Origin of the sequence: Aquimarina celericrescens (assembly GCF_042682765.1) — a bacterium.
Classification (GTDB): domain Bacteria; phylum Bacteroidota; class Bacteroidia; order Flavobacteriales; family Flavobacteriaceae; genus Aquimarina; species Aquimarina celericrescens.
This window is the reverse complement of record NZ_JBHUHY010000030.1, coordinates 1-44,027: the sequence shown is the minus strand read 5'-3', so window position 1 is coordinate 44,027 and position 44,027 is coordinate 1. Positions and strand designations below refer to the sequence as shown.

36 protein-coding genes, 1 tRNA gene and 1 pseudogene are annotated in these 44,027 nt (G+C 34.4%); 13 read left to right on the top strand and 25 right to left on the bottom strand.

Annotated elements, in window-relative coordinates; translation table 11 throughout:
• Window positions 1-69: 69 nt before the first annotated feature.
• Together ACFSJT_RS18310 and ACFSJT_RS18305 are read left to right on the top strand one after the other, a co-directional pair.
• Window positions 70-532, top strand: a pseudogene (locus tag ACFSJT_RS18310) (ExbD/TolR family protein).
• A 143-nt stretch (window positions 533-675) separates the two neighbouring features.
• Window positions 676-1,380: a porin family protein gene (locus ACFSJT_RS18305; protein ID WP_378321786.1), complete on the top strand. Its 705-nt coding sequence runs from the start codon at window positions 676-678 to the stop codon at window positions 1,378-1,380.
• Here the strand turns inward: ACFSJT_RS18305 and ACFSJT_RS18300 are convergent.
• The 6 genes from ACFSJT_RS18300 to ACFSJT_RS18275 all read right to left on the bottom strand — a co-directional run bounded on the left by ACFSJT_RS18300 (window position 1,375) and on the right by ACFSJT_RS18275 (window position 6,902).
• Window positions 1,375-1,980, bottom strand: coding sequence for a hypothetical protein (locus ACFSJT_RS18300; protein ID WP_378321785.1), 606 nt, complete (start codon window positions 1,978-1,980; stop codon window positions 1,375-1,377). The two genes, ACFSJT_RS18305 and ACFSJT_RS18300, sit on opposite strands and share 6 nt — an antisense overlap.
• Entirely contained in the window at window positions 1,980-3,440 is a 1,461-nt protein-coding gene (gene rpoN / locus ACFSJT_RS18295) for an RNA polymerase factor sigma-54 (RefSeq protein ID WP_378321784.1), read from the bottom strand. The genes ACFSJT_RS18300 and rpoN overlap by 1 nt, the downstream gene beginning before the upstream one ends.
• Window positions 3,441-3,915: 475 nt before the next feature.
• Window positions 3,916-4,554 carry a response regulator gene (locus ACFSJT_RS18290; RefSeq protein WP_378321783.1) on the bottom strand — a complete coding sequence of 213 codons (639 nt, stop codon included), beginning with the start codon at window positions 4,552-4,554 and terminating at the stop codon, window positions 3,916-3,918.
• 180 nt (window positions 4,555-4,734) lie between these two features.
• Complete coding sequence (locus tag ACFSJT_RS18285; protein WP_378321782.1) at window positions 4,735-5,418, bottom strand: sensor histidine kinase; 684 nt, start codon at window positions 5,416-5,418, stop codon at window positions 4,735-4,737.
• A gap of 83 nt (window positions 5,419-5,501) precedes the next feature.
• Window positions 5,502-5,996: a hypothetical protein gene (locus tag ACFSJT_RS18280; RefSeq protein ID WP_378321781.1), complete on the bottom strand. Its 495-nt coding sequence runs from the start codon at window positions 5,994-5,996 to the stop codon at window positions 5,502-5,504.
• A gap of 183 nt (window positions 5,997-6,179) precedes the next feature.
• The gene (locus ACFSJT_RS18275; RefSeq protein ID WP_378321780.1) at window positions 6,180-6,902 is read right to left on the bottom strand and encodes a hypothetical protein; all 723 of its coding nucleotides are present in this window, start codon (window positions 6,900-6,902) and stop codon (window positions 6,180-6,182) included.
• A 642-nt stretch (window positions 6,903-7,544) separates the two neighbouring features.
• Between ACFSJT_RS18275 and ACFSJT_RS18270 the strand changes: the two genes are divergently transcribed.
• Window positions 7,545-8,357 (top strand): hypothetical protein, encoded by an 813-nt coding sequence (locus ACFSJT_RS18270; protein ID WP_378321779.1) that lies wholly within the window; start codon window positions 7,545-7,547, stop codon window positions 8,355-8,357.
• 61 nt (window positions 8,358-8,418) lie between these two features.
• Here ACFSJT_RS18270 and ACFSJT_RS18265 read toward each other — a convergent pair whose 3' ends face one another.
• The 5 genes from ACFSJT_RS18265 to ACFSJT_RS18245 all read right to left on the bottom strand — a co-directional run bounded on the left by ACFSJT_RS18265 (window position 8,419) and on the right by ACFSJT_RS18245 (window position 10,832).
• Window positions 8,419-8,898, bottom strand: a complete 480-nt coding sequence (locus tag ACFSJT_RS18265; RefSeq protein WP_378321778.1) for a GNAT family N-acetyltransferase — start codon at window positions 8,896-8,898, stop codon at window positions 8,419-8,421.
• Window positions 8,895-9,425 (bottom strand): GNAT family N-acetyltransferase, encoded by a 531-nt coding sequence (locus ACFSJT_RS18260; RefSeq protein WP_378321777.1) that lies wholly within the window; start codon window positions 9,423-9,425, stop codon window positions 8,895-8,897. Before ACFSJT_RS18260 ends, ACFSJT_RS18265 begins: the two co-directional genes overlap by 4 nt.
• On the bottom strand, window positions 9,418-9,906 hold the full coding sequence (locus ACFSJT_RS18255; protein WP_378321776.1) for a MarR family winged helix-turn-helix transcriptional regulator: 489 nt from the start codon (window positions 9,904-9,906) through the stop codon (window positions 9,418-9,420). Before ACFSJT_RS18255 ends, ACFSJT_RS18260 begins: the two co-directional genes overlap by 8 nt.
• Before the next feature lie 118 nt (window positions 9,907-10,024).
• Window positions 10,025-10,288, bottom strand: coding sequence for a hypothetical protein (locus ACFSJT_RS18250; protein ID WP_378321775.1), 264 nt, complete (start codon window positions 10,286-10,288; stop codon window positions 10,025-10,027).
• A 148-nt stretch (window positions 10,289-10,436) separates the two neighbouring features.
• Window positions 10,437-10,832 (bottom strand): YbjN domain-containing protein, encoded by a 396-nt coding sequence (locus tag ACFSJT_RS18245; protein WP_378321774.1) that lies wholly within the window; start codon window positions 10,830-10,832, stop codon window positions 10,437-10,439.
• A 325-nt stretch (window positions 10,833-11,157) separates the two neighbouring features.
• Here ACFSJT_RS18245 and ACFSJT_RS18240 point away from each other — a divergent pair, with 325 nt between their 5' ends.
• The 4 genes from ACFSJT_RS18240 to ACFSJT_RS18225 all read left to right on the top strand — a co-directional run bounded on the left by ACFSJT_RS18240 (window position 11,158) and on the right by ACFSJT_RS18225 (window position 15,924).
• Window positions 11,158-11,916, top strand: a complete 759-nt coding sequence (locus ACFSJT_RS18240) for a helix-turn-helix domain-containing protein (RefSeq protein ID WP_378321773.1) — start codon at window positions 11,158-11,160, stop codon at window positions 11,914-11,916.
• Window positions 11,917-12,445: 529 nt separating this feature from the next.
• The gene (gene katG / locus ACFSJT_RS18235; protein WP_378321772.1) at window positions 12,446-14,698 is read left to right on the top strand and encodes a catalase/peroxidase HPI; all 2,253 of its coding nucleotides are present in this window, start codon (window positions 12,446-12,448) and stop codon (window positions 14,696-14,698) included.
• A gap of 180 nt (window positions 14,699-14,878) precedes the next feature.
• Window positions 14,879-15,343, top strand: coding sequence for an ankyrin repeat domain-containing protein (locus tag ACFSJT_RS18230; protein WP_378321771.1), 465 nt, complete (start codon window positions 14,879-14,881; stop codon window positions 15,341-15,343).
• Window positions 15,343-15,924, top strand: coding sequence for a hypothetical protein (locus ACFSJT_RS18225; protein ID WP_378321770.1), 582 nt, complete (start codon window positions 15,343-15,345; stop codon window positions 15,922-15,924). The genes ACFSJT_RS18230 and ACFSJT_RS18225 overlap by 1 nt, the downstream gene beginning before the upstream one ends.
• A 14-nt stretch (window positions 15,925-15,938) precedes the next feature.
• Here ACFSJT_RS18225 and asnS read toward each other — a convergent pair whose 3' ends face one another.
• The 9 genes from asnS to rplM all read right to left on the bottom strand — a co-directional run bounded on the left by asnS (window position 15,939) and on the right by rplM (window position 27,525).
• Window positions 15,939-17,381, bottom strand: a complete 1,443-nt coding sequence (asnS, locus tag ACFSJT_RS18220) for an asparagine--tRNA ligase (protein ID WP_378321769.1) — start codon at window positions 17,379-17,381, stop codon at window positions 15,939-15,941.
• Window positions 17,382-17,977: 596 nt separating this feature from the next.
• Window positions 17,978-20,377, bottom strand: a complete 2,400-nt coding sequence (locus ACFSJT_RS18215) for an efflux RND transporter permease subunit (RefSeq protein ID WP_378321768.1) — start codon at window positions 20,375-20,377, stop codon at window positions 17,978-17,980.
• Between the two features lie 86 nt (window positions 20,378-20,463).
• Entirely contained in the window at window positions 20,464-22,905 is a 2,442-nt protein-coding gene (locus ACFSJT_RS18210) for a DUF5686 and carboxypeptidase-like regulatory domain-containing protein (protein WP_378321767.1), read from the bottom strand.
• A gap of 89 nt (window positions 22,906-22,994) precedes the next feature.
• Complete coding sequence (frr, locus tag ACFSJT_RS18205; RefSeq protein ID WP_378321766.1) at window positions 22,995-23,558, bottom strand: ribosome recycling factor; 564 nt, start codon at window positions 23,556-23,558, stop codon at window positions 22,995-22,997.
• A 70-nt stretch (window positions 23,559-23,628) separates the two neighbouring features.
• Window positions 23,629-24,336, bottom strand: a complete 708-nt coding sequence (pyrH, locus tag ACFSJT_RS18200; protein ID WP_378321765.1) for a UMP kinase — start codon at window positions 24,334-24,336, stop codon at window positions 23,629-23,631.
• A gap of 428 nt (window positions 24,337-24,764) precedes the next feature.
• Complete coding sequence (tsf, locus tag ACFSJT_RS18195) at window positions 24,765-25,586, bottom strand: translation elongation factor Ts (RefSeq protein ID WP_378321764.1); 822 nt, start codon at window positions 25,584-25,586, stop codon at window positions 24,765-24,767.
• A gap of 132 nt (window positions 25,587-25,718) precedes the next feature.
• Window positions 25,719-26,555, bottom strand: a complete 837-nt coding sequence (rpsB, locus tag ACFSJT_RS18190; protein ID WP_378321763.1) for a 30S ribosomal protein S2 — start codon at window positions 26,553-26,555, stop codon at window positions 25,719-25,721.
• Between the two features lie 128 nt (window positions 26,556-26,683).
• A complete protein-coding gene (gene rpsI, locus ACFSJT_RS18185; RefSeq protein WP_378321762.1) occupies window positions 26,684-27,070 on the bottom strand; it encodes a 30S ribosomal protein S9 in 387 nt (128 codons plus the stop codon).
• Complete coding sequence (rplM, locus tag ACFSJT_RS18180; RefSeq protein ID WP_378321761.1) at window positions 27,070-27,525, bottom strand: 50S ribosomal protein L13; 456 nt, start codon at window positions 27,523-27,525, stop codon at window positions 27,070-27,072. The genes rpsI and rplM overlap by 1 nt, the downstream gene beginning before the upstream one ends.
• A gap of 279 nt (window positions 27,526-27,804) precedes the next feature.
• On the opposite strand from rplM, the gene ACFSJT_RS18175 reads away from it, so the two are divergent.
• Both ACFSJT_RS18175 and ACFSJT_RS18170 read left to right on the top strand, forming a co-directional pair.
• Entirely contained in the window at window positions 27,805-30,507 is a 2,703-nt protein-coding gene (locus tag ACFSJT_RS18175) for a DUF5916 domain-containing protein (RefSeq protein WP_378321760.1), read from the top strand.
• Between the two features lie 69 nt (window positions 30,508-30,576).
• On the top strand, window positions 30,577-31,773 hold the full coding sequence (locus ACFSJT_RS18170) for a serine hydrolase domain-containing protein (RefSeq protein ID WP_378321759.1): 1,197 nt from the start codon (window positions 30,577-30,579) through the stop codon (window positions 31,771-31,773).
• A gap of 46 nt (window positions 31,774-31,819) precedes the next feature.
• On the opposite strand, the gene ACFSJT_RS18165 is transcribed toward ACFSJT_RS18170, so the two are convergent.
• Together ACFSJT_RS18165 and ACFSJT_RS18160 are read right to left on the bottom strand one after the other, a co-directional pair.
• Window positions 31,820-32,527, bottom strand: a complete 708-nt coding sequence (locus ACFSJT_RS18165) for a LytR/AlgR family response regulator transcription factor (RefSeq protein ID WP_378321758.1) — start codon at window positions 32,525-32,527, stop codon at window positions 31,820-31,822.
• Window positions 32,524-33,534 carry a sensor histidine kinase gene (locus ACFSJT_RS18160; protein WP_378321757.1) on the bottom strand — a complete coding sequence of 337 codons (1,011 nt, stop codon included), beginning with the start codon at window positions 33,532-33,534 and terminating at the stop codon, window positions 32,524-32,526. Before ACFSJT_RS18160 ends, ACFSJT_RS18165 begins: the two co-directional genes overlap by 4 nt.
• A 209-nt stretch (window positions 33,535-33,743) precedes the next feature.
• Between ACFSJT_RS18160 and ACFSJT_RS18155 the strand changes: the two genes are divergently transcribed.
• Window positions 33,744-34,601, top strand: coding sequence for a DUF5694 domain-containing protein (locus ACFSJT_RS18155; RefSeq protein ID WP_378321756.1), 858 nt, complete (start codon window positions 33,744-33,746; stop codon window positions 34,599-34,601).
• A gap of 7 nt (window positions 34,602-34,608) precedes the next feature.
• On the opposite strand, the gene polA is transcribed toward ACFSJT_RS18155, so the two are convergent.
• A complete protein-coding gene (gene polA, locus ACFSJT_RS18150) occupies window positions 34,609-37,434 on the bottom strand; it encodes a DNA polymerase I (protein WP_378321787.1) in 2,826 nt (941 codons plus the stop codon).
• Between the two features lie 397 nt (window positions 37,435-37,831).
• On the opposite strand from polA, the gene ACFSJT_RS18145 reads away from it, so the two are divergent.
• Together ACFSJT_RS18145 and ACFSJT_RS18140 are read left to right on the top strand one after the other, a co-directional pair.
• Window positions 37,832-39,070 (top strand): metallophosphoesterase, encoded by a 1,239-nt coding sequence (locus tag ACFSJT_RS18145; RefSeq protein ID WP_378321755.1) that lies wholly within the window; start codon window positions 37,832-37,834, stop codon window positions 39,068-39,070.
• Between the two features lie 80 nt (window positions 39,071-39,150).
• Entirely contained in the window at window positions 39,151-39,447 is a 297-nt protein-coding gene (locus tag ACFSJT_RS18140) for a thioredoxin family protein (protein WP_378321754.1), read from the top strand.
• Here ACFSJT_RS18140 and ACFSJT_RS18135 read toward each other — a convergent pair.
• Window positions 39,444-40,097 (bottom strand): polysaccharide deacetylase family protein, encoded by a 654-nt coding sequence (locus ACFSJT_RS18135; RefSeq protein ID WP_378321753.1) that lies wholly within the window; start codon window positions 40,095-40,097, stop codon window positions 39,444-39,446. The two genes, ACFSJT_RS18140 and ACFSJT_RS18135, sit on opposite strands and share 4 nt — an antisense overlap.
• 39 nt (window positions 40,098-40,136) lie before the next feature.
• Window positions 40,137-43,454 carry a glycosyltransferase family 117 protein gene (locus tag ACFSJT_RS18130; protein ID WP_378321752.1) on the bottom strand — a complete coding sequence of 1,106 codons (3,318 nt, stop codon included), beginning with the start codon at window positions 43,452-43,454 and terminating at the stop codon, window positions 40,137-40,139.
• A 209-nt stretch (window positions 43,455-43,663) separates the two neighbouring features.
• Here ACFSJT_RS18130 and ACFSJT_RS18125 point away from each other — a divergent pair.
• Window positions 43,664-43,736: transfer RNA gene (locus tag ACFSJT_RS18125), tRNA-Gln, on the top strand.
• Window positions 43,737-44,027: the final 291 nt, after the last annotated feature.

Genomic DNA, 44,027 nt, shown 5'->3' with positions numbered 1-44,027 from the left:
GTTTTTGTTTCCTGAGAAACTTTCTGAGGCTGAACCAAGAAAATAGTAGTAACGTAAAACAAAATTTTTATGTCTAAGTTTAAAAAGAAAAAAAGCGGCGAATTATCAGCTATTTCTACAGCTTCGTTACCAGATGTTGTATTTATGTTACTTTTCTTTTTCATGGTTGCAACGGTAATGCGTTAAAATACTTTTATGATCGAAAATAAATTGCCGTATGCGAATTAGGTAGAGCAATTGGATAATAAGAGTTTAATTATGAATATTGATGTTGGTAAACCTAGTTCAAGACCTATGGCTATGGGTTCAAAAGCGAGAATCCAGCTTAATATATAAATTTACCGAAATAAATGAAACAAAAGCTTTTGTTTAGGCCGAAAGAACTTCTAAAAGAGAAGAGTTACGTTCATTGTCAATTGCTTCTTTAAGAGTGGATAAAGATACTAATATGGGATTGGTTGGTGATACCAAAAAAAGAATTAGGAGCGAGGTTGCGTTTAAAATTAATTACACTACAAAGAACAGCATCTGATTACTTTCAACCCTAAGATATAGAGAGTATATTGCAGAGATTAAATAAAAGACCTGTTTTCGAACAGTTTTTTTGTTATCATTCTTTTGTTTTTATTGAGTTTACATAGTTTTTAAAGAAATAGATTTATTTTAGTACCCTATATGAAAAAGTTATTATTCATTTTCTGTTGTAGTTGGGGGTCTATTTCTCTAGGACAAGATACTGGACTAGAGCCTGATCAAAACAAAGTTATAGATTCGCTTTATCGAGAAGATCAATTTTATGTAGGGATAACATATAATTTGCTTTTTAATCGACCAGCGAATATAAACCAATCAGGTTTTTCTGTAGGAGTCCATATGGGATTTACAAGGGATATGCCGATCAACAAGAGGCGAAATGTTGCCTTTGGTCTAGGTCTTGGGTATTCTGTTAATGTATATAATCAAAACCTTTTTATAGGAGAAGAAGAGGGTACAGAACAGAGTGTATTTATCAATTTGGATGGTGAGGATTTTGACAGGAATCAATTTACTACACATCTGATAGAAGCTCCGTTAGAGTTTAGATGGCGTACTTCTGTTCCTGAGACTCACAAGTTCTATAGAATCTACACGGGTTTCAGAGTAGGTTATTTATATCATTTCAGTTCTAATTTTAAACAATCAGATCTTCAAATAAGGCAAACAAAAGTAAATGAATTAAATCGGTGGCGATTTGGTGCTACATTTACCTTTGGATGGAACACTTTTAATTTCCATTTTTATTACAGCTTAAATTCTTTGTTTGATGATAATGCAGAGATAGATGGAAATACAATAGGGTTAAACCCTGCCAAAGTTGGACTAATTTTTTATATCCTATAACCAAAAATTAACCAGGGTTAATTGAGGGATGACACCAATCAAAAAACCCAATATAAGTTCAAGGTTGCTATGAGCTTTACAATGCAAACGAGAAGTAGCTACTAAACCATTCGCAATCATCAGTGTAGTAATAAGTAATATTAGGTTCATTCCGAAATGTATACTTAGTGCAATGGTGAACATAGTTACACCACTAATTCCTATCATGTGCAGACTTGCTTTAATATTAAACAGGATCATAAAAATGGAGCTTAGCATAGAGAACAAAATTCCTAAAAAGAAAAAATATAACTCTGGGTAGTGGTATACGTCTATAATCATTTTTATAACGACTATCAACAAAATAGATTGCAGTAATAAAGGGATTTTACGTTGTTTTACATTTTCCAGATCGATAGATGTAATGGTACCCATATTCCTAAGAAAGAAAAACAGTATGATAGGGATAAAAATAGTTAATATGGTCAGGCCTACCATTTTTGCTTTTATAATATCTTCCGGAATAAATCTAGGTGCAGCAGCAAAATATATAATTGCTCCAAGTACAGGCATTAAAAGCGGATGAAAAATGTAAGAAATGCTTTTCAGAAAAAAGTTCATCAAATTTTTTTTCGTAACCTTGCTACAGGAATTTCTAATTGTTCCCTGTATTTGGCTACAGTTCTTCTAGCGATCGGGTACCCTTTTTCCTTAAGGATTTTAGCAAGTTTTTCGTCAGTCAACGGTTTTTTCTTGTCTTCTTCACCAATCGTTATTTCTAATATTTTTTTTATCTCGCGGGTGGAAACCTCTTCACCTTCAACATTAGTCATAGATTCAGAAAAGAACTCTTTGATCAACTTGGTCCCGTAAGGAGTATCTACATACTTACTATTAGCCACTCTGGATACGGTACTTACGTCCATACCAATCTCATCGGCAATGTCCTTAAGGATCATAGGTCTTAAGTTACGTTCGTCTCCACTAAGGAAATAACTTTTTTGATAGTGCATTATTGCACTCATGGTGATAAAAAGCGTTTGTTGGCGTTGTTTTACAGCTTCTATAAACCATTTTGCAGCATCCAGTTTTTGTTTTATAAACATAACTGCATCTTTTTGAGATTTAGATTTTTCCTTACTAGCCTTATATCCTTGTAGCATATTATTATATTCTCTGGATACGTGGAGCTCTGGAGCATTACGGCCATTTAAGATAAGCTCTAATTCACCATCAACAATTCTTATAGTAAAGTCGGGGACTATATGTTCTACCATACGCGTATTACCCGCATAGGCTCCACCTGGTTTAGGATTTAGATGCTCAATCTCATCAATTGCTTCCTTTAGTTGCTCTTCGGTAACGTCAAATTTTACCAGAAGTTTTTCATAATGCTTTTTACTAAAATGATCAAAAGCTTTTTTTAGTATTTCAGAAGCTAATTTTATAGGGATAGTTGTCTCTTTTCTATCGAGTTGCAACCATAGGCATTCTTGCAGGCTTCGTGCACCTACACCCGCTGGATCCAATTGCTGCACTGTTTTTAAAACGCTTTCTATTTTTTCTTCAGAAGTATATACATTTTGAGTAAACGCAAGATCATCTAAAATATCAGGAATAGTCCTTCTTATATAACCACTTTCATCTACGCTACCCACCAAAAACTCTGCTATCTCACGTTCTTCTTCGTCAAATCTATATGTGTTTAATTGATTAATTAAATGTTGATGAAATGATGTCCCTGATGCATAGGGTACGCTTTTATCTTCGTCGTCAGAACTATAATTGTTAGAACTTAATCTATAGCTTGGTATTTCATCATCACTTAGATATTCATCAACATTAATGTCGGTTTCTATTTTTTCATTTCCATAATCATCCTCGGCAGTATTTTCGTTGCTAAATGTATCCTCATAGTCATCTGCTTTTTCTTTACCACTATCCAGTGCTGGGTTTTCTTCCATTTCCTGTTTAAGTCTTTGTTCAAAAGCTTGTGTAGGAAGTTGAATCAGCTTCATGAGTTGAATCTGCTGTGGGGATAGTTTTTGTGAAAGCTTAAAATTTAATTGTTGTTTTAGCATAAAAAAAATCAATGTTCTTCTACTTACAAAAATAAACAAAAAACACTGTTTTTAAGGAAGTATTAGATGGTTAGTTTATTTAATGAAGTTGTTAAATCACCATATTTTAAATAGTGATCATGATTTCATTTTGTTGCTAGATCAATAAACGAGCCAAAAGGTAATTACAATATATCACAATGATACTTCTTTTAGTATAAAAGTATCCTAAATAAAATAAAGTTGCTTGGATGAGTGAGTGCTTATCTCTTGCCAAAACTGAAATCAATTGAAGCAATTGATTTGGCGATATGGATCCCAGCCTACGCTGGGGGGACATGAAGTGTTATAGGCTAAGATATAAACGTTGTTTATAAAACAAAGCTCACAAACTTAATATGTTTTGTCATTCCTGCTCAGGCAGGAATATATTAAGGTAATTGATTTGAGGATATAGATCCCAACCTATGCTGGGTTTATCTGAAGAAATTTCAATTTAAGGTGTAAAAATCTTGCTTTTGATAGCATAAATAACCAAGCCTGTTCTGTTTTTGAGATTTAACTTTTCAAAGATAGAATCTCTGTATCCTTCAATGGTTTTTGGGCTCAAGCACATATCACTGGCAATTTCTTTGTATGTCTTTTCTGTACAAGCATGTTTGATAAATTCTACCTCGCGCTCTTTAAGCATGACTTGTTTTTCTTCTTTTGGGTTTAGGGAACCTAATAATAGATTGGTTACATCTTTAGTATGATAAAAACCTGTTTCTTGTACCTGTATTAATGCATTTTCCAGGATACTTTTTTCTGTATCTTTTAAGAGGTACCCTTTAGCACCAGCCCGCAACATTTTTAAGATAGTATTTTCGTCTTCTTCTACAGATAGTGCTAATACTTTGACCTGAGGATATTGTTCTTTAAGCGCTGCAGTAGTCTCAATCCCATTCATGATGGGCATATTGATATCCATTAGCACAATATCGGGTATGTTTTTTGGGTCTTTAAAGCGGGTTAGCAATTCTTTACCGTTTTTGCAGATATATAATATTTTAAATTTATCAAAGCCATTAACTAATCCAGATAATGCCTGAGACAGTAAAATATGGTCTTCTACGATTACTACTGAATATTTCATACGTCTAAATGTTTTTAATTAATTGAAAACAAATGAATTAAAAAATTGAGAACGTATGTAATCGCCACGCTCTCACATTAAAAATTTTAAACATTTCCTTTTGTGAAGAAACTTTTAAAATTTGTTAATGTTCGTTTCATGTGTTTATTGTATTTGTGTGAATGGTTTGTACTTACAAAGTTAGCTAACTTCGTTTGTTGTTGTGTTCATATTTTCCTTTTTATAATAATAAATAAGGTTCATTTCGGTTCCTTTACCTTTTTCAGAAGTAATCGAAACCTCTGCGCCAATTAATTTACATCTATTTTGTATGTTGCCGAGGCCAATACCTTTTTTTGTATTAAAATCATCACTGTTAAAACCTATCCCGTCATCTTTTGCATGTATAACCAGTTTTTCTTTGTTATATGCCACATCTACATGTAAGTTCGAGGCTTTAGAATGTTTGATAGTGTTAGTAAAAAATTCTTGCAATATTCTAAAAATTATAATTTCAATTTTATCATCTAGTGGTTCTATTTCTTCATTACTGATTATCGATGCATTAATGAATTGCATTCTATTGAATCGCTCTATCTCTAAAGTTATCGCCTCGGTAAGGTTAAGATTCTTTATCGCCTCGGGGTTAATCAATTTTGATAACGATCGTAGCTCTATCAAGCTTTTGGTGATCGTATCGGTCACTTCTTGTAATTTATAAGGATTATCTTGTGCGATACTTACCTGTATTTTGGCCAAAGTTAGGAGCTGACCAATGTTATCGTGCAGCTCCCAACTTATATTACGCAAGGTTTCTTCTCTAATTTCGATCTGGGTCTCTGCAATAGCGGTTTCAAACTTTTTCTGAGCTTCTTGTTGTTGCATGAGTAATGTGTTTTTTCTTTTCTGAAAAATTAGGAAAAGAAAAATTATGATGGCAATGAGCATAATAAGTATAAAGCTCGCGATCAGTATAACTGTTTCTTGTTGCTCCATATAAAGCCAATAATAAAACAAAGATTTAAAATAATAATAAGCAAATAATTGATAGCAAATAAAAAATTAAACCCTCCTGCTTTTGCATAGTAGTTAAGTGCTATTCTGAAAGGAATACTTCCAGCATAAAATAGAAGTAGACCAACACTAATCCAGAATAAAAGATTTTTTTTGGTGTGAAGCACTTTCTCCGTTCCTAAAATTTCTACAAAATAAAATATTACTGAAAGAATTAAAAAGGAAGAAGCCATAATAAACGGTATGGTTTGAGATTCGATCAAATAGTTTTCATAAAAACCGTTTATTGTAAATAACGTTATATATGTACCTATACTATATTTTACAATTTTTTTTCTTACTGAGTCTTTTATGACTAATCTATATGTATTTAATAAATAAGTAAAACTTATTAAATAGAATAAGTTAAACAGTAATGCATTGTTTCTAATTCCAAAAAACTCTCTCATGATATAAGCAGAAAATTCACAAATAACTATGAACCATAGATAAATTAAAAAATACCTAAGAATAGAATTTTTATATTTATAATAATATAAAGTCCCAACAATCGCCGTAATTAATTCAATTACTAATGAAGAGAAGTTTCTCAATAAAATTAAAGTTTCTTGATCCACAGTTTTTTTAATTTTCTATTCTATATCTGATGGAGGAGGGCTAAGTTGACCTGCATTCCTTGCCTGTGATTGCGCTCCATAAAACATCTCTGGATTCGCTGATAATATCGATAGTATTGAAGCTTCTTGTGGAATTCCTTCTTTAGTCGATCTCAAATTACCAAATTTGGGGTCTTTAATAGTGTCTAAAACGCTACTCAAAGGCACAGCCGTGGTCTTCTCACCAGATCTTACAATGGCATATGACAAATCTCCTTTCTTATCTCCTATTTTAAATTTTGTAGTAGGGTTAAAAAATAAGGTTTGTCTGTAGTTTTTATCTTTATTTCCTACATTTTCATATTGTCCAAAGTAAAATCTTAATTGAGATATTTCAATTTTAGCGTCTTTCGCGTTATTTTGTATAAAATCTAAATAGTCAATTAATTCCTGATAATCAAAAGAAACAGCTCTAGAAGCTATAAAGGTAGAATCTCCTGTTCTGCCACGAGTATATCGTTGTATGGTGGCATCTAGATCATCAAAATTATGATAAAAGTCCAGAATTTCATTGAAAGTCAAAGTTTCAACCGGGTTTCCACTAGGTGGATATGGACCTAGATCTGGTTCTTGTTTTCCTATGATTAAAAATGCGGCGATTGCACCGACAACAGCAACTCCTATATATTCTAATGGGTATCTTTTAATTCGTTGGAAAAAGTTCGTTTTGCTTTGTTCATTGTTTAATTCGTCTGCCATGGTTTAGGATTTTTTAAGATGTTAGTGATTTTCTGGCCATTGCCAGAATGACAATTAGTTACGTTTTCAATTTAAAAATACTATTATTCTATAGTTTTAAAAAGGGTATCACAATATTTGTTAAAGAAAGTATAAGGTAATCCTCTGTTAATTAAGGAGTTTTGTAAGGATTTCTAATGTAGGAAAGGAAAAATTACACTTGTAAAAAGGGGTGAAAACCCCTATTAAATTAAGGGAAACAACTCTTCTCCTATTCATAAGCCGATATTTCATACTTTTTCTGATGGCAAAAAAGCTCCTACGAAAAAAGGTAACAATTTTCATAAAACGATATGAAAAGCTTTTCGCTACCCTAAAAACCCCCTATAATTTTCGTGTAAAAGGAACTATATTTTTCGTTTTCAATATCATTTCTATACTACGAAATCGGTTGCGACTGAAAACCTGATATTTTCAAAATTCCGGCTTTAATTTTAAGTTAAAAAACAATTTTTCCGAAAACGTTTTTGGTAAAATAATTGTTAAATCAACACCGCTCGATTGGTTCATTTTATTGCCTTGTATACCTTCAGGATAAAGCTTTTATAACCACTCTAATTTTCGAAAAAATAAACCCAAAGTGTCATCTAATAAGTAGTAATTATGAGAAAAATTTATGTAGTAGTCGCCATTATTATAGGCCTGTACTCTTGTACATTTGATAAAGATCATCTGGATTCTAGTAATGAATCTATAGAAGCGGCAGCAAAAAACAGTTCTACGAATGTAAAGCTCATAAGGGCCTGGACCTCTAATAGTAGTAGCCCTGTGGGACAACGATACGTAAGACGTTTTGTCGTAAAAGTAAAAAACCTGGCATTTCAAAAACAAGTAGCTATATATCATAGTACTACTAGTGATGAATGGGTTGATATTCCCTTAACGTTTCAGCAACAGATTGGAAATAATGAAGAGATTTGGGCTGGCGAGGTAGCGCCGGATACAGAAATCTATAGTAATGAATTTGTTGTAAAGTATAGCGTAAATGGAAAAACGTATTGGGACAATAACAACGGTTCTAATTACAATATATCTACCAATATTGGAGCATACTTGGCTCCAGAAGTTGAAGTTTCTGTAGATACTTATTTTACGAGATTTGCGGGTACTTACTTTGCTATTAATGTAGACGCAAGAAGAGACTATGGTTCGCCGGGAGAAGTAGAAGCGGTATATACAACAGATAGCTGGGCAACTACACAACGAGTTTCTTTAAGCTATCAACGATATTTTAGGGTTGGGTATTCAAATTATATCTTAAGCTCAAATCAATTCGACATAGATAAATGGGAAACTTCGATAAGCTTTGATTCCAGTGTTCAGAATATCGAATATGCTGTGGTTTATAGAGTGGGTGACCAGGAGTATTGGGATAATAATTATGGTAAAAATTATAAGATATCAAAGAGATTTTGATTCGTTAAAAGATGAATTCATCAAGGAAGTCTGCTTTGCAATATGAGACATGGCAGACTTCTTATAATAAAAGTTCCATTTTTATATTACTGCGCTTGTAAAGAGGATTATCTTCTAGAGGTATTTCTTTGAAGCCAAATTTAGAATAGATATAAATGGCATTTTCAAGGATTCGGTTTGAATACAGAATTAGTTTCTTCCAATCTTGTTTTTTAGAAAAATTAATACAATATTCCAATAGCTGTTGTCCTATTTTATACCCTTGAAATTTTGGCGAAACGGCCATTTTTCCAAGTTCGTATACACCGTTTTCTATTTTAATTAAAGAAAATGTTCCGGCAATTTCTTCATCTACTTTGGCAAAGAAAATATACCCTCCTTTATTAATAATGGTTTCTTCGCATTGCTCTAATAGTTCTTTATCCAGAGGTTCTACAACAAAATATTTTTCTAACCATTCTATATTAAGACGAGCAAAATCTTTTGCATATTTTGAATCGAATGGAATGATTGAAGCTTTCATGATTTTAGAATTTTTCATAATGCTGTATTATAATTTGGGTTAAACCAAGCCATATGTATAGGTGTTTCTAAACTTTGGTCAAGATTTTTAATTTTTTGATATTGTTTTCCTTCATTCATAAAGCCTAAAGTTGAGTAAAATTGAATAGCATTCATATTTTTCTCTCTCACAAATAGTTCGATGCGAAGAATATGTGGAAACTCTTCTTTTATAACTTCTAAAAATTCAGTAAAAAGTAATTTTCCAATTTTTTTTCCTTGAAAATCCGGATCAACTACGATGGTGAGATCTGTAAGAATATGCCTGAACGCCGACAAGTTAGGCTGATAAGCATGAATTTCGGCAATAACACGATCTGGATCCTTGGGGTGAGAAACTGCCAGGATAAGTCCGTCATCAATACTTTTGTTTACAAAGCGCTGGATGTAGTTAAGGTCGATTTCTTCATAAACCCGTATAATACCGCCGGGTTGTTGACTTACTCTTTTATATAAAGCAAGAATACTATGGGTGTCTGATATTGTTACCTGTCTTATGCTATGCATTTTCGTTATATTTCTCGAGTATTCTTTGACTTAAAGACTTATGTTCTAACTGATTTTCAAGATAGGTTAAATGGCGTGTTAGACTTGTGGCACTTCCCTCGGTTAACCATTTTACCTGTTCATCGATTACCTTCCACAAAGGTTGAAGTTGTCGATGCATCTCTTTCCCTTTTTGAGATAGGCGAAAAAACTTTTTTCTCTTATCTATAGGGTCAATTTTATAGTGTACCAACTTTTTGTCGGTTAGTTTTTTTAATGCTTGGGTTATAGCAGGTTGGGTGTATTGTAATGCTTCCTGTATATCTGTTGTGGTTGCTGATTCTTGATCAATGATTGTCTTAAAAATCGGAAACAAATAGGGGTCAAAGTCTATGTTATGGGTGGTATAAACCACCTGAATCTCTTTCATCATAAGTTCGCTTAACCGTTTTAATCGTGATCCTAATCCCAACTCGCCATATTCCTGTAATTTATCTTGCATAAGTATTTATATAAGTACTTATGTAAAAATACTGATTTTTTTCAACTTATTGAAATAGGGGATAGAAAAAACCCCAAGATTTACCACCTTGGGGTATAGAATAGGGTTGTATTTACTATTAATTTAGTAAGTATAGCATGCATCCAAAAATTAATAGTATCATCAAGCCAAGTGCGATTAAGTTTTTATGAAAGACCACTTTTCTTTGTCTCTTGAGTTTCTCTCTTATTTTGGCAAGAGAATCTTCTGAAACAGGTGCTACTTTGATTCCTTGACTTTCTTTATCTGATGTGGTCCACCCATCAAAAGCTTCACGTTTATTACGCCTGCTATTGTTTTTGAGTGATGTGATCATTGCTGCGGTTGCTCCTCCAAATCCCATAATAAATTAAGTTTAAGTTAGACAATTTCTATTCCGGCCTTCAAATTCTGAAAGCTTTAGTAGCTTATAAAATGTTTTAATAAACGGTAGAGTAGAGAACGATAAGTTCCCTTATACTTTCTCGAGAGTTCCTTAAGAATATGAACTACTAGTACCTCGAGAAATTAATAATCTGCTCAGAATATTCTTCTAATAAAATTCCGATAGAGTTTAATGAGCCTTCAAGTTCATTGAGATCTAGATTAGCAATCTGAAGCGTGTCTCTAAAAATTACTTTCTCCCCTGTTTCATCCAAAACAAAAGCTCCATGAAGAATATCCCTGTTTTTCTGTAATAAATTACGATAAACAGTTTCACTTTTATTCTTGATATTACAAATGTACTGTTCCATGATTAGAATAGGCGGAGAAACACCAAGAATCAAATTCTTGATTCCTTTCGATGCTTTGCTGATCATGAAAATTCCTTCTCTGTCATTTTCATGAGTGATATCATAGTGAAGTTGTAGTAAATAATCTTTTACTACTTTATAATGATCTTGCATTAGATTATTGTTTTGATTGATGAATAATTTAAATACTTCTGACCTCTATAGGTCTATTAATATTACAAAAAGTAACAAAAGTTTTGGATGATATCTTTGGCTAAATTAGCAAGAAATAGTATTAGAGTGATCATAATTACGAATGATTTAAGTTAGTAAATAATGTGATGTGCTAAAATTTTTAGTATAATATCTCTCACTTCTTAAAAAAAGAATAAAATTATCAAGTATTTCTACTAAAATTAGCTTTTTGATCGAATATTAGCTAATATTGTTAGTGTAAATGTACAATTATTTTTTATAATTGCAAATAAAATTAGCAATAATGTCTTATTTTGGAAAAAATATAAAGAAAATTCGTGGCGTAAAGAGCTTGAGTCAGCAGGCATTTGCAGAGCTTTTTGATCTGAAAAGGGGTACTTTAGGAGCTTATGAGGAGGGTCGAAGTGAACCAAAGATTGAGACTATTATAAAAATTGCTAACTATTTTAGCATTCAAATCGATGATTTGTTGACTAGCGAATTAACGGTAAATCAATTACTGAAATTCAAAGGAGACCTTACCACATATGCCCAAGATGTAAAACGAGAACAGTTTGCATCCATTCCGTGTATTACAGAAAATACATCTAGTGATTATATCACATATTTTAATAAAGAGGGCTTTGTCAAAGAACTTCCTGCCCTGCAACTTCCTTTAAATCCTACAAAAGAATTCAGGGGGTATACGGTTACTAATCTTGAAATGACTTCGCATGACAAAGGATTTTATCCCAAGGATGTTGTGATAGGAGAGAAAGTACCGTCTACCATCATCAAGAAGCTGAATAATGGTACTTTGGTTTTTGTGTTGGTAGATAATAAACTAATTTTTAGAAGACTCTACTTAACCAAAGGAAATGCTGTCCTAAGAGCGGATCATAAAAATATAGAAGATGAAGAGTTTCCGATTTCAGATATAAAGGAACTTTGGAGGGTACGGTATGTTTTCTGCAGACGAATTCCTGAGTTTGGAGATCATGTGGAAGAAAAATTACTCCTTATTGAACAAGAGTTGATGAAGATGAAGAACCGATTGTCGTAATGCTAATTTAATACATGAGAAAAATCTAATTATTTTAAAAGAGGTGCGTACGTTTTGGGGATTCCTTAAATGGTCAATGTCAGAAATAGTTAATTTCTTATGTACACTTAGTTATTCAATGAAAAGAAGATTTGTTTACAACCAACAATCGATACAATCGAAAATCATTTTAAAAACAGATTACAGATCAAATTAAGGGTATTGATGAAAAAATGATGATACGTTCTTCGAATACTCCCGACTTCAGAAAATGGATAGAGCACTAATTCCTTAAATTCTATATAATTTTATTATTTAAGTTGCTATCTTTATTACAAAGTGAAACGATGTTCCTTGTTTACAAAGACCTTTACTATTTTATATTCGATATCTCTATTCATTTTACAAGCAAATACGACTTGTCTAAAAAATTATTCATAAGAGTAATAAATGACTAAATAAGTATTATTTATAGAATTAACAAATTTAATAGTTAAAAATTATTGTATTTTTAAGAGGTCTAAAATTATAAACTCTTTAAACTTTTAATATGGAAAAAAGTAATCACACAGAAACATCACCTAAAGGTAGAGTATGGGACATTAATGATAGTGAGGCAGCATGTCCTTTTCTTAATGGAGCCCATAAGAAAAGTGCGGGTGGGGGCACATCCAATCGTGATTGGTGGCCAAATCAATTAAAATTGAATATTCTGCGACAACACTCTTCGTTGTCGAATCCTATGGGAGAAGAATTCGACTATGCCAACGAATTCAAAACTCTTGATCTTGAAGCCTTAAAAAAAGATCTTCATAAACTGATGACTGATTCTCAAGATTGGTGGCCTGCAGATTATGGTCATTACGGGCCGTTTTTTATTCGTATGGCATGGCATAGTGCCGGTACGTATCGTATTGCAGATGGACGTGGAGGTTCTGGTTCAGGTAGCCAACGTTTCGCACCATTGAATAGCTGGCCAGATAACGGTAACCTTGATAAAGCACGCTTGTTGCTATGGCCTATAAAACAAAAGTATGGTAAGAAAATTTCATGGGCAGATCTTATGATTCTGGCAGGAAACATTGCTTTAGAATCTATGGGATTTCAAACTTTCGGTTTTGCAGGAGGACGGGAGGATATTTGGGAACCCGAAGAAGATATCTATTGGGGATCTGAAACGGAATGGTTGGGTGACAAGCGATACGAAGGTGATCGCGAACTTGAAAACCCGCTAGGTGCCGTACAGATGGGACTGATCTATGTAAATCCAGAGGGGCCAAATGGTAATCCGGATCCTGTTGCATCTGCTAGGGATATCCGTGAGACCTTCGGAAGAATGGCAATGAACGATTATGAGACCGTTGCATTGGTAGCAGGAGGGCACACTTTTGGAAAAGCTCATGGTGCCGCAGATCCAAGCAAATATGTTGGTAGAGAGCCTGCGGGAGCGACTATCGAAGAACAAGGATTGGGCTGGAGAAATACATTTGGCAGTGGTTTTGGCGATCACACCATTACTAGTGGTATTGAAGGTGCATGGACCACTAAGCCAACACAGTGGGATAATGAATATTTTGATGTGCTATTTGGTTATGAGTGGGAGTTAACCAAAAGTCCTGCCGGTGCTCATCAATGGAAGCCCACGGCAGCTTCTAAGGCAAAAATGGCTCCTATGGCTCACGATCCATCTAAGACACAGGATTTGATGATGACTACGGCAGATATGGGATTAAAAATGGATCCTGATTACGAAAAAATTGCCAGACACTTTCACCAAAACCCAGAAGAATTTGCCGATGCTTTTGCTCGTGCATGGTATAAATTAACGCATCGTGACATGGGGCCTGTATCTCGTTATCTTGGAGCCGATGTTCCTGATGAGGAATTGATCTGGCAAGATCCTGTTCCCGAGGTTACTCACAAATTAATTGATAAAGAGGATATAGAAAATTTGAAAAATAAGATACGCTCTTCAGAATTATCTATTTCTCAATTGGTATCTACGGCATGGGCATCTGCATCTACTTATAGAGATTCTGATAAGCGTGGAGGAGCCAACGGTGCACGCATTCGTCTCGAACCTCAAAAAAGTTGGGAAGTCAATAATCCAGACCAACTCTCAAAAGTATTAAAGGTCTTAGAAGATATTCAACAAGATTTTAATACTGGTCATTCTGGCCATAAAAAAGTTTCACTAGCTGACTTGATAGTTCTCGGGGGATGTGCCGGTGTAGAGCAAGCGGCAAAAAATGCTGGTTATGATATCACTGTACCATTCGCACCAGGAAGAACAGATGCGTCGAAAGAACAGACAGATATAGAATCGTTCTCTGTACTTGAACCAAATGCTGATGGATTTCGTAATTATGTGAAAGATAAATATGATATCTCGGCAGAAGAAATGCTTATTGATCGATCACAATTACTTACACTAACAGCTCCAGAGATGACAGTGCTTGTTGGTGGGATGCGCGTTCTTGATACTAATGCTGATCATTCAAAGCATGGAGTATTTACAAAGCGTACAGCATCTCTTACTAATGATTTCTTTGTAAATCTACTGGATTTAAGTACCACCTGGAAAGCAGTTTCTGAGTCTGATGATGTTTTTGAAGGACGTGACCGCAAAACAGGCGAGCTTAAATGGACAGGTACTCGTGTAGATCTCATATTTGGATCTAATTCAGAGTTACGTGCATTGGCAGAAGTTTATGCATGCGCAGATGCTCAAGAGAAATTTGTAAATCATTTTGTTAAAGCTTGGAGTAAAGTTATGGATCTTGATCGCTTTGATTTAGCCTAAGATTATTATTACATCTCCTAAAAAATATAGTTTATGGGTGGTTTGATCGCAACCACCCTTTTTTAAGTAAGAACTTGATTATTAAAATGATAAAATTCTGATAATTATAGTGTGTTCAAGTTTTTTTTGATATTTTAAAATGAAATTCAGAATACATATTTAATAAAAATATATTACCCAATGGATACTATTTTTAATGCCATTAGATCAGGAAACCTAGAAGAAGTTCAAGCTATTTTGAATAAGAACCCTCAACTTGTTCATCTAAAAGACGATAGAGGCTCTAGCCCCTTACTTTTAGCTTCTTATTATGGATTTGAAGATATTACTAAAGCCATTCTTAGCCATAATCCTGATATCGATGCCAAGGATAGCTCAGGAAATACAGCATTAATGGGTGTTTGTTTTAAAGGTAATTATTCGGTTGCCAAATTGCTTATTGAGGCAGGAGCTAATGTAAATGAGAAAAATTTCAATAATGCCACAGCTCTTATCTATGCAGCAACATTTGCACAAAAAGAAATCATTAAATTATTGGTAAATAACGGAGCAGATATTTCTGCTAAAGATAATACTGGACACACTGCAGAAATGCATGCAAAAAATCAAGGTTTAGAAATTTCAAAATTAATTAATCTTACCTAGTGAACCCAAAAAAAGACATAGTAGATATTAAATCTGTTACTATAAGATCTTTACATATCAATAGACGATTATTGATGTCTTCGTCTACTGCTGCAATTTTCGAATCTTTTTTAAAAGAAAATATAGGAGATGAGGTTTTGGTGGTTAATACAAATATCGGAATGGAAGTCTATTATTATTCTAAAAACGATTATAGTACCTTTATTAAAGAAAGTGTTCTTTTATACACTTTAAAGCATATTGATCAATCAAAACTAAAATTTAGAAATAATTCGAGTAGAGAAAAAGTTTACCAAAGCTTTTGCGAAGCATTAATGACCTTTGCTCAATATCCTCAGATTTTTCTGGCATATACTAAAAAGTTTATTCATATCAAGGAAAAAAATAAGTCAAATAAACATTTGATACCTATCCTTAATAAGTTTTTTGAGGAAGTGCTCAACGTACTTAAAGAAACTAATAGGATGCCACATTCTGAAAAGATAGAAAGAGCCAAAAATAAATCTCAGAAACCAAGCCCCGATAAACAGATTATCCAGGATTTAATCTCTGAGATTTTATTGAAGAAATATTATAACTAGTTCTTATTATTTTGTCAAAACTCCGCATTAAGAGGCGTTCTTGGATAAGGGATTACATCGCGAATATTACCCATACCAGTAACGAATAATACCAATCGTTCAAAACCAAGTCCAAAACCACTATGAGTACATGTTCCAAAGCGACGCGTGTCTAGATACCACCATAAGTCTTCTTCTGGAATATCAAGGGCAGCCATTTTTTCTTTTAAAACTTCCAAACGCTCCTCACGTTGCGATCCTCCCACGATTTCCCCAATTCCAGGAAAAAGAATATCCATCGCTCTTACTGTTTTTCCATCTTCATTTAAACGCATATAGAAGGATTTGATATCTGCTGGATAATCAAATAGAATTACAGGACATTTAAAATGCTTTTCTACCAAAAATCGTTCATGCTCACTTTGTAAATCGGTACCCCAGCCTTCAATAGGGAATTTGAATTTCTTCTTCTTGTTTGGTTTAGAGTTTTTCAAAATCTCAATAGCTTCAGTATAACTTACTCTTTTAAAATTATTTTCGAGAATAAATTTAAGCTTGTCGCGTAACAACATTTCGGCTCTTTCTACCTGCGGCTTTTGTTTATCTTCCTGTACTAAACGATTCTCTAGAAACTCTAAATCATCCTGACAATTGTCTAATGCATATTGAATTACATATTTTATAAAATCTTCTGCTAGATCCATGTTTCCGTCCAGGTCGCAAAAAGCCATTTCGGGTTCAACCATCCAGAACTCTGCTAAATGACGAGAAGTATTTGAATTCTCTGCTCTAAAAGTAGGTCCAAAAGTATATACCTGACCTAGTCCCATTGCATAGGTCTCAGCCTCTAACTGCCCGGATACGGTTAGATTAGTTTCACCACCAAAGAAATCTTTTTTATAGTCGACTTCACCAGTATCATTTTTTGGTATATTATTCAGATCAAGATTGGTAACTTTAAAGGCTTCTCCAGCACCTTCAGCATCACTTTTGGTAATTATAGGAGTATGCACATAATAAAAGTCGTTTTTTTGGAAATATTCATGAATTGCAAACGACAGCTTTGATCGCACGCGCATGATTGCACCAAATGTATTAGTGCGGACTCTTAGATGAGCTTGCTCACGCAATTTCTCTAAAGTATGACGCTTTGGAGAAAGGATGGTCAGTTTTAATTCTTCGGGATCGGCATCGCCTTCAATTTCGACATCTGTAACTTGTATCTCTACACGCTGACCTTTACCCTGACTTTCTACCAAGGTACCGGTAATTATTACCGCAGCACCAATATTAATTCTATTTTTAATGGATTCGTCTATGGTATCATCGTCTAATACACATTGAATATTATTAATAGTAGATCCATCGTTTACCGCAATAAAGCGATCATTACGAAAAGAACGAACCCATCCTTTTATAGTTACAGGTTGTAATAGCTTATCACTGTTTAATACTTCTATTACTTTGGTATGCTTCATTATGTGTTATGTTTTACAATAGTACTAATTCTCAAAATGAATAAAATATTGAACTTCTAAAATTTGAGGTAGCAAAGATAATTTTTTAATCTGATTGAAGCATAATCTTATGAATTCAAAAAACCACTTGTATATAAATTGCTTTGTGTCTGTTATTGTGAGTTGTACAACTCATAAAGTCGATATTCGAAAATCTGACGCTTTTTTGGATTGCAATTCTATGAGGAAACCCATAAATCAGAGGTTTTTTATAGTAAAACAACATATTTTTTGAGGTTTTTCTTAAGAAAAAGCCGTAGTTCTCAAACATATTTTTTATATCTTATATATTTGATAATCAGTTATTTGGGAATATAATCAATAGAATTTTCCAACTTGAATAATGTTAAATTTTAACTCAAATTATAAAAAAGGGGATTTTTCCCCCCTTGAAGCTATTTCAAAATACAAAAAGGGATAGTATCTTGCTTAAGCAATTATGACGATTGTGTTTACGTTAAGTTTAGTTCGATAGGTTTTGGGGTAATCTATCTTACATAAGTCCCGTTAATTTTTTAGCGGGGCTTTTATTTTATAAGATATAATTAGTTTTATTGTTACTCTTCAGAATCGTCAAGTTCTTCTTCGCTGGGAATAATTTTAAGGGTAGGTTCTTTTAGTGTCTTTTTGTTGGCAATGCTACGCTCTAAAGAAAGTAGTAAAGAGGGTAGTAATAAAAGATTGGCTAACATAGCAAATAGCAGGGTAGTTGAAACTAAACCACCAAGGGCTTTAGTTCCTCCAAAACTCGATATCATAAATACAGAGAAACCAAAAAACAGAACGGTAGAGGTGTAGAACATGCTTACACCCGTTTCTCGTAATGAGGCAAGAACTGATTTTCTAATTCTCCAATGATTTGATTTTAATTCTTGTCGGTATTTTGCAAGAAAATGTATAGTATCATCTACAGAGATTCCAAATGCAATACTAAAAACCAATATGGTCGAGGGTTTTATAGGCACACCGAGATATCCCATTAAACCTGCAGTCATGAGTAGCGGTAATAAATTGGGTATCAAAGAAATAACAATCATCTTCCAGGATCTAAACATCCATGCCATGAAGAGAGCTATTAATATTACTGCTAATCCAAGAGAGAATGTGAGATTCCATACCAGATATTTTGTTCCTTTCTGGAAGATGAGTGCTTTTCCTGTAAATGATACTTCATAACGATCTTTAGGAAATATTTTCTCGAGTTTGGGCGCGAGAGTAGCTTCAATACGATCCATTTCATCGGTTCCGACATCCTTCATAAATGTGGTTATCCGTGCATATCTTCCGGTAGAATCTACATAGCTTTTCATGACACCAGACTCAGATTCAAAACTTTTGGCATAGGGTAAAATAAAGTTTCTTTCCTGGCTTGTAGGTATTTGGTAATACTTCGGATTACCGTTATAAAATGCTTGCTTAGAATATTTGACGAGACTAACAATAGAAATTGGTTTTGACAACTCTGGAGTTTCCTCAAGAAGTTCCTGAAGTTGTTCCATGCGTCTAAGCGTTGGTAATTTTAATACTCCTTGTTTCCGCTTAGTGTCAATGAATATTTCTAATGGCATAATACCATCAAATTCTTTTTCGAAAAAAACAATATCCTTATAAAAATCTGCGGTTTTCGGCATGTCTTCTAATAAGCTACCCGAAACTTTGATGGTATAAATACCGATAATACTAACTATTAGTATAATTACCGAAGAAAAGTAAATCGTTACACGTCTGGTTTTTACCATATTTTCCATCCAGTCAACCAGCTTCTCCATCCAGGCTTTACCCAAGTGTTCTAAGTGTCTTTCTTTAGGTTGCGGCATATAACTATAAATAATAGTGATCACCAAAAGACAAAGTATAAATAAAGCAATAATATTTAGTGAAGCTACAATACCAAATTCTTTGAGTAGTTTACTCTCGGTAAGAGCAAAAGTTGCAAATCCCGAAGCCGTGGTCACATTGGTCATTAAGGTAGCATTTCCAACTTTAGTAATTACACGTTGTAAGGACTTGGCTTTGTTACCATGTTTCTTTATTTCTTGCTGATATTTATTAATTAAGAAAATACAATTAGGGATACCAATAACAATGACCAAAGGAGGAATAATTGCAGTAAGAACTGTAATTTCATATTCTAAAAGCCCCAAAAGTCCAAAAGCCCACATTACTCCAATAATTACAGCTGTCATTGAAATAAATGTAGCCCTAACAGACCTGAAAAAGAAAAAGAAAATTAATGAAGTAACTAATAACGCGGCCAAAATAAAAACAGAAATCTCATCCATAATATTTTGAGAATTCAACGTTCTAATGTATGGCATACCCGACACTTTTACGTCAAGATTATAGTTCGTTTCAAATGCTTCTACCGCAGGTTGTAAAACATCTTGGATAAACTTTTTTCTTAGTTTAGTATTTACGATATCTTTTTTAAGGTATAGTGCACTTTGCACCGTGTGAGATTTTTTGCTATATACTAATCCTTCGTAGAATGGTAAGTTGTTAAAAAGCTCATTTTCGTATTCAGAAACTTGTTTTTTGGTATAGCTAGAATCTTTGATGAAGGGTACTAACTCAAATCTAGCAGGGTTGTCTTTTTTTTCTAAAGTCTTGAGATCAGCGATTGAAATAACGAGATCTATTTCTTCATATTTCTTAAAAGAATTATTAAAATCATTCCAGGCCTTTAATTTTTTGGGAGTAAAAAGAGTACTATCTTTTACAGCCATCACGATTAAGTTACCTTCTTCTCCAAACCTCTCTAAAAAATTTTGATATTGGATATTTATTATATGATCATCTGGAAGGAGATTTGCTTCAGAATGAGAAAACCTCATATTTTTCCACTGAAAAGCTAAGTAAACAGTGACTCCTATAATTGCCAAGAATATTACAGCTCGATTACGCAGTATAATACCAGCTAATGCATTCCAAAATCCAAAGGTGAATAATTTTGTCATTCCTTTATTTTCCAGTTGCAAATGTAAGGATTTGAGGGATTACAAGTGACCAATTTTGCTAAGAAAATTAATTATAATCAACGCAATTATAGTTTTAAATAAAAAGTAAACTTAAATGAGATATTGTCTTCAAATCTCGGGAGATGATACCCACCATATCGGTATGCAAAACTTAGTCCAAATCCTGCAAATAATTTGTTGATTTCAAGACCGGATTCTTGATAAAGTCGTTGCAGTGATGTAAATTCTACTCCCTGATGATTTTCGGGATTTTCTATATCTCCAATGGCATACCTAGTGATAAAAACTAGTTCTGGCTTTAACCAATTAGCAATTCTAATGGGTTTTATAGAGTGTTTTACCTGTAATGTTGCTAGCCTGTCACTAAAAAACTCACCAAAGAACATGGTTTCAAATGTCCTGCGTCCTGCTACAGAAAATCGCTGTAGGACGGTTTCTTTTGTGGGCGCATTTGGATAGGCATGATACAAGTGTGTAAGCGGAACATCTCCAGTGGCTAGATCTGCTTCAAAAAGTAAACTTGTTCTAGATAGGTTGATACGATTAATAATATACTCTGCTTTGATCCCGACTTTACTGTAATTAAAATTGCTGTCAAATACTCCCTTGAAACCATGGGTGTATTGCATAGTGATTTTTGGATATCCATCTTGAATTTCTTTAATCCCAGTAGGAGTTTTCAGAAATTTACTAAATGGGCTCCAACGTAAGGCAATAGTAGCTTCTGCTGTTTTATATGCAGAAAATAAGTTTTCATTATTTAAAAACCTGTATCCTCCTGTTTGATTTATATTGCTTACAGAAAATTCGGTTTCAGATAAGAGCTTCGGAAAAATCTGATGCTGCAAACTTGTTCTCCAGGTTCTATGTTTATAATAGAAGTCTATATTCACCAAACGTGGTTCGAATAATGAATACACTCTTCTGTCTGTTAAATATAGAAAGCTACCAACTTCTTTTATGTCATCCGTATAATTGAAATTAAGCCACGAGTTGGAATTTCTATTCACCAATGCACCACCACCAACTCCGTACTTAGATCTTGAATCCCTAAAACCGTACACCAAATATCCTTCTAACCTAAATCTTCGCGAAAACTTAGTATTGGTTAGACCACCCAAGCCTATCCTTAATCCCTCATAATTATTATACTTAATTGGGTAGGTGAGATCAAAATCAAAAAATCCAACAGGGAAGTATCCCAATCCAAAACTTTGTATAACATTTATCCTGCGTTTTATGTTTTGGGCTTTTACAATACTATCTACAACAGGAAAAGAGTTTAAGTCCTTTTCTGTAATAGCACTGGTACGATACTGATTCCAAAACTCTTCAGGTCGATTATTTGCTTCGGGATCGATTTTTACAGAGGCTTGACTCTGTTTTACATTCTGCTTGTCATTTATTTGAATGTCAAACAAATCGGTTGTTGAAACCAAAAAATCATTGTTTCCAGTTGAACTTCTTTTATCTTTGGCCAAGCTCCCTACCGATATCTGACCACCAAAGAGACTTACTTTCTGCCTTCCGATTCCAGGTCGTATAGCAATCTCCTGATTTACTGGAAACCAAGTTTGCCGTTTAGTAATATACTCAAAATTATGAGTAGCCATTACGTCAAGCTCTCCTCTCAATTCAATAATAGCCTTTTGAATTGCCAAGGTTTTCATATCAATATACAACACCCCTTCTAGACTAGCATATTTTCTTGACTTTCTGGGTTGAAAAAGGATAACAAAAGCTGGGTTTTTATCCTCGGTAGTATCTAAAATTTTATAATAATAGTTTCTTAGCGCGCGATTTGACAAGGGGCCAACATATTTATCTCCAAAAATAGTGTAGTCTTCTTCATATAATGAGTTGGACTGGATTTTTATAGCTAGAACATCATAGATTGGATCCTTAAAACCAGTCATTCTTGTCGCTAAAACCGTTTCTTTTTCTCCGGCTTTTTTACTGAATTGATGTGTGCTGATTTTTTCTGATAAAAATGAATGAGCCTTATTGATAAGCTGTTTTATAGCCACATTAGTAGTGTCTGGAGTGTCTAATCTAGCTTCATTATCTTCTGTGATTTTAAATTTATTGTAGCTTTTGTAACTATAGCTACTAAAGTATTTTTTAGGGTTATTGATATTTTTCTTTTTGATCGCCTCTTTGATTATCTTGGCGGCAATGTTTTCTGTTGTTTTAAGATTTACAGGAGCAAGATTCTCTTCTTTTGGAAATAAACTTACCTCAATTTTTTCTTCTGTATTTTCTGTTATAAGGATATTTTTTGTTTTATACCCGATGTAACTCACTGTTAGATGAAGAGGGTGTTTCTCACATCTAATCATAAATTCGCCATCAGAAGAGCTAAGCGCATATGATGAATCTCCTGTTTTTATGGTTGCAAACGGTAGGGGTTCATTTGAGCTTGCATCAATAACGGTACCTCTAATAGTAACTTGGGATATTAAAACAAAATGGGTGAAAAATAATAAACAAAATAATTTGTTTCGCATTATACTGACAGAGTTCAAAAAACGAAGATACAAAAAAGCGTTTCCACAAAGAAAACGCTTTTTTATATTATTAGTGTATTTAGAAAATGTTAAACCGTCATGATTTCTTTTTCTTTAACACTGAACATGTCATCAATCTTTTGGATAAAAGAATCAGTGAGCTCCTGAATGTCTACTTCAGCATTCTTTGCCATATCTTCGGATAGCCCATCTTTTTCTAGTTTTTTGATCTCATTATTAGCGCTTTTACGATCATTTCGTACTCCAATTTTAGAGTCTTCGGCCTCAGATTTTGCTTGTTTTACAAGTTCTCTACGCCGTTCTTCAGTTAAAGGAGGAACATTAATAATAACGCTTTCGCCATTATTCATAGGATTAAACCCTAGATTGGCCACTTGAATTCCTTTTTCAATTTCTGGAATAAGAGATTTTTCGAAGGGTTGAATTGTGATGGTACGAGCATCGGGTGTTGTAATGTTTCCTACTTGATTTAACGGAGTAGGAGAGCCGTAATATTCGACCATAACACCACCAAGCATTGCAGGTGAAGCTTTTCCAGCCCTAATATTGAGTAATTTTTTTTCTAAATGAGTAATAGCATTTTGCATTGCTTCTTTAGTTGAATCTAGAATAAAATTTATTTCTTCTTTCATTTCTTAATTCTTTTCTATTTAACTGATCAAAAAATTAGTTTCTTGTGTTCTTTAGAATAAGCGATAATCATTAAAGGTTTACCTGTGTACCAACAGATTCTCCTAAAACTACTTTAAGTAAATTCCCTGCTTTATTCATATCAAAAACGATGATTGGTAATTCGTTTTCCTGACTCAAAGTAAATGCTGTTGTGTCCATCACCTTAAGTCCCTTACGCAATACATCATCAAATGATATAAAATCAAATTTAGTTGCATCGGCATTTTTTTCGGGATCCGAAGTGTAAATTCCGTCTACTCTGGTTCCTTTTAAGATGACATCGGCATTAATTTCTATTGCTCTAAGTACGGCGGCAGAGTCTGTAGTGAAATAAGGATTTCCTGTTCCTCCTCCAAAAATAACCACTCTTCCCTTTTCAAGATGTCTTAATGCTCGTCTTTTAATAAAAGGTTCTGCAACTTCATTTATTTTTATAGCAGATTGTAATCTAGTAGGGATTTCGGCATCTTCAAGAGCACTTTGTAATGCTAATCCATTGATAACGGTTGCTAGCATTCCCATATGATCTGCTTGTACTCTGTCCATTCCTTTGCTAGCTCCGGCAACTCCTCTAAAAATATTACCTCCTCCGATAACTATGGCTACTTCAACTCCCTTATCTGTGATTTGTTTGATTTCATTTGCATATTCGGCCAATCTTTTTGGATCGATACCATATTGGCGTTCACCCATAAGGGCTTCACCAGATAATTTTAGTAATATTCTTTTGTATTTCATTGCAAGGTTTAACTGTGATGCAAATATAATGATATTCTTAATTTACAAAATAGTTTAGGTTACAAAGGTGTACTTTTTGGTTTTAGAGGTATTCGAGAAATTAAAAAACCCCTTTAAAAATGGGTTTTTTTCCCCTATACAAAGTGTTGATTGGCGTTGAATAATGTTATACGTTTGCCTTGTGGAGAACAAAAAAAATGAGGGGGATGAGAAATATTTTTGAAATGGTGCTTAAACATTTGTTTAGACTGATTGGGGAGTTGGTCTTTATTTTGGGGGCGAGATCTTGATAAGATTCAAGGTTTTGTATTGTTGAAAGCATTGTCAAAAAAATATTTTGAAAAATGAGGAAGAAAAAACCGCTTCTAAATTATTAGAAGCGGTTTTTAATTTTTCGTGATTACCAAGAAATCACTTGTATTTTTGGTTTATCCTAAAGCTACTCTTTCAAAAGCAACAACAGATACATCACCAAGAGTTTTTACATAATCGGCAACACTCTGCTTATTATCTTTAATAAAGGCTTGGTTTACTAAGGTGTTGTCTTTAAAGAAACGCTTGATTTTACCTTTAGCGATGTTGTCTAACATTGCTTCTGGCTTTCCTTCTTGACGTAGTTGGTCTTTTGCAATTTCGATTTCTTTTTCGATAATTGACTGATCAACACCATCTTCGTTTAATGCTACTGGATTCATTGCGGCAGCCTGCATTGCCACATCCTTCGCAACTACTTCTGCACCATCTGTAGCACCAGAAAGACCTGTTAACACACCAATTTTGTTACCAGCGTGAATGTAAGAACCAACAAAAGGAGCTTCTAGAATTCTAAAATCACCAATTTCGATTTTTTCTCCTATAACTCCGGTTTGTTCTGTTAATTTATCTTGAACAGAAATACCATTAAAATCTTTAGCAAGTAAATCTTCTTTTGAAGAAGCAGTTAATGCTAGTTCAGCCAGTTCATGAGCTAAAGAAACGAAAGTTTCGTTTTTTCCAACAAAGTCTGTCTCACAGTTGAGAGAAACGATTACACCTTTGTTTTTTGCATCATTAACTTTTGCTATAACGGCACCTTCAGTAGAGTCTCTGTCAGCTCTGTTTGCAGCAACTTTCTGACCTTTTTTTCTTAAGATTTCGATGGCTTTGTCAAAATCCCCATCAGCTTCTACAAGTGCTTTTTTACAATCCATCATACCTGCACCTGTGGCTTTTCTTAATTTATTTACTTCTGCGGCTGTAATCTTTGCCATATTTTTAAATATTAAATGTTGTAGTGTGTTTTTGTATAAAAAACGAGCCGTTTAGTTTGTACTGCAAAAGTAAAGAACCAAACGACTCATCAATTTTATGTTTAACTGTAGATTGTTAAACGGCCAATCTGTTTATTCTTCCTCTTGCTTTGCTGCTTCAGAAACTACTGGTTCCTCAACTTTTACTTCAGCTTTTTCAGCTTTTGCTGGAGCTTTAGCCTTTGTTTTGGTTTCCGCTTTAGATTCAGTATCATCCTTTTTAGGTGCATCTTTTGAGGCTTTTCTTTCACTTAAGCCTTCTATGATGGCATCAGAAACATAAGTCATTACTTTGTCTATAGATTTTGAAGCATCATCATTCGCTGGGATTAGATAGTCAACCTGACGTGGATCAGAATTGGTATCTACCATCGCGAAAATCGGAATGTTTAATTTTTGAGCTTCTTTTACTGCGATGTGTTCGCGAGTAATATCTACAACAAATAATGCCCCAGGTAGACGAGTCATATCAGAGATAGAACCAAGGTTCTTTTCTAATTTAGCTCTCAAACGGTCTACTTGTAAACGTTCTTTCTTAGATAATGTGTTAAAGGTACCGTCTTTCTTCATTCTATCGATAGCAGCCATTTTCTTTACTGCTTTACGAATAGTAACAAAGTTAGTAAGCATACCACCTGGCCATCTTTCTGTAATATAAGGCTGGTTTGCTTTGCTTGCTTTTTCGGCTACGATTTCTTTAGCTTGTTTCTTGGTCGCAACAAAAAGGATTTTTCTGCCGGACGCTGCAATCTTTTTTAAAGCCTCGCTAGACTCTTCAATTTTTGCAGCCGTTTTATATAGGTTAATGATGTGAATACCATTACGCTCCATATAAATATATGGGGCCATATTAGGATCCCATCTTCTTGTAAGGTGTCCAAAGTGTACACCTGCATCAAGTAATTCTTTTACTTCGATATTGTTTGCCATTTTTGTAATAGTTTACGTTCTGTTGAATTAGCAATGCTCAAGTGGCTACTTATGTACGGCCTTGGACATTTAGATGCTAAACTAACCCTCTGTCATAAAGAGGTAACAACAAATACTGTTTTAATAAATTAACGTTTAGAAAACTGGAATTTCTTACGAGCTTTCTTCTGACCGAATTTCTTACGCTCTACCATTCTTGGGTCTCTGGTCAATAAACCTTCAGGTTTAAGGATCAATCTGTTTTCTGCATCTATCTCGCACATGGCTCTAGATATTGCTAATCGAACAGCTTCAGCCTGACCTGTAACTCCACCACCATATACATTTACGTTTACATCGTATTTATCTTCATTACTCGTTAAAGTAAGAGGTTGATTTACTTTGTATTGTAAAGTAGCCGTAGTGAAATACTCATTAAGGTCCTTTTTATTAACCGTAATTTTTCCAGATCCATCTTTAAGATAGACTCTGGCTACAGCCGTTTTTCTACGACCAATCTTGTGAATAACTTCCATTACTTAAATTCTTTTAAGTTAACAGTTTTAGGTTTTTGAGCATCTTGGTTATGTTCTGCTCCGGCATAAACCTTTAAATTACGGAATAAAACTGCTCCTAATTTGTTTTTAGGCAGCATTCCTTTTACCGCTTTTTCGATTAAACGCTCTGGGTTTTTTTCAAACAATTCCTGAGCAGTAAGACTTCTTTGCCCTCCAGGATATCCAGTGTGACGGATATACGATTTATCTGTCCACTTTTTTCCTGTTAAGTTGATTTTCTCTGCGTTGGTAATGATTACATTATCACCGCAATCAACGTGTGGGGTAAAGTTAGGTTTGTGCTTACCTCTAAGTAGTATAGCTACTACAGAAGAAAGACGTCCTAAAGTCTGTCCTTCAGCATCTACATGCAACCATTCCTTCGAAACGGTGGCTTTATTGGCAGATACTGTTTTGTAACTTAATGTGTCCACACTAATTAATTTTACGTATTAAACATTCCTTTTCCTATATAAAATAGGGGTGCAAATGTACAATTATATATTTATATAGCAAACCGCAAATTGATATTATTTTTGAAGTGGGATTCGTTGGTTTTCAGAGACATCACCAGACATGATATTGATTTGTTTATTTTTTACAGTAGAATACGGCTTTGGTGTTAATTTTTTACTAAAAAACCATCAAAAGTGTGACAAACAATAGTAATTTATATCATCTTAGGTATATCAATCATCAAACATCTAATCATCATGAAGTATTCATGCCTTTATCTGGCACTTTTTCTAGTACCAATATTTGTTTATGCCCAAGATTCAACTAAAACTGCAACAGTTGTTAAAAAAAGAATTTATACTACAAAACCTCTTAAGGGGTCAGAAGCACCCACAATAGATGGCCTTGTACATGAATCTAGTTGGGATTTGGTAGATTGGACAAGTGATTTTATAGAGAATGAACCTGATGAAAATACTCCTCCCAGTGACCAAACCAAATTTAAAATACTATATGATCAAAAATATCTTTACGTAGCTTATCGATGTTACGATTCTGATCCTGCTAAGATTGAAAAGAGATTATCAAGACGAGATGGCTTTGCTGGAGACTGGGTAGAGATTAACTTGGATACATATCATGATAAACGAACCGGATTTTCTTTTACTATTACCGCTGCTGGGGTAAAAGGAGACGAGTTTATTTCTCAAAATGGTGATAACTGGGATGGTAGTTGGAACCCAATTTGGTATACCGCTACTAATATTGATGAAGAAGGTTGGACTGCCGAAGTAAAAATCCCTTTAAGTCAATTAAAATTTGGTAAAAGTAAGGAGCAGATATGGGGACTTCAGGTGAACCGGAGATTTTTTAGGGAAGAAGAACGCTCTGTGTGGCAGCGTATTCCGCAAGATGCCCCAGGATGGGTAAGCGAATTTGGAGAACTACATGGTCTAATCGACATTGAACCACAGCATCAATTAGAAATTCAGCCTTTTGCAGTGACACAATTTGATACCTTTCCCAAAGAACAAGGTAATCCTTTTCGTGATGGAGAAGAATTTAAATTGAATGGGGGGTTAGATGCTAAAATAGGAATTACCAATGATTTAACGTTAGACTTAACCGTAAATCCAGATTTTGGGCAGGTAGAAGCCGATCCGGCAGCTATTGCTTTAGATGGTTTTCAGATTTTCTTTCGAGAACAGCGACCGTTTTTTGTAGAGAACAAGAATATATTTGACTATCGGTTTGCAAACGGTCAGGATAATGTATTTTATTCGCGGAGAATCGGTAGAAACCCTCAGGGCTCGATAAACCAATTGGATGGTGAGTTTGTTGATCGGCCTAATAATACTACTATCCTGGGAGCAGCCAAATTTAGTGGTAAAACAAAAAACGGATGGTCTCTTGGGATTCTCGAGAGCATAACCGAAAGGGAAATCGCTAAAATAGAAGATGAAAATGGAAACACAAGAGAGGCTATTGTAGAACCTCTTACGAATTACTTTGTTGCAAGAGCCCAAAAGGACTTCAATGAACGTAATACCTACATCGGAGGAATTTTTACAGCTACAAAGCGTAATTTGGGAGATGCTTTTGAAATTGACAGCGATGATCCAAATACAGATGAAACATCAGAGCTTTTAGGTACCAGAGAGAATAATTTAAATAATTTGAGAAAGTCTGCATACTCTGGAGGTCTGGATTTTCGACACAACTGGAAGGATAGAAAATACTATATTGAGGGAAATCTTATTGCTAGTCATGTAGAAGGCTCAAAAGAAGCGATTGAAGAAACGCAAAGGGAGCTTACCCATAATTTTCAACGACCAGATGCCGATCATGTGCGAGTTGATCCCAACAGAACATCCCTTACTGGTACCGGAGGTAAATTCGTAGGTGGAAAATCTGGAGGTGGTAACTGGAGATACACTACAGGTGTCTTTTGGCGTTCTCCAGAATTAGAACTTAATGATATCGGTTTTTTGAGACAAACAGACGAAATACGACAATTTGCGAATATTAGATATTTGTTTCTGAAACCCACCAAGCTCTATAGAAGAGCAAATATTTTTGCTGAACAATTTTCAACCTTTGATTTTGAAGGAAATTATAATCGTATCCAGTACGAATTGAATGGTTATATTAATTATACCAATAATTGGTGGACAGAAGTAGGTTTCGGACATAAGCCAAGGATTTTTACCAATACCTTCTTGCAAGGTGGCCCCAGATGGCGTTTTTCTGATGAGAATTTTGTCTTTCTGTTTTTTGGTTCGGATAACCGAAAGAAATTTAATTTCACTGTAGGACATGTAAACACTTGGGCACAACAGAATAATTTTGCATTTCAACGTTACGTGGTGAGGTTAAGATACCAGCCTTTTGATGCTTTGAGCATCTCACTCAATCCAGAGTTTAGGTTAAACCCCAACAAAACTCAATATGTAACTGAAACTGATTTTAATGGAAGTCCGAGGTACATAACAGCAAATATTGATCAACAAACATTAAGTACAAGTATTCGTTTAAATTATAATATCAATCCTAACCTTACCATACAGTACTACGGTGAGCCTTTTATATCAAGAGGTAGATATACTGATTTTAATTTCGTTAATAATCCAATTGCCAGAGATCTTGGTGAGCGTGTCACTGTATACGATCAGGAGCAGATCTCTTTTGCAGATGATGTGTATTCGATCGATGAAGACAGAAACGGAACTACAGACTATACCATTGACAATCCGGATTTTGCTTTTGTGCAGTTTCGGTCTAACTTAGTGCTTCGATGGGAATACATCCCGGGATCAGAGATATTCTTAGTCTGGTCGCAAGGTGTAACAGGTGGTGGAGATCCTGGAGATCATTTATTTCGAAGCTTAAATAATCAAATTTTAGATCAGCAACCGGAAAATACATTTTTAATTAAGGCTACGTACCGATTTGTATTATAAGTTTATAAAAAAGATTTTTATGTACTAATATTTTAAATGTATTTTGCGACTACCTAGATTTGTGGTCCTATGAAATATTTTTACGCATGTTGTATTGGCATTTTCTTAATGTCTTGTAATACTTCAAAACCAAAAGAAAAAGTAAGCATTGTAGAAGAAGCACCTATCAATTCAGAACAGGATTCGTTATCCTTCTTTTTAGAGCATTACGAAAAGTTTTTTGCTACTAATTTTAATGTCTCAGAATGTCCTGGAGCAGCAGTGGTAATCGTTAAAGATTCTACGATTATTTACAAAAAGGGTTTTGGTGTAAAAAAAATAGATACTCAAGATTCTGTTGATGTACATACCGTTTTTAGAATAGCCAGTTTGTCAAAAGGCGTAACTGCAGTTCTTGCAGGTAACCTTGTTGATAATGAAGAGCTGAAATGGGATCAAAATGTTAAGAAGTCCATAAAGTCATTTGATCTAAGAGATCGTGATCAGGCCAGCAGACTAAAGGTAAATCATCTACTGTCTCATACTACTGGATTATACCCATATACCTATACCAGATTGATACAAAATGGATTAACTCTAGATCAAATAATAAGGAGATTTAAAGGAAAAGGTGTGGTTGCCAGAGAAGGAGTAGACTACGAATATCAAAACGCAATCTTTTCAGTGATCGAAAAAATTATGGAAAATCAAACTGAAAAATCTTTTGATACATTGCTCAGAGAGCGAGTTTTTGGTCCTGCTGGAATGAATACTGCTTCAAGCACTTACGAGGCTATCAAAAACAATGATAATGTTGCTTTACCACATTCTTATAATCACTATTCAGAAAAATATAGACTGGATAGATTACATAAGAATTACTATAATGTTGCAGCTGCTGGCGGGATCAATGCTTCTATTTCTGATATGGGAGCGTACTTAAAAATATTGTTAGGGTATCGTCCTGATATAATTTCTAGGCAAAGTCTGGGAGATATTTTTAATCCTGTTATTTGTACGAGCGACGAAGATACTTATGTTAACTTGTGGGATGGTGTTACCGATTCATATTACGCTTTGGGATGGCGAGTATTGGACTATCGGGGAAGAAGAATTATTTATCACGGCGGGAATGTAAATCAATATAAAACCCAATTGGTAGTAGATCCTGAAAATAATATCGCTATGTGTGTTCTGTTTAACGGCCCAAACCCTTTTAACGGTCCTGTGATTCCTACGTTTTTGAATTATTATGATTTTTATTTGGATGCTATGTCACAACACTAAGTCTATATAAACCAACAAAAATTTTAATAGACTTACCTTCGAAAAACTATAGTTTGTAGCTGTTTAATAGCTCAAATAACTTTACTCTGAATGTATCTCCAATGGGCAATTCTTTGTTATTGATCAATATTGTAGACGAGGTTGTTTTTTCTATATGATGTATTGAAATAATGAATGATTTATGAATCTGAACAAAATCTGTACTTGGTAAACTGTCTTTGATACCTTTAAGGGTGTTATAGGTTATAATTTGATTGTTTTTTAGATGCAATGCGATGTAATTCTTTAAACCTTCAATGTACAAGATTTCACTGATCTTTATTTTTTTGAAGTTATTTTTTCCATCGGTTTTTACAAACACAAAGTCGTTAATCAAATTCTGATTTGTTAGGGATTTTCCATCTAATGTAACTTTTTTTATGGCTTTATAGAACCTTTCAAAGTCAAAAGGCTTCAGTAGATAGTCGGTAGCATTAAGATCATAACTTTCTAAGGCAAATTGCGGATACGCGGTAGTAAAGATAATTTTGATCTGTTTCTTAATAATTTTTGAAAGTTGAATCCCCGTTAGATTAGGCATTTGAATATCCAAAAAGACTAAATCAACTTCTTCCTGTTCAAGAATTTGTAATGCTGCCAAAGGATTAGTCGTCGTTGTCACTAATTCTAGAAACGAAACTTTTTCAACATATTTCTTTAGCAACCGAATTGCGGGGGGTTCGTCGTCTACAATGACACATCTGATCGTATTCATAGAGGTATTTTTAAATACGTAAAAAAGTAATGTTTCTCGGTTTTACTCTGCATAGTATATCTCATATTAAAAATTGCATTCAACCTTCTCCTTATATTTTCTGTTCCTATGCCCGAGTCCATATATTTTTCTGAAGACAAAATCTTGTTTCTGGTTTTTAAAGTTAGGTATTTATCGGTTATTGTAATCTTTATTTCAGCAGGATTGTTTTTATCGTTAACAACACCATGCTTAAATAAATTTTCAACAAAATGAATGAGTACCAAAGATGGTATTTGTTGGTTCTGAATGCTTCCTGTAATCAAAAATTGAATAGAGAGTTCTTCTTCGAATCGTTTATTGAAAAAATGAATATAATCTTTCAAAAATTGTATTTCACTTTGTAAAGAAACAAAATCTTGTTTTGAGTCATAGGTTACATAGCGCAATAATTCTGATAATTTATGTATATCTTTTGCTACTTTGGGTTTATCATCGATCAATTCTACATAAAATGCATTTAGTGTATTAAATAAGAAATGCGGACTTATTTGTGATTTTAATAAATCAAGCTCTGCTTTGTTTAGATCCTTATCTTCAATAAGCTTTAAAACCAAGTATACCATGGTGCTGTACAAAATAGGAGGTAGGGCAAAATAAGAATTGTCAACAATATAATACCAAAACCTTCTGCTTTCTTCATAATAATTATGCTGACCGGTAATTTCAAAAACAATGATTTCTTCAAGTACATATCGAACCGCCGCAAAAGTAAAAATGAGAACTGGTACTGAAATAAAAAATTGAGTTAAGGTGTTTTTTTTCAGAAATCTTGGGCATACTAACTTAAAATTTGTGAAATAGATCACCGTACATGATATTATAAATGTAGCTCTTAACCATAAGTGACTTGTATCAAAGCTTTTCGTAATATTCAACTCTTGGGTAAGCAACATCTTCATAATTTCCAAGCCTATGAGAATTAGAGCAAGGACTAAATGATATTTCCATTCTTTTTTAAAAAACATGGCGTAAAGGTATTCTTTTAATCAATTTATCTATTGATTTAGGATGACTCCCTTCTTTTTTTCGATCAATATCAATTTTTACATGACAAAATCTGAAATGAGGTACAGATATAATTTCATCAAGTGAAAATTATACTTCATCTAAAAAATCGATTCTTCTGACCGCTACTGAATATGTTTGACTTTTATAAAATCTAAATTTATATATTATGAGAAAGCTATTGTTAATCCTGGTAATGATTATTACATCATGTAATGCGCAATCTAAAAAAGAATCACAGCACGAAAATCATAGAGAAATTGAAACGCCCACAAAAGTAAAAGTTTTATTGGTTGGAACTTCGCATTGGGGTAATTATCAACAAGCAGATCTTGACGTAGCCCAGACAGACGAAATAGACATTTTGTCTGATCAATATCAACGCGAGCTTGATGAAATTGTAACTAAAATAGTAGCGTTCAATCCCTCCAAAATTTTTGTCGAAAGAACGACAGCTTATCAACCCAAACTAGATTCTATTTACAATTTATATAGGACATCAGATTGGGGACAGAAAAGCAGAAATGAGATTCTGCAACTCGGATTTAAAGTGGCTAAAAAACTAGATCACAATAAGGTATATGGAATAGATTATAGAGAAACATCGTTTCCGTATGATAGTTTGATGAAAGTAATGAAAGCTACGAATCAGGAGGCCTTAATTTTAGAATTTGAAAACGATATTAAAAATTATGAAAAAGAGTACAACACCCTTGTGTACCACAAAACACCACTTAAAGATATTTTATACGCTTTAAACGATAAAGAACGAAGAAAATCAGATTTAGGATGGTATATAAGCAAAGCTACTCAGGCTGGTGATGTTGAAAGTCATGTAGGAGCATTTTTAGGCTCAGAATGGTTAAAACGCAACATCTATTCATATAGCATTATGCAAAAATATACGCAGCCCGAGGATGAACGGATAATGGTTTTGATGGGTGCCAGTCACATTGCTGTATTCGAAAATTTAATTTCCTACAATCCAGATTGGAAAACTGTGGAGTTGAAAGATATAATGGAGTAGAACAATCTTAATGCGCCTCCAACCAATTATCACCTAACCCCAAATCTACATCTAAAGGCACATCAAGTTTATACGCATTTTCCATTTCTGTTTTAATGAGTTTTTTGATGTCTTCGAGTTCCGTCTTGAAGACATCAAAAACCAATTCGTCATGTACTTGTAGCAGCATTTTTGTTTTGTAGTTTCCTTCTTTCAATTTTTTATGAATATTGATCATCGCTATTTTAATGATATCTGCAGCACTGCCTTGTATTGGAGCATTAACGGCATTTCGTTCTGCTGCTCCGCGCACTACGGCGTTTGCAGAGTTGATGTCTTTTAAATAACGACGTCTTCCCAGTACCGTTTGAACATATCCATTTTCGCGAGCAAAATCTACTTGCTCACTCATGTAGTTACGTAGTTTGGGATAGGTTTTATAATAGGTGTCAATTAATTCTTTGGCTTCACTACGTGACAGGGTAGTTTGATTACTCAATCCAAAAGCTGAAACTCCATAAATAATACCAAAATTTACCGTTTTGGCGTTACTTCGTTGCTCCCGGCTTACTTTGTCAATAGGAACATTAAACACTTTTGCCGCGGTAGAAGCGTGAATGTCTTCACCATTTTTAAAGGCTTCGATCATCGTTTCTTCTTCACTCAACGCCGCAATAATACGCAGTTCTATCTGCGAATAATCGGCAGCGAGTAAAGTATATTCTTTGTTTCTCGGGATAAATGCTTTGCGCACTTGTCGTCCTCGTTCGGTTCTAATAGGAATGTTTTGTAAATTTGGATTATTAGAACTTAACCGCCCTGTAGCTGCAACGGTTTGCATATAATCGGTATGCACCCTTCCGGTGGCTTCATTTACTTGAGTTGGTAGTGCATCAACATATGTGCTTTTCAATTTCGATAAACCACGATAGTCCAGGATATCTTGTATGATCTCATGATCTTTGGCGAGGTAGGACAATACGTCTTCGGCAGTAGAATATTGGCCGGTCTTGGTCTTTTTGGGCTTGTCTACCAATTTCATTTTTTCAAATAGGATCACACCTAGCTGTTTTGGTGAAGCGATATTAAATTCTTCACCGGCTTCTGTATAAATTTTACTTTCTAGTGTTTTTATATCTTCGTCTAATTCTTGAGAAAGAGATTGAAGAAATTCTTTATCCAGATTAATCCCTTCAATTTCCATATCTGCCAAAACTCTGAGTAATGGAATTTCAATATCTTCGAATAAAGAAACGGTTTTAGCTTCCTTAAGTTCAGGTGCAAAATGCTCTTTTAATTGAAAAGTGATATCGGCGTCTTCCACGGCATATTCTGTCTGTTGATCTATAGGTACTTGTCTAAAAGAAAGCTGGTTTTTTCCTTTTTTACCAATTAGTTCTGTAATCGAAACTGGTGTATAGTTAAGATACGTCTCGGCAAGTACATCCATATTGTGGCGCATGTCTGGATTGATAAGATAATGAGCAAGCATGGTATCGAATAGTTTGCCTTTTACTTCTACATTATATTTTGCTAATACTTTAATGTCGTATTTAAGATTCTGACCAATTTTTGTGATGTTTTCAGCTTCAAAGAATGGTCGAAGTTGCTCGATAAGTTCCTGGGCCTCATTACGATCTTCTGGAAAGGGAATATAAAATCCTTTTGTTGCTTCCCAGGAAAAGGCAATTCCTACTAATTCAGCAACCAAGGGATCTAGCCCTGTGGTTTCTGTATCAAAACACACATTTTCTTGTTTCAATACATTTTGCAGGAATAGCTTCATGGCCATCCCTGGTGCAACGCTTTGATAGAAATGCTCGGTGTTGGCAATTGTTTTCTTACTGGAATAAGAATCAATCTCGGTCACATTATCACCTTCAAATAAAGAAAATTGACCCGCTCCTGCTTGTTTGGCTTGTTTTTTGGCAGTTGGAGTACTGGTAACCTGAGTCGTACTGGTGTCTTCTCCCGAAAAAATTTTGATAAACTGGTCTTTCAATCTTCTAAACTCAAGTTCTTCGAATATTTCTTGTACTTTTTTTGCATCCGGCTCAGAGAGTTCGTAATCATCGGCATTAAAAGTAACATCACAATCAATAATAATAGTCGCTAATTTTTTTGAAAGAAGGCCCAATTCGGCATTGGCTTCAACTTTTTCTTTCATTTTTCCCTTTAGCTTATCGGTATTAGATAGTAGCCCCTCCATAGAACCATATTCTGCAATAAATTTTTTGGCTGTCTTGTCACCCACACCCGGTAGCCCCGGAATATTATCTACAGCATCTCCCATCATTCCCAAATAATCAATCACTTGCTCTGGTCTTTCTACTTCAAATCTTTTTTGTACTTCCGGGATTCCCCATATTTCAATCCCATTTCCCATTCTTGCAGGGCGGTACATAAAAATATTTTCTGAAACTAATTGTGCATAATCCTTATCTGGAGTAACCATAAAAGTTTGATATCCTTCTTTTTCGGCCTGTTTGGCAATAGTTCCTATTAAATCATCTGCCTCGACGCCAGCACGTTCTATGATCGGGATATGCATCGCTTTCAAAATTTCTTGAATGATAGGAACTGCAATTCGAATCGCTTCAGGGGTTTCGTCACGATTTGCTTTATATTCTGGAAATATCTCTAGGCGATCTTTACTTCCTTCTTTATCAAAAGCTACAGCCAAATGATCTGGTTTCTCTCTTTTAATGACATCAAATAGAGAGTTTACAAAACCCATGATAGCAGAGGTGTCCTGGCCCTTCGAGTTGATTCTTGGATTTTTAATAAGCGCATAATATCCTCTAAAAATAAGGGCGTAAGCATCCAGAAGAAAAAGACGTTTTTGTGACATGATATGAGTAAAATTTTAAAAATGCAATATAAAAAGAAGATTGATCAATTGGGTGTGAAATAATATAATAAATATAAAAAAGAAATGCCGTCAAGACCTGACGGCATTTCGCCCCAAAATAAAATTGATAACAATGTATCAACTGCTATAAATACGATAGTAATTGTTTATATATTAAAGATTCTTTTTTAAAGAAACTGCAAATCACTAGGAATTATTGTTCGAAGGTACAAATAAAAATTTTACTTCTAAAAGAAATTATTAAGATTTATGAGTTACGAATGTAGTGTTTTTAACGCTTTTTATCGTTTAATTTGTTGTATCGTTAATTTTTACTTAAAAATAACGACATATTAAAAAGGAGAGATAGTTTTGCTATGTTAACGAATTAGAATGAATTATGCGTTGGTTAATTCCTATACTTTTATATCTATTGCTTGAGTTTTATGCTTTTCAGGCAATTAAAACGATTTCCAAAAATCATATTGTACAGATTGGATATGTATTGTTTTCTGTACTGATTTTGGGTTATGTTATTTACATTTTTGCAAATTACGATCGTAGTATAGGGCCGACAAAATACACCCTAAGGGCAAGCGGAATGTTACTCCTCTCTATTGTACCTAAACTTATCATTGTTCTTTTTATGTTTGGAGAGGATATTATAAGATTATGCATTGCAGGATATACCTATCTTACCAATACATTTTTTGAAGGAACAGCTACGCAATATTTACCCGATCGCAGAAAGTTTATAAGCCAAATTGCATTGGGCGTAGCAGCAATCCCTTTTGCAGGATTACTTCACGGAATTTTTAGGGGTAAATATAATTTTAAAGTCATAAGCCATGTCTTGTATTTTGAGGATCTTCCAGATGCATTTGATGGCTTTCGTATTACTCAGATTTCAGACATACATTCTGGCAGCTTCGATGATTCAAATAAAATTGAATACGCTGTAGATTTAATCAATGAACAGGAAACCGATCTTATTCTGTTTACTGGCGATATAGTAAATACGATAGCAGAAGAGATGGATGACTGGATTGATACATTTAAACGTATAAAAACTCCAGAGTTTGGTAAATATTCAGTATTGGGCAATCACGATTATGGAGAATACGTTACTTGGGAAAGCCAGGAGGCAAAGGAAGCTAATTTTCAGGCGATAAAAGACATTCATAATAAAATTGATTTTAATCTGTTACTTAATGATAGTACGTTTGTCGAAAAAGAAGGTGAAAGAATTGCTATAATTGGTGTAGAAAATTGGGGGCATAATTTTAAAAAGGCTGGAGATTTAATGAAGGCTTCTGAAAGGGTGGTTAAAGAAGATTTCAAAATTTTATTGAGTCATGACCCTTCTCATTGGGAGTATGAAGTTAAAAAACATGATGACCATTTTCATCTAACATTAAGTGGTCATACGCATGGTTTTCAATTTGGAATTGAAATTCCCGGGTTTGTGAAATGGAGTCCGGTGCAATATGTTTATAAACAGTGGGCCGGAATGTATGACGAGATGGGACGTTATCTAAATGTAAACCGCGGATTTGGGTTTCATGCATTCCCTGGTAGAGTGGGAATTTGGCCAGAGATTACAGTAATCGAATTGAGAAAAGGCTCTAAGCCTGCTTAATTAATAGAAAGTATTATATTTACAACAGTTTAGCAGTCAATCGATAAATAAATGAACTGCAACATAAAAGTTTTTGAACAATGTCAAAGTTTGGAGATATAATTGGTATTGATGTTCCAGTTTTACTGGATTTTTATACTGAATGGAATGAGCCATCTGTCGCAATGCACCCGGTCTTGAAAGATGTCGCTGCAGCACTTGGGGATAAAGGGAAAGTAATAAAGATAGATGTAGATAAGAATGAAGAATTAGCTACCGCTTTGAGAATAAAAGGATTACCAACCCTAATGATCTACAAAGAAGGGGAGATGGTGTGGAGACAAAGTGGAGAGCAAGATGCAAATACTTTGATTGGGCTTATGAAGGAGTACGTTTAAAGCCTGATTTTATCGAAAATAAACCCTCGTTCTGAAAAATGAGCTAAGACCTTTGGCAAAGTGAAAGTGAGGTTTTTAGAGGCCTTGATACTATCATGAAAAACGACAATACTTCCTTGTTCTGTATGGTCTATAACATTTTGTAAACAAACTTCTGGAGAAATACCTTGCTCCCAATCCTTTGATAATACGTCCCAAAGCACAATTTTAAACCCCTGTTTTTCTAAGGTTTTAAACTTAGAATAACTAATCTGTCCATAGGGGGGTCTAAATAATTTTTCTGAACCAGGATAGGTGTATCGTTTCGAGATTATATCTTCGCAGTCATTAACGTTATTAAGGTACGTTTCAGTGTCGTTTTTCCATGATTTTAAATGATTCATGGTGTGGTTTCCAATAGCATGGTTCTCTGATACTATTTTATTGAATATAGCAGGGTGTTTTTTGATGTTCTCTCCGATGCAAAAAAAAGTAGCCTTGGCATTGTATTTATTCAGTTGTTCCAATACAAACTCGGTAACCTCGGGAATAGGGCCATCATCAAAGGTGAGATAGATTTTTTTTTCATTTTGGGTGTTAAGATCCCATAAATAAGTCGTAAAAAATTGTTTCAGAATTTTCGGGGTTTTGTATGGAATCAAGTGAGCCATGACAGAAATAAAAGTGAGCCCCAAGAGGCTCACTTAATATTATTGTGATATAGTATCTTCGGGAATTGTTTCCAAAGAATCTTCTAGTTGATTTTCTTGATTTTGAAACTCTTTAATGAGGTCTTCTTCTTGTTTTCGAAGCTCTTCTTCATCGTATCCTTCATCTTCAGAATATAACCTGGTAAATAATCCGATATACCTATTAAATTCATCTGCTTTTTCTTCTATCATCTCTCGATCTTGATTGACTAATAATAGATCTACTACACTTCGATAACGTTCTACGTTGGTCACTATTTCTTCTGCGTAACGATATTGCTCTTTAAGTTCAAGACTTCCAAAGTAGGTTAGCTTTTCTTGATATTTTTTGGCAATCTTATTCCAGAGTTCACGCGCCTTTTGTTTTTCGCCTACCTGATAGTAACCCGTTACATAAGGCTCTAATAGCGTGTAATACTCATAGTATTCTATAGGCATTTTGTCCATTGCCAGATCAATAATTACTTTAGCTTTATCTTTCTTACCTTCCTGAATGAGTGTTTCGACTAATCGGGCAAGATTGCTTCTGTAGGTGATCGCATTTTTTCTAGTTTCCGGATCATGATAAATGTTCGGATCGTTACTGTTACCCCAATCCCAACTTGTCACATTTTTATACATCAGATCGGTATCAATTCTACCCATTTCAAAAGGATTTCTAGGATCCATTTTTGTTCTAATTGGGACCAATTTATAGGTGACACCATCTAATTGAAGATAATCTTTCATCCACAAAAAGTCATCATCACCATAGCTTCCGCCAGTAAAATAGATAGGTCGCTCCCAATTATTATTAGCAATAATATCAAGCATTAACAGGCGGTTTTTGAATAACAGATCTCCTTTTAAATGAATATCTATATAAGGTACAATAAGGTCGGCATCTTCTGGTTTTACAATGCCATTTTTAAGCACCGCTTCTTTATCGACTGGAATTCTTATATGTTTGGTAGGAAAGGTGTTTACTTTTTTTCCGCTTTGTAAATCTCCTTTGGTCCTGGGATCGTCTGTCTCTATCCACCGCATCCAGTTCTTGATTAACATAGTGTCATTAGTAACAGGTTTGTAATAGACAGCATCATTATTACCCCATTTATAAAAATCATGAGTTAATTGCGAAGGGATAGGTTTCCCTTCGTAAGCCGCTCTTTTCATTTGATCTATGTACCAGTCTGTTGCAAAAAGACTTGTATTTACCGTTCGAACATCGGTTCTGTATCCCTCTATTTCCTGAGCATACCATAAAGCAAATGTATCATTATCTCCGATGGTAAAGAGGATGGCGTCTTGTTGGCAAGATTGCAAGTACATTTTGGCCATAGCTTGTGCTGTATATCGATTAGAGCGATCATGATCATCCCAGTTCTCTGCAGCCAAAACTACAGGTACTGCCAATAGGCAAACTACTGTTACAATAGGGGCTAGAAGTTTTGGTTTTAAGTACCCTTTCAATAAATCAAAAAGTGCATAGACCCCAAAACCGATCCAAATAGCAAATACGTAAAATGACCCTACTAATGCATAATCCCGCTCTCTAGGTTCAAAAGGCCTTTCATTTAGATATATTTTTAGGGCAAGGCCGGTGAATAAAAAAAAGATAAGTAGCACCCAGAAATTTTTCTTATCTCGCTGAAGCATAAATACAAAACCAATAAGTCCTAATAATAATGGCAAGAAGTAATAGGTGTTACGAGCCTTGTTGTTGAGAGCATCGCTTGGTAAATTGTCCTGAGAACCCAAACGCATTTCATCAATGAATTTGATTCCACTAAGCCAATTTCCTTCTAAGTCGGTAAGATTTCCTTGGTTGTCATCTTGCCTTCCCACAAAATTCCACATAAAATAGCGCCAATACATATATCCCATTTGGTAATCGAACATATAGTAAACATTGTCCCAAAAAGAAGGCTTTTCTATATCAATATAGTTGCCAAATGACTGTAGAAATTTATGATAATCATTATTATCCAATTTTCCACTGGCATACTCCCTTCTAAATTGGGTAACGGCATTAAGAAGTTCCTGTTCACTTTGATATTCGGGTTTTATAGTAAATTTTATCGGCCCGGTAAACTCCATATAATTTGCAATATGTTCTGTGCTCCACATTCTTGGTAAAATTGCCTTGTGGGCATCATCAAGATTTTGCTTTGCATTTTTCCAATCGTTTACTATAACATATTTTCCGGTTTTTAAATCTTTTTCATACTTAGGCTTATCATCTTCATAGGGATTGTCTTGATCTAAACCAGCATAAATTTCGGTAAACTGCGGACCGTAAAAAAGATGAGTTTCGGGATACTGCTCCAGGTTATAATATGCTAAAAGTTCTCTGGCATTGTTTGGATTGTTTTCATTAATCACAGTTCCTGCATTGGCACGAATAGGTAACATTACCCAGCTTGAGAATCCAACAAGAATAAAAATTACACAAAGTAATAAAGTATTTAATTGAACATAATCTTTTTTGCGAGTGTATCGGATTCCAAAATAAAATGCTGCGATGATAACGAGTCCTGCAATAATGGTTCCCGAATTAAAAGGAAGTCCTATTGAGTTAACAAAAAACACTTCTGCTGCTCCAAAAAATTTAAGTGTTGAAGGAAGTAGCAATTTAAAAATAAACAATAGTATTGCCACCACAGATATGTTGGCGATGATAAAATTTTTAACCGTAATTTCTTTGTAATTTTTAAAATAATATAGGAGTCCAATAGCCGGGATTGATAAGAGCCCCATAAAATGAACACCAAAAGATAATCCTACTATAAAAGAAATCAAGATAAGCCATTTATTACCTCTAGGTTTGTGCATGTCACGTTCCCATAACAAACCAAGATAAAAAAGCACTGCCAGTATACACGTGGCCATTGCATAAACTTCGGCCTCTACTGCATTAAACCAAAAGCTATCTGTAAAGGTAAAAGCTAATGAGCCAACAATACCACTTCCTAGAACAGCAAAAGCTTTACCTTGTGTAAACTCTTCATCTTTAATAATAAGTTTTTTTACAAGAATGGTAATAGACCAAAACATAAATAAAATAGCAAAAGCACTGGCAAATGCAGAGGTCATATTAACCATGAGTGCAATCTGTGTAGGGTCTGAGGTAAACACGGATGCAAATGCTCCTATCATTTGAAATAATGGAGCTCCTGGTGGATGACCAACTTGTAATTTTGAAGATGTAGCTATGTATTCACCAGCATCCCAAAAACTTGCTGTAGGTTCTACAGTGATCGAGTATACGCAAAGGGCGATTGCAAATACTATCCATCCAATTATTTTATTCCACTTGGTAAAGTTGAATGTATTCATAAAATGTATTAGGTTATATAACGTGAGGCGAATTTAGTAATAAAAATACTTTCACCTTGTTTTTTTTAGCAAACGCTTAACAGAAGTTTATAGTATAGCACAGATTTTGTGTAGGTTTCTTATTTCTTATGATTTTAAATTGATAAATTTTTTTAAAAATGTTTGCAGACCCAAAAGAAAGTTTTAAATTTGCACCCGCAATGACGCATTGGTCTATGGTGTAACTGGCAACACGTCTGGTTTTGGTCCAGAAGAGTCTAGGTTCGAGCCCTAGTAGACCAACATAAAAGGAACAACTAATCAAAGGTTGTTCCTTTTTTTTATTCTTTAGGTAAAAGTTTTCAGGGCGAGAGGTTTATCCTGAGCGATAGTCGAAGGGAGCCCTAGTAGACCAACATAAAAGAGGCTGTCTAAAAACATTTAGGCAGTCTTTTTTATTTGAGCTATTTTCTATTTTGAAGCTTTTGCTTTCATAAAAGTTGTTAGTTGATAGTAGTTAGTTGATAGTTTTATGGGATTTATGAGGTTTTATACTCTTAAACTTAGCTTTTTCAGGTTGTGTGCCATAGCGAT

Bases quoted from the DNA above. Each gene is read 5' to 3' on its own strand.
- ACFSJT_RS18305 (WP_378321786.1), top strand. From the start codon at position 676: ATGAAAAAGTTATTATTCATTTTCTGTTGTAGTTGGGGGTCTATTTCT.
- ACFSJT_RS18300 (WP_378321785.1), bottom strand. From the start codon at position 1,980: ATGAACTTTTTTCTGAAAAGCATTTCTTACATTTTTCATCCGCTTTTA.
- rpoN (WP_378321784.1), bottom strand. From the start codon at position 3,440: ATGCTAAAACAACAATTAAATTTTAAGCTTTCACAAAAACTATCCCCA.
- ACFSJT_RS18290 (WP_378321783.1), bottom strand. From the start codon at position 4,554: ATGAAATATTCAGTAGTAATCGTAGAAGACCATATTTTACTGTCTCAG.
- ACFSJT_RS18285 (WP_378321782.1), bottom strand. From the start codon at position 5,418: ATGCAACAACAAGAAGCTCAGAAAAAGTTTGAAACCGCTATTGCAGAG.
- ACFSJT_RS18280 (WP_378321781.1), bottom strand. From the start codon at position 5,996: ATGAGAGAGTTTTTTGGAATTAGAAACAATGCATTACTGTTTAACTTA.
- ACFSJT_RS18275 (WP_378321780.1), bottom strand. From the start codon at position 6,902: ATGGCAGACGAATTAAACAATGAACAAAGCAAAACGAACTTTTTCCAA.
- ACFSJT_RS18270 (WP_378321779.1), top strand. From the start codon at position 7,545: ATGAGAAAAATTTATGTAGTAGTCGCCATTATTATAGGCCTGTACTCT.
- ACFSJT_RS18265 (WP_378321778.1), bottom strand. From the start codon at position 8,898: ATGAAAAATTCTAAAATCATGAAAGCTTCAATCATTCCATTCGATTCA.
- ACFSJT_RS18260 (WP_378321777.1), bottom strand. From the start codon at position 9,425: ATGCATAGCATAAGACAGGTAACAATATCAGACACCCATAGTATTCTT.
- ACFSJT_RS18255 (WP_378321776.1), bottom strand. From the start codon at position 9,906: ATGCAAGATAAATTACAGGAATATGGCGAGTTGGGATTAGGATCACGA.
- ACFSJT_RS18250 (WP_378321775.1), bottom strand. From the start codon at position 10,288: ATGGGATTTGGAGGAGCAACCGCAGCAATGATCACATCACTCAAAAAC.
- ACFSJT_RS18245 (WP_378321774.1), bottom strand. From the start codon at position 10,832: ATGCAAGATCATTATAAAGTAGTAAAAGATTATTTACTACAACTTCAC.
- ACFSJT_RS18240 (WP_378321773.1), top strand. From the start codon at position 11,158: ATGTCTTATTTTGGAAAAAATATAAAGAAAATTCGTGGCGTAAAGAGC.
- katG (WP_378321772.1), top strand. From the start codon at position 12,446: ATGGAAAAAAGTAATCACACAGAAACATCACCTAAAGGTAGAGTATGG.
- ACFSJT_RS18230 (WP_378321771.1), top strand. From the start codon at position 14,879: ATGGATACTATTTTTAATGCCATTAGATCAGGAAACCTAGAAGAAGTT.
- asnS (WP_378321769.1), bottom strand. From the start codon at position 17,381: ATGAAGCATACCAAAGTAATAGAAGTATTAAACAGTGATAAGCTATTA.
- ACFSJT_RS18215 (WP_378321768.1), bottom strand. From the start codon at position 20,377: ATGACAAAATTATTCACCTTTGGATTTTGGAATGCATTAGCTGGTATT.
- ACFSJT_RS18210 (WP_378321767.1), bottom strand. From the start codon at position 22,905: ATGCGAAACAAATTATTTTGTTTATTATTTTTCACCCATTTTGTTTTA.
- frr (WP_378321766.1), bottom strand. From the start codon at position 23,558: ATGAAAGAAGAAATAAATTTTATTCTAGATTCAACTAAAGAAGCAATG.
- pyrH (WP_378321765.1), bottom strand. From the start codon at position 24,336: ATGAAATACAAAAGAATATTACTAAAATTATCTGGTGAAGCCCTTATG.
- tsf (WP_378321764.1), bottom strand. From the start codon at position 25,586: ATGGCAAAGATTACAGCCGCAGAAGTAAATAAATTAAGAAAAGCCACA.
- rpsB (WP_378321763.1), bottom strand. From the start codon at position 26,555: ATGGCAAACAATATCGAAGTAAAAGAATTACTTGATGCAGGTGTACAC.
- rpsI (WP_378321762.1), bottom strand. From the start codon at position 27,070: ATGGAAGTTATTCACAAGATTGGTCGTAGAAAAACGGCTGTAGCCAGA.
- ACFSJT_RS18175 (WP_378321760.1), top strand. From the start codon at position 27,805: ATGAAGTATTCATGCCTTTATCTGGCACTTTTTCTAGTACCAATATTT.
- ACFSJT_RS18170 (WP_378321759.1), top strand. From the start codon at position 30,577: ATGAAATATTTTTACGCATGTTGTATTGGCATTTTCTTAATGTCTTGT.
- ACFSJT_RS18165 (WP_378321758.1), bottom strand. From the start codon at position 32,527: ATGAATACGATCAGATGTGTCATTGTAGACGACGAACCCCCCGCAATT.
- ACFSJT_RS18160 (WP_378321757.1), bottom strand. From the start codon at position 33,534: ATGTTTTTTAAAAAAGAATGGAAATATCATTTAGTCCTTGCTCTAATT.
- ACFSJT_RS18155 (WP_378321756.1), top strand. From the start codon at position 33,744: ATGAGAAAGCTATTGTTAATCCTGGTAATGATTATTACATCATGTAAT.
- ACFSJT_RS18145 (WP_378321755.1), top strand. From the start codon at position 37,832: ATGCGTTGGTTAATTCCTATACTTTTATATCTATTGCTTGAGTTTTAT.
- ACFSJT_RS18140 (WP_378321754.1), top strand. From the start codon at position 39,151: ATGTCAAAGTTTGGAGATATAATTGGTATTGATGTTCCAGTTTTACTG.
- ACFSJT_RS18135 (WP_378321753.1), bottom strand. From the start codon at position 40,097: ATGGCTCACTTGATTCCATACAAAACCCCGAAAATTCTGAAACAATTT.
- ACFSJT_RS18130 (WP_378321752.1), bottom strand. From the start codon at position 43,454: ATGAATACATTCAACTTTACCAAGTGGAATAAAATAATTGGATGGATA.